Below are 56,427 nucleotides of genomic sequence, written 5' to 3' on the forward strand. Positions count from 1 at the left end.
GCCGGCCCGGCCCCGGCGCGCCGCCGCCTGCCGCCCGGCCGTCCGGGGTGCGGCCCCGTACCATCCAGCGACCGTGCTCAGTCGTCCGGTGACCGCCCTCGGACGCCCGGTGACCGTCTCGGATCGCTCGATGACCGTTCCTGCTCGTCCGGTGGTGCTGCCGGGCCGTCCGGCGTCCAGCACCGGGCCGCGCGCTCCCGGCACCGGCCGCGGGGTGCTCGCCAGGGCGCGTACGGCGTGCAGTGCGCCCCGTGCGCCCCCGGCCCCGAAGGGGGCGCTCACCCGGTGGTGCAGCCCTTCGCTGTGCACCAGCGCCCCGGGCGCGAAGGGCCGCAGCGCCAGCCCGTCCAGCCCGGGGAAGAGCCTCAGCTCGGCACCCGACGTCGGCAGCAACCGCCCGATCCGGTCGAGCCGGAAGCCGTCGACCTTCTCGGTCGCCATCCGGCCGCCCGGCACGGGGGCCGCCTCCAGGACCACGGTCGACACTCCCTGGCTGGTCAGCCGATGCGCCGCCGCGAGCCCGGCGACCCCGGCCCCCACGACGACGACGTCCGCCTGGTACGTGGGCTCAAGCACGTGCCCCTCCTCGCGATCGCGTGCCGGTCGGGTGCTGGGTGCCCCAACCGGCTTTCGGAATACCCGAGTTCAGATCGAGATTAGGGCCGCGCCCGGTCGGTGCCAGTCGCACGGAGACAGGGCACGGTCGCACGCAGGTCGCACACGGCCGGGTGCGGCGGGGCCGGTCGGCGCGGAGGGTGCCGGTCGGGGCAGAGAGGGCCGGTCGGCTCCCCGCGCGCCCGGTCCCGCCCGGCCGGGATCACAGCGCGGCGCGGATCGCCCCGTCGATCTCCGGGAACGCGAACCGGAACCCCGACTCCAGCAGCCGGGCCGGCAGCACCCGGGCACTGCCCAGCACGTCCCCGGCCATCTCGCCGAGCACCGTGCGCAGTACCGGCGCGGGCACCGCGAACAGGGTGGGCCGGTGCAGTACGCGGCCCATCGCCTCGGTGATCTCCCGGTTGGTGCGCGGCTGCGGGGCGGTCAGGTTGAACGGGCCGGACAGGTCCGCGCGGGCCAGCAGATGGCGGATCGCGGCCACCTCGTCGTGCAGCGCCACGAACGACCAGTACTGCCGCCCGTCGCCCAGGCGGCCGCCGAGCCCCGCCCGGAACAGCGGGAACAGCCGTCCCCAGGCGCCGCCGCCGCGCGCGACGACCAGGCCGGTGCGGGTGAACACGGTCCGTACGCCGGCCTCCTCGGCCGGTGCGGCGGCGGCCTCCCACTCGACGCACAGTCCGGGCAGGAAACCGGTGCCCGCCGGGGCGCTCTCGTCGACCGGGTGCTCCCCGGTCTCGCCGTAGAAGCCGATCGCGCTGCCGTTGACGAAGACCTCGGGCGGCCGGTCCAGCGCGGCGACGGCCCGGGCCAGCGCCGCCGTGCCGTGCACCCGGCTGTCCCGGACCCGCGCCTTGTACGCCGCCGTCCAGCGCCGGTCGCCGACGCCGGCCCCGGCCAGGTTGACCACGGCGTCGCAGCCGGCCAGCCCCGCCGCGTCCACCCGGCCGCGCTCGGGGTCCCAGCGGACCTCGCCCGGCCCCCGGGGCGCGCGGCGCACCAGGCGCACCACCTCGTGCCCGTCCGCCGTCAGGGACCGCGCCAGCGCGCTGCCGATCAGACCGGACGCGCCGGCCACCACGATGCGGGAAGGTTCCATGGGAACATCCTGCCGCTCCCCGGAACTTAATGCCTCGGGGCGGTCGGCCGTCCCGCCGTAAAGTGATCACCATGCCCGCACCGCACATACGCCCCGCCCGGCCGGACGACGAGGAGGCACTGCGCCTGCTCGACCGGGAGACCTGGTCCCCGCTGCACGCGGTCTCGCCGCCGCCGGAACCGGACGCCCCCTTCTTCCGGGAGCACTCCGGTCCCGACGCCCACCTGGTCGCCGAACTCGACGGCCGCGTCGTGGGCTACCTCCGGCTCGGGCGCCCCACCGGCCTCGCGTCCAACAGCCACGTCCGGGCGGTGCACGGCCTCGCCGTGTCCGAGGCGGCCCGCGGCCACGGCATCGGCCGGCTGCTGGTCCGGGCCGCCGTCGCCGAGGCCCGCCGCCTGGGCGCCCGCCGCCTCACCCTGCGCGTCCTCGGCCCCAACACACCCGCCCGGGGGCTCTACGAGTCCGAGGGCTTCGTCGTCGAAGGGGTGCACCCCGAGGAGTTCCTGCTGGACGGCGTGTACGTCGACGACGTGCTGATGGGACGCTCCGTGCGCTGAGGACCGGCGCTACGAGGCCACCGGCGCCCCGGTGTCCACCGCCGCCGTCGCCGCCGCCGCCCGCCGGGCCTCGCCGGACACCTCGGACGCCGTCAGCACGTACCCGGTGGCGGCGTCCGAGGTGGAGCGGGCGAAGACCACGCCGTACACCCGGCCCTCGGTGGTGAGCAGCGGCCCGCCGGAGTTCCCCGGGCGGACCGTGGAGCGGATGGCGTAGATCTCCCGGGTGACCTCGGCGTCGCTGTAGATGTTCTGGCCGCGGGCCTGCACCCGGGTCGCCACCGTCGCCGCCCGCAGGTCCAGGTCGCCGTCCTGCGGATAGCCGGCCACCACCGCCGCCGCGCCCCGCCCGGCGTCGTCGGCGAACCGCAGGGCCGGCGCGGTCAGCTCCGGCACGTACAGCACCGCCACGTCCTTGTCCGGGTCGAACAGCACCACCCGCGCCGCATACGTCCGTCCGACCCCGCCCACCCGCACGCTCGGGTCGTCGATGCCGGCCACCACATGGGCGTTGGTCATGACATGCCGGTCGGCGTAGACGAAACCGCTGCCCTCGCGGCCCTGGCTGCCCGCCACGCCCTCGATCTTCACCGTGCTCAGCTTGGCGGCGTTGGTGGCCGCCGCCGTCACGTTGTCCCCGGAGGGCTCGGCGACCTGGGCCGTCGACTCGTTCTCGAACGGGTTGAAGACCTGCGGGAACCCCGCCTCGGTCAGCGCCGAGGTGGCCCGCGAGAACCACGCCGGGGTGGTGTCCGGCATCGCCCGCTGCACCGCGCCGAGCACCGCCGAGTCCCGGATCGCCGAGGCCAGCAGCGGCGTCGGCGAGGCGGCCAGCACACTCGCCGCCACCCACGCCACGATCAGCGCCGCCGCCGAGTTGGCCACCGCCCCGCCCACCCCGTCGGCCACCCGCAGCGGCCCGGAGTCCAGCTCCCGGCGCAGCCTGAGCGCGAGCCGCCCGGCCAGTTCGTGCCCCACCGCCGCCGGGACCAGCACCGTCAGCACGGCGGTCACCGTCGCCGTCGTCGTGCCCGGCGTCACCAGGTCCATCACCCACGGCAGGATCCACACGCCGACGACCGCCCCGCCCACGAACCCGGCGAGCGAGACACAGCCGGCCAGCAGTCCGCGCCGGTACCCGGCGGCCGCGTAGGCGAGCACCACCAGCGCCAGCACGATGTCGAGCAGATCCACGCGAGCCGCCTTTCTCTCGGACCCTGACACCCCTCGGTACGCGCCGGAAGGGCCCGGTGATCAGCCGGTGCCGCACCCGCGGCCGGGAACCGGCCACACCTGCGGCTACCCGGTGAAACGCCGCGGACCGGGACGATGGTTCCACCGGGTGGCACAGCGCACGTCGCGGGCCGCCCGCGACCGGCGGACAGTGATTCCATGCGTGTGCTGCGAGGGCCCCTGGAGGCCGGGAGACGGCGCGCGGGGCGCATACCGGTCCGCGCGGTCCCCGCCCTGCTGCTCGGCTGCCTGCTGGTCCTCGCCGTCGGTGTCGCGCTGGCGCTCTTCGCGAGCGGCGCGAAAGGCCCGCCCGGACCCCAGGCCCGCTCCTCCGCCCGCCCGGAGAGCCGCTGGTCGGCGCCCCGGCCGGACATCGTGCCGCGCTCCGCCTGGCTGGGCACCGCCGCCCGCCGCCAGCCGGCCCCGCGCTACGACGACGAGGTCGTCGCCGTCTTCGTGCACCACACCGACACCCCGAACGGCTACGACTGCGCCGACGCGCCCCGCATCCTGCGCGACATCTACACCGGCCAGACCGGCGGCCGGGACTGGGACGACCTCGGCTACAACTTCGTGGTCGACCGCTGCGGCACCGTCTACGAGGGCCGGGCCGGCGGCGTCGACCGGGCCGTGACCGGCGCCCACACTCAGGGCTTCAACCACCGCACGGCCGGCATCGCCGCCCTCGGCACCTACACCGAGGGCGTACCCGTGCCGCGCGCGCTGACCGACGCGATCGCCGCGGTGACCGCCTGGAAACTGGGCCCGGCCGGCACCGACCCGCGCGGCCGGGTCCGCCTGGTCTCCAGCAACGGCCTGAGCCGGTACGCGGCCGGCACCGCCGCCGCGCTGCCCGCCGTCGCCGGGCACGACGACGGCTACCAGACCAGCTGCCCCGGCGCCGCGCTCAGCGCCCGGCTGCCCGCGATCCGGGAGCACGCGGCCCGCCTCCAGGGCCGCGCCACCGCACAGGACGGTCACAGCGACCGCGCAGGCTCCTCAGAGCCGGGCCCCCTACGGTCGGTGACACAAGCCGACCGGAGGTGGGGACCATGAAGAACAGCCAGCACGACAGCACCGGTACCTGGGCCAGGGCACTGCGTCGCCCCTGGGCCGCGCTGGCCGCCGCGGCGGCCGTGGTACTGGGCCCGGCGGCGGTCACCGCCTCCGCCCTCGACCAGGCCAACGCGGCCCCGCGGCACCACGCCGGCGGCCTGAAGGCGGAGCAGACCCAGGCGTACCTGGCGACGGAGACGACCCGGCGGCGGGCGACGGCCTGACGTCAGTCGCCGAACCGCTCCCACAACTGGGGAAAGCGTTCCGCCAGTACCCGGTCGTTCTCCAGGTCGATCGGGGTGCCCTGCGGTTCGGCGGGCGGGGCGGGCAGGCCGAGCTCCGGGGCGATGGCGCCGGTGAGCTGTTCGTAGGCCTCGTCGGCCGCGTAGCCGAGGTCCTCGCCGTCGCCGTCGACCTCGTCGTCGAAGTCGTCGAGCAGGCCGGCCAGCGCGTCGGGGTCGTGCACGGCGCCCTCGTAGACCTCCCGGCCCTGGCCGATCAGCCAGCAGCGGAACCAGTCGAAGGCGTCGTCGCCGGCGCCGCCGAGCAGGATCGAGGCGGCGCCCCACAGCTCCCAGGTGCAGGCCCGCTGGTAGCGGGCCTCGAAGTGACGGGCGAAGTCCAGCACCGCTTCCGGGTCCAGCCGGCACAGCCGCTCCACCAGCAGGTCGGCCTGGTCCTCGGGGTCGCCCTCGGCGCCCCGGCGAGCGGTGTCGATCAGCTCCCAGAACTCCGTCTCGTCCATCACGGGTCCAGCATCGGCCCTGCGCGGCCGGGGCGCACGTCCGGGCGACAGATCGTTATCTCCCCGTCGATCTCCGTTCCGTACAGCGCGGCGAGCCGCCGGGCGTCCGCCGCGAACCGCTCCCGCAGCGAGGCGGGGGCCAGTACCTCCGCCTCCGGGCCGAGCGCCCCGAGCTGGGCGTGGGCGACGTCCTCGGACTCCACCGGCAGTGTCACGGTGACCCGGCCGGCTCCGTCCGGCGGCCCGGCGGCGGCCAGCGCCTGCCGGGCGGCGGGCGGGTCCACCGCGTACGGCAGCCGCCGCACCCCCAGCGGGGAGAGCCGTACCACCGCCTCGGCCCGCAGCACCGACCGCGCGAACTGCTCGGCCCGCTCGGCCCAGAACCCGGGCAGGTCGAAGTCCGCGTCCCGGACGAACCGCTCCGGGCCGAGGGACACGGCGCTGAAACGGTCGATCCGGTACACCCGGAAGGACCCGTCGCCCGCCGGCCGCACCACCCGCGCGCACAGGTACCAGACCCCTGCCTTCAGCACGAGCCCGTACGGCTCCAGCTCCCGTTCGACCTCGCGTTCGCCGCGCCGGTAGCGGGCGGTGACCGGCCGGTCGTCCCACACCGCGTCCGCCACCACCGGCAGCAGCCGCGGGGTGCGCGGCTCGGTGAACCAGTTCGGGGCGTCCAGGTGGAAGCGCTGCGCGGCCGTCCGGGAGGCGTCGCGCAGGGACGGCAGCAGCGCCGCCGAGACCTTCAGCCGGGCCGCCGACGCCGCGTCCGCGAGCCCCATCTCGCGCAGCGCGCCCGGCACCCCGGACAGGAACAGCGCCTCCGCCTCGCCGCGCGCCAGCCCGGTCAGCCGCGTCCGGTACCCGCCGATCAGCCGGTAGCCGCCGGTCCGGCCCCGGTCGGCGTAGACCGGCACCCCCGCCTCCGACAGCGCCTGCGCGTCCCGGGTGACCGTCCGCTCGGACACCTCCAGCTCCCGGGCCAGCTCGGCGGCGGTCATCGAGGGCCGGGACTGGAGCAGCAGGACCATCTTGATCAGGCGGGCGGCGCGCATGGCCCACATCATGCAACAGGCCCCCGCGCGGGGCGGGGGCCTGTGGACAAACCTGCGGGGACTACGGGACTACAGGCCGTAGCGCTCGCGCGCCTCCTTCACGGCCGTCGCCTTGACCTCGCCGCGCCGGGCCAGCTGGGCCAGCGCCGCGACGACGACGGACTCGGCGTCGATGCCGAAGTGCCGGCGGGCGCCCTCCCGGGTGTCCGACAGGCCGAAGCCGTCGGCGCCCAGCGAGGACCAGTCCTGCTCGACCCACTGCGCGATCTGGTCGGGGACCTGGCGCATGTAGTCGGAGACCGCCAGCACCGGACCCTCGGCGCCCTGGAGCGCCTGCCGCACGTACGGCGCGCGGTCCTCGCCGCGCAGCAGCGCCGCGTCGGCGTCCATCGCGTCCCGGCGCAGCTCCGTCCAGGAGGTCGCGGACCACACGTCGGCGGCCACGCCCCACTCCTCGGCGAGCAGCCGCTGCGCCTTCAGCGTCCAGTGGATCGCCGTACCGGAGGCGAGCAGCTGGATGCGGGGCGCGTTGGCGGCCGGGGTGAGACCGGCCGACTCCGCGGTGTTGAAGCGGTACAGGCCCTTGACGATGCCCTCGTCGATACCGAGGCCCTGCGGTTTCGCGGGCTGCGGCATCGGCTCGTTGTAGACGGTGAGGTAGTAGAAGACGTTCTGGTCCTCACCGGGCTTCGCCTCGCCGTACATCCGGCGCAGGCCCTCGCGCACGATCACGGCGATCTCGTAGGCGAACGCCGGGTCGTAGGAGAGCGACGCCGGGTTGGTGGCGGCGATCACCGGGGTGTGGCCGTCGGCGTGCTGGAGGCCCTCACCGGTCAGGGTGGTGCGGCCGGCCGTGGCGCCGACCAGGAAGCCGCGGCCGAGCTGGTCGCCGAGCTGCCACATCTGGTCGGCCGTGCGCTGCCAGCCGAACATCGAGTAGAAGATGTAGAACGGGATCATCGCCTCGCCGTGCGTGGCGTACGCGGTGGACGCGGCGATGAAGTCGGCCATCGAACCGGCCTCGGTGATCCCCTCGTTGAGGATCTGCCCGTTCTTGGCCTCCTTGTAGTACATCAGCTGGTCGCGGTCGACCGGCTCGTACGTCTGGCCCTTGGGGGAGTAGATGCCGAGCGACGGGAAGAGGCTCTCCATGCCGAAGGTGCGCGCCTCGTCGGGGACGATCGGCACCCAGCGCTTGCCGGTCTCCTTGTCCCGCACCAGGTCCTTGACCAGCCGGACGAAGGCCATCGTGGTCGCGATGCTCTGCGTGCCGGAGCCCTTGTCGAAGGCGGCGAACGCCTTCTCGGCGGGCGCGGGCAGCGGGGCCAGCGCGTGCGTGCGGCGGGCCGGGGCCGGGCCGCCGAGCGCCGCGCGGCGCTCCTGGAGGTAGCGGACCTCGGGGGAGTCGGCGCCCGGGTGGCCGTAGGGGACCACGCCGTCGACGAAGTCGCTGTCCTTGATCGGCAGGCCGAGGAGGTCGCGCATCTCCTTGAACTCGTCCACCGTCAGCTTCTTCATCTGGTGGTTGGCGTTCTTGGAGGCGAAGCCCTTGCCGAGGGTGTGGCCCTTGACCGTCTGGGCCAGGATCACGGTCGGCTGCCCCTTGTGGGACAGCGCGGCCTTGTACGCGGCGTAGACCTTGCGGGCCTCGTGGCCGCCGCGCGAGAAGTGGAAACACTCCAGGATCTTGTCGTCGCTCAGCAGCTTCGCCATCTCGACGAGCGCCGGGTCCTTGCCGAAGAAGTCCTGGCGGATGTAGGCCGCGTCGCGGGTCTGGTACGTCTGGACCTGCGCGTCCGGTACCTCGCGCAGCCGGCGGACCAGCGCGCCGGTGGTGTCGAGCTGGAACAGCTCGTCCCAGGCGGAGCCCCAGAGCGTCTTGACGACGTTCCAGCCGGAGCCGCGGAAGAGGGACTCCAGCTCCTGCACGATCTTGAAGTTGGCGCGCACCGGGCCGTCGAGGCGCTGGAGGTTGCAGTTGATGACGAAGGTCAGGTTGTCCAGACCCTCGCGGGCGGCCAGCGTCAGCGCGGTGGTCGACTCCGGCTCGTCCATCTCGCCGTCGCCGAGGAACGCCCACACGTGCGAGTCGGAGACGTCCTTGATGGAGCGGCTGGTCAGGTAGCGGTTGAAGCGCGCCTGGTAGATCGCGGAGATCGGGCCGAGGCCCATCGACACGGTCGGGAACTCCCACAGCCAGGGCAGCCGGCGCGGGTGCGGGTAGGACGGCAGGCCGTTGCCGCCGGACTCGCGGCGGAAGTTGTCGAGGTGGCCCTCGTTCAGCCGGCCGTCCAGGAAGGCGCGGGCGTAGATGCCGGGGGAGGCGTGGCCCTGGATGTAGAGCTGGTCGCCGGAGCCGTCCCCCTCCTTGCCGCGGAAGAAGTGGTTGAAGCCGGTCTCGTAGAGCCAGGCCGCGGAGGCGAAGGTGGCGATGTGGCCGCCGACGCCGTACTTGCTGCCGCGGGTCACCATGGCCGCCGCGTTCCAGCGGTTCCAGGCGGTGATCCGCTGCTCCAGCTCCTCGTCGCCGTCCACGGACGGCTCGGCGGAGGTGGGGATGGTGTTGACGTAGTCCGTCTCGAGGAGCTTCGGCAGCGCGACGCCGGCTCCCTCGGCACGCTCCAGCGTGCGCCGCATCAGATACGCGGCGCGGTGCGGTCCGGCCGCCTTCGCGACGGCGTCCAGGGAGGCCTGCCATTCGGCGGTCTCCTCCGGGTCCCGGTCCGGGAGCTGGTCGAGCTCGCTCGGCTGGATGGCGTGGGGGTCGGTCATGTCGCCGCCTTCCTCAGTCGAAGGGGGTTCCCTCATCGGTAAGGGTTCGGGGGTGCCCTTGGTCTTTGGCAGGACAGGGCGTGGACCCCGGTGGGAGTCCATCGGTGACTGTAACTCCCTGATCGATGATCGATCAAAGGGTTGAGCGGGAAAACCTCTTGATCACGAGAAAGTCGGCACGGGGTGCCTTCGGCGATGGCACGGGGTGACCTTGAAGTTGGCGGTCAGTGCAGGTGGGCATAGGCGCGCTACAGCTCGGGTGGTCTCGGCCGGATGGCGGGTGCGGGCGCGCTGTGGCTGATCGCGCAGTTCCCCGCGCCCCTTCAGGGGCGCGGGGAACTGCGCGAATCGGGGGGTCTGGGGGCGCAGCCCCCAGGAATCAGGGGCGCGGGGCGCAGCCCAGGACGTGCGACTTCACCAGCTCGGCGATGCGCGGGTCCCGCCGCTTGAAGGCGGCGACCAGCTCCTCGTGCTCCTCCGCGTAGGACTGCTGCACCGTGCCCAGCCACCGTATCGACAGCGCCGTGAACACCTCGATGCCCAGCCCCTCCCAGGTGTGCAGCAGCACCGAGTTGCCGGCCGCCCGCACCAGCTCCCGGTGGAAACCGACCGTGTGCCGCACCTGCGCCGTCCCGTCGGCGCCGCGGTCCGCCTCGTACAGCGCGCTGACGTGCGGTTCGAGGGCCGAGCAGTCCTCCGCCAGCCGCGCCGCCGCCAGCTCCGCCGCGATCGCCTCCAGCCCGGCCCGGACCGGGTAGCTCTCCTCCAGGTCGGCCGCCGTCAGGTTCCGCACCCGGACGCCCTTGTTCGGCGCCGACTCGATCAGCCGCAGCGACTCCAGTTCGCGCAGTGCCTCGCGGACCGGCGTCTGGCTGACCTCCAGCTCGGTGGCGATCCGCCGCTCCACGATCCGCTCGCCCGGCTGCCAGCGCCCGCTGATGATCCCCTCCAGGATGTGCTCGCGGATCTGCTCGCGGAGCGAGTGGACGACGGGCGCGGTCATGAAGGGCTCCTTAGGGAGGGGCCCTGGCGGCCCCCTGGGGCGTTGACGAATAGACAATACGGCCGTCCGCCCCCGCCGGAAGGGCGCATACGGGCGCTTTCACGCAGGTGAGACGAGGCTTACACGCCGGGTGTGGCGGAAAACGGCGGCGCCCCCGCCCGGAGAGTTCCGGACGGGGGCGCAGCGCGGACCGTGAGGTCGCAGAAGGCGGGTCAGAGGCCCAGCTCGACCTCGAACTCGCCCGCCTCCAGGATCGCCTTGACCGCGGTCAGGTAACGCGCGGCGTCGGCACCGTCCACCAGACGGTGGTCGTAGGACAGGGTCAGGTACGTCATGTCGCGGACGCCGATGACCGTGCCCTCCTCCGTCTCGATCACGGCGGGACGCTTGACCGTCGCGCCGATGCCGAGGATCGCGACCTGGCCCGGCGGCACGATGATCGTGTCGAAGAGCGCACCGCGCGAACCGGTGTTGGAGATGGTGAAGGTCGCACCGGACAGCTCGTCCGGCGTGATCTTGCTGGCCCGGACCTTGCCCGCCAGGTCGGCGGTGGCCTTGGCGATACCGGCGATGTTGAGGTCACCGGCGTTCTTGATGACCGGGGTCATCAGGCCCTTCTCGGAGTCCACCGCGATACCGATGTTCTCGGTGTCGAAGTAGGTGATGGTCCCCTCGGCCTCGTTGATCCTGGCGTTGACCGGCGCGTGCGCCTTCAGCGCCTGGGCCGCGGCCTTGACGAAGAACGGCATCGGGGAGAGCTTGACGCCCTCACGGGCGGCGAAGCCGTCCTTGGCCCGGGCCCGCAGCTTCATCAGCCGGGTGACGTCGACCTCGACGACCGAGGACAGCTGCGCCTGCTCGTGCAGCGCCTTGACCATGTTGTCGCCGATGACCTTGCGGATGCGCGGCATCTTGACGGTCTGGCCGCGCAGCGGGGACGCCTCCAGCTTCGGCGCCTTCTTGGCGGCGGCCGGGGCGGCGGGGGCAGCGGCGGCGGGCGCCGGGGCGGCGGCCTTGGCGGCCTCCGCGGCGGCGATGACGTCCTGCTTGCGGATCCGCCCGCCGACGCCGGTGCCCGAGACGGTGGACAGGTCGACGCCGTGCTCGGCGGCGAGCTTGCGCACCAGCGGGGTGACGTAGGCGCCGTCGTCCGACGCCTGGGCGGCGGCGGGGGCGGCCGGGGCCTGCGGGGCGGCCGGAGCCGGGGCGGGCGCGGGCGCCGGCGCCGGGGCGGCCGGGACCGGCTCGGGCGCCGGGGTCTCCTGCTGCTGCGGGGCCGGGGTGGTCGGCGCCTGCGGAGCCGGGGCCGGGGCCGCCGGGGCGGGCGTCGGCTCGGGCTGCGCCGGGGCGGCCGGGGCCTGCTGGGCCGGGGCGGCGGCGGGCGCCGCGCCGGGAGCGCCGATGACGGCGAGCTTGGCGCCGACCTCGGCGGTCTCGTCCTCGCCGACCACGATCTCCAGGAGCACACCGGCGACGGGCGCCGGGATCTCGGTGTCGACCTTGTCGGTGGAGACCTCAAGGAGCGGCTCGTCCTCGGCCACCTCCTCACCGACCTGCTTCAGCCAGCGGGTGACGGTGCCCTCGGTGACGGACTCGCCGAGCGCGGGCAGGACCACGTCGGTGCCCTCGGCCGAACCGCCGCCGGCCGCGGCCCCCGGGGTCGGGGCGGGCGCCGGGGCGGCCTGCTCGGTGGAGGGGGCGGCCGGGGCCGGCTCCGGAGCGGGCTCGGCGACCTGCTCGGCGGCCGGGGCCGGGGCGGCGGCCGGGGCGCCGCTGCCGTCGTCGATCAGGGCCAGCTCGGCGCCGACCTCGACCGTCTCGTCCTCGGCGACCTTGATGGAGGACAGCACGCCGGAGGCGGGGGCCGGGATCTCGGTGTCGACCTTGTCGGTCGACACCTCGAGCAGCGGCTCGTCGGCCTCGACGCGTTCACCCTCGGCCTTGAGCCAGCGGGTGACGGTGCCCTCGGTGACGCTCTCGCCGAGCGCCGGAAGGGTTACGGAAACCGCCATGGTTTCGGTTGCTCCTTACGAAATTGCGGAAGTCTGTGTCGTCGCGCCCAGTGACCGAGGGGTCAGTCGTGGGAGTGGAGCGGCTTGCCCGCGAGGGCCAGGTGCGCCTCGCCGAGCGCCTCGTTCTGCGTCGGGTGGGCGTGCACGAGCTGGGCCACCTCGGCCGGCAGCGCCTCCCAGTTGTAGATCAGCTGGGCCTCGCCGACCTGCTCGCCCATGCGGTCGCCGACCATGTGGACGCCGACCACGGCACCGTCCTTGACCTGGACGAGCTTGATCTCGCCGGTGGTCTTCAGGATCTTGCTCTTGCCGTTGCCCGCCAGGTTGTACTTAAGGGCGACGACCTTGTCCGCGCCGTAGATCTCCTTGGCCTTGGCCTCGGAGATGCCCACGGAGGCGACCTCGGGGTGGCAGTACGTCACCCGGGGGACACCGTCGTAGTCGATCGGGACGGTCTTCAGACCGGCCAGCCGCTCCGCCACCAGCATGCCCTCGGCGAAGCCGACGTGCGCGAGCTGGAGGGTCGGGACCAGGTCACCGACGGCGGAGACGGTCGGCACGTTGGTGCGCATGTACTCGTCGACCAGGACGTAGCCGCGGTCCATGGCGACCCCGGCCTCCTCGTAGCCCAGGCCCTGCGAGACCGGGCCGCGGCCGATGGCGACGAGGAGGACCTCGGCCTCGAACTCCTTGCCGTCGGCCAGCGTGACCTTGACACCGTCCTGGGTGTACTCGGCCTTCTGGAAGAAGGTGCCCAGGTTGAACTTGATGCCGCGCTTGCGGAACGCGCGCTCCAGCAGCTTCGAGCTGTTCTCGTCCTCGACCGGGACGAGGTGCTTGAGGCCCTCGACGATGGTGACGTCGGTGCCGAAGGACTTCCACGCGGAGGCGAACTCGACGCCGATCACGCCGCCGCCCAGCACGATCGCGGACTTCGGCACGCGGTCCAGCTTGAGGGCGTGGTCGGAGGAGATGATCCGGTCGCCGTCGATGGTCAGACCCGGCAGCGACTTCGGCACGGAGCCGGTCGCCAGCAGCACGTGCCGGCCCTGGACGCGCCGGCCGTTCACATCCACCGAGGTCGGGGAGGAGAGCTTGCCCTCACCCTCGATGTAGGTCACCTTGCGGGAGGCGATGAGCCCCTGAAGCCCCTTGTACAGGCCGGAGATCACGTCGTCCTTGTACTTGTGGACGGCCGCGATGTCGATGCCCTCGAAGGTGGCCTTCACGCCGAACTGCTCGCTCTCGCGGGCCTGGTCGGCGATCTCGCCGGCGTGCAGCAGGGCCTTGGTGGGAATGCAGCCGTTGTGCAGGCAGGTGCCGCCGACCTTGCCCTTCTCGATCAGGGCGACGTCCAGGCCCAGCTGCGCCCCGCGCAGGGCCGCGGCGTACCCACCGCTACCACCGCCGAGGATCACTAGGTCGAAAACGGTGCTGGCGTCGTTCGCCACGTCACGTCCTCCATGCATGTGCGCCGTACGCCGGTCGTCGGTGACCGGCAGGCGGCTGGTGTCCGGCCGCTCGTTCTTCGGCCCTGGGTGGGGCCCTGTCCTGCCGGGTCCCATCTTCGCACCTGTAGAGGCCGTAGGAGACGCGGGGCCGGTGTGTGAGACGCAGCACGTTCACATGAGCACGCCGGTAAGGGCAGCGCCGCCAGGGGCGCGGGGAACTGCGCGACCAGCCCCCACGCTCCCGCAGCCGCACGACGGCGGACGAACCGAGCTATAGGGCGAACGTCACCCGAGATCCCCCGCCGCCGCCAGCTCGGCCAGCCGCACCAGCGTCCGCACCGCCGTCCCCGTCCCGCCCTTCGGCGTGTATCCGAACGGCCCGCCCTCGTTGAACGCCGGACCCGCGATGTCCAGGTGCGCCCAGGTGATCCCCTCGCCCACGAACTCGCGCAGGAACAGCCCGGCCACCAGCCCGCCGCCCATCCGCTCACCCATGTTCGCGATGTCGGCCGTCGGGGACTCCATGCCCTTGCGCAGGTGCTCCGGCAGCGGCATCGGCCAGGCCGGCTCGCCGACCTCCTCGGCCGCCTCGTGCAGCGCGGCCCGGAACGCGTCGTCGTTCGCCATGATCCCGTACGTCCGGCTGCCCAGCGCCAGCATCATCGCGCCGGTCAGCGTCGCCACGTCCACGATCGCGTCCGGGTTCTCCTGCGACGCCGCCCACAGCGCGTCGGCCAGCACCAGGCGGCCCTCGGCGTCGGTGTTGAGCACCTCCACCGTCTTGCCGCTGTACATGCGCAGCACGTCGCCGGGGCGGGTGGCGGAGCCCGACGGCATGTTCTCGGCCAGCGCCAGCCAGCCGGTGACGTTGACCTCCAGGCCGAGCCGCGCGGCGGCCACCACGGCCGCGAACACGGCGGCGGCACCGGCCATGTCGCACTTCATCGTCTCGTTGTGCCCGGCCGGCTTCAGCGAGATGCCGCCCGAGTCGTAGGTGATGCCCTTGCCGACGAAGGCCAGCGACTTGGCCGCCCGGGACGAGGTGTACGACAGCTTCACCAGCCGCGGCGTCGACGCCGAGCCGGAGCCGACGCCCAGGATGCCGCCGTAGCCGCCCTTGGCCAGCGCCTTCTCGTCGAGCACCTGCACCTTGATGCCGTGCTCCTTGGCCGCCGCCTGCGCGATCGCGGCGAACGCCTCGGGGTTCAGGTCGTTCGGCGGGGTGTTGACCAGGTCGCGGGCGCGGTTCAGCTCCTCGGCGACGGCGGCGGCCCGCTCCAGCGCGGCCTTGTACGCCTTGTCCCGGGGCTTGCCGCCGAGCAGCGCGGCCTCGCCCAGCGGCGCCTTGCCGTTCTTGGCCTTCTTGCCCGCGCCGCTCCCGGCGCTGTCCTTGTAGGCGTCGAAGGAGTACGCGCCGAGCAGCACGCCCTCGCCGACGACGCCGGCGTCCGCGGCGTCCGCGAGCGGCAGCGCGAAGGCGGCCTTCTTGGCGCCGGCCAGGGCGCGGGCGGCGACACCGGCCGCCTTGCGCAGCGCCTCGCCGTCGTAGCCGGCGTCCTTCTCGGGCTCGGCGCCCAGGCCCACCGCCACCATGAGCGGCGCCTTGAAGCCGGCCGGCGCGGGCAGCTTCGTCACCTCGCCCTCGGCGCCCGAGGCGCCGAGGGTCTCCAGAACGCCGGCCAGCTTGCCGTCGTACGCCTTGTCCACGGCCTCGGCGCCGGGAGCCACGACGAGGCTCTGGCGGCCGGCCGCGGAGCCCTTGGCGACACCGATCACGATCGCGTCGGCCCGCAGGCCGGGCGCCGCGGCGGTGCTGAGAGTGAGAGCAGTCACGGTGGTGAAATCTCGCTTCCGTATGAAATCCGGTGAACCGGTGAATCCGGTGAAGTCCGGTGTGTGGCCGAAATGCGGTGGGTCGACCGGGCCCGAACCCGACCCTAGATCCCTCCTGCGATGCGGTCTCCACCTGGGCGGGTGAAACCCCGCCCGAGCCTACGCTCGTGCCCGCGCGTCAGCCGAGGACCAGGACCACCAGGGCCGTCGTGGCCGCCGTCTCGGCGAGGGTGCCGAAGACGTCGCCGGTGACCCCGCCGAACCGGCGCACGCAGTGCCGGAGCGTCAACTCGGCGGCGCCCAGGGCGAACAGCACCGCGACCGCGGTACGGACCGCGCCGGCCGGCCCGAGGACCGCGCCCGCCCCGGCCGCGGCCACCGTGACGGCGGCGGCCACCCCCAGCGCGCCCCGGGCCGGCAGCACGCCGGCGACCGCGGCGCCGAGTCCCTCCGGGCGGGCGGCCGGTACGCCGGTCCGGGCGGCCAGCGTCAGTGCCAGCCGGGCGACGACCGCCGAGACCACGGCGGCCAGCGCGCCCCGGGTCCAGGAGGCGCCGTACGCCTGCGCCAGCGCGGCCACTTGACCGAGCAGCACCAGCACCAGGGCGAGTACGCCGAACGGCCCGATGTCCGACTGCTTCATGATCCGCAGCGCGTCCTCGGCGGGCTTCCCGCTGCCCAGCCCGTCCGCGGTGTCGGCCAGCCCGTCCAGGTGCAGTCCGCGGGTGAGCACCGCCGGTACGGCCGCGGTGGCGACGGCGACGAGCGGCGGCCCCGCGCCGAGGGCGAGCAGGACGAGCCCGGTCGCGGCGGACGCCACCCCGACCGCCAGCCCGGCCAGCGGCGCGCACAGCATGCCGCCGCGCGCGGCCGGCCGGTCCCAGCGGGTCACCTCGACGGGGAACACGGTGAGGGTGCCGAAGGCGAAGCGCAGACCGTCGGCGAAGGGGGCGGTGGGCATCGCCGCAGACTATCCGGCACTCGCCTGGGGACCCGCGCCGGTCCGGGATAAAGTCCGCATATGGGAGATTGGTGGCATCGAAACATCATTGAACCGGGCAAACTGCCGCTGCTCCTCGCCCTGGGCGCCTTCGTCCTCACGTTCGTGGTCACCCGGGTCGTCACCCGTCTGATCCGGGCCGGGAAGGGCCCGTTCGGCAATGTGCGGGCCGGCGGGGTCCACATCCACCACGTGGTCCCGGGCATCGTCCTGACCGTCGTCGGCGGCTTCGGCGCGGTGGCCGGCGGCCGGCACGGGTTCGGCTCCGCGCTGAGCGCCGTGGTCTTCGGCGTCGGAGCGGGGCTGGTCCTGGACGAGTTCGCGCTGATCCTCCACCTCGACGACGTCTACTGGACCGAGGCCGGCCGCAAGAGCGTCGAGGTCGTCGTGGTCACCGCGGCGCTGGTCGGGCTGATGTTGGCCGGCTTCACCCCGTTCGGTGTCGACGGGCTGTCGCAGGACGAGTTGCAGGACCGCGTCAACGTCATCTCGACCGTCGCGGGCAACTTCCTCTTCTCGCTGCTCGCCCTGAGCAAGGGCAAGGCCAGGCTCGCGGTGTTCGGGGTGGTCGTCCCGCTCGTCGCCCTGGTCGGCGCGGTGCGGCTGGCCCGTCCGGGCTCCCTCTGGGCCCGCCGCTGCTATGCCCGGCGCCCCCGGGCCCGGGCCAGGGCCGTGCTGCGCGCCTACCGCCACGACCGCCGCTGGTCGGGCCCGCGCCGCGTGGTTCAGGACTGGATCGGCGGCCGCCCGGACCCGGCCCCGGGACGGCCGCCGGACGAGCGGTAACGGCGGTAGCGGCCGTAGCAGGGTGGCGGGCTACGCCTGGTCCGGGGCGCCTGGGGCGTCCGTGGCGTCCGACTCCTCCAGCTTCTCCGCCTCCTCCGGCTTCGCGGATTCCACCCCCCGCTCCGGCAGCTCCGCCGCCAGCGCCGCTGCGGCCTGCACCAGCGGAAGGGCGAGCAAGCCGCCCGCGCCCTCTCCGACCTGTACGCCCTGCGCGAGCACCGGCTCCAGGGCCATCCGGTCCAGGGCCTTCGACTGGCCCGGCTCCCCGCTGTCGTGCGCGGCCAGCCACCAGTCCGGGGCGCGGAACGCGATCCGCTGTCCGACCAGCGCACAGGCGGCCGTCACCACGCCGTCCAGGAGCACCGGCATCTTCCGTACCGCGCTCTGCAGCAGGAACCCGGTCATCGCGGCGAGATCGGCCCCGCCGACCGTGGCCAGCAGCTGGAGCTGGTCCCCGAGGACCGGCCGGGCCCGGCGCAGCGCGTCGCGGATCGCCGCGCACTTGCGCATCCAGGCCAGGTCGTCGATGGCCTGCCCGCCCCGCCCGGTCACCACCGACGCGTCCGTCCCGCACAGCGCCGCGACCAGCACCCCCGCCGCCGTGGTGCCGCCGACGCTCACATCGCCCAGTACCACCAGGTCGGTACCGGAGTCGGCCTCCTCGTCGGCCACCGCGACCCCGGCCCGGAAGGCGGCCTCCGCCTCCGCCAGGGTCAGCGCGTCCTCGACGTCGATCCGGCCGCCGCCGCGCCGCACCCGGTGCCGTACCACCTCGGCCGGCAGCGTCTGCGGGTCGCAGTCCAGCGCCATGTCGACCACCCGCACCGGCACGCCGAGCCGCCCGGCCAGCACCGACACCGGCCGGCCGCCCGCCAGCACCTCGCGCACCAGTTCGCCGGCGCTGCCCGCCGGACGGGACGAGACGTCCAGCTCGGCCACCTTGTGATCGCCGGCGAAGAGCACCACCCGGGGCCGCTCGACCGGCCGTACCGGTACGGCGGACTGCGCCGCGGCCAGCCACTCGCCCAGGTCGTCCAGGCGGCCCAGCGCCCCGGGGGGCACGACCTGACGTGCGCGGCGCGCCTCGGCGTCGCGGCGTACCCCGCCGTCCGGGCGCTCGATCAGGTCGGTGAAGTCGTCGAGATTCAGCGAGCTCATTCGCCGAACAGTACCGGCCCCGATCGCGCGCGTCCGAGGGCACATCCGCCCCTCCTCCGAGCGCCGTCTTGGCAGCCGGGATCGGCATCCCATACGTTCCGGTTCGCCGGGGAATGTCACCATGTCGTCCCCTGCTCCGCCCCGACCGGGAGCCGCCCGTGTCCACACCGCCGTCCCCCTCCGCCCCGCCTCCCGCGGCCTCGCCGCTGTCCGTCGCCCCGCCCGCCCCCCGGCACCCGCCCCGGCGCGCGGACTGCCCCTGGTGCGGCTCCCGGCGGCTGCGCCCCCGCCAGCCCGCCACCGCCCCGGCCGCCCGCTGCGCGCTCGTCGTCTGCCGGGACTGCCGGCACGCCTTCCGCAACCCGCCGCCCGGCCCGGACCACCCGGACGGCACCCTGGTGCGGGCCGGCGCCGCCCTGCGGCACCTGCTGGCCGCCCGCGCGCTGCTGGGCCGCTGCCCCGAACCGGAGAGCTGGCTGGACGTCGACACCGGCGACGCCCGCTTCCCGCACACCGCGCGGCGGTTCTTCCCGTACACCTCCTTCGACGGCCTCGACCCCACCCACCGGGTGCTGCGCGCCCGGGCCGCCGAGCGGGTGGAGGAGGCGTACGTCGGCCGGCTGACGGACCCGCACCTCACCGCCCGGCTGCGGGCCCGCTACGACGTGGTCAGCGTCCTGCGTCCGGAGCGCAGCCCGGACCCGCGCGCCGAACTGCACGCCGCGCTGCGGGCGTTGCGTCCCGGCGGCCATCTGCTGCTCGACGCAGTCGACCCGCGCGTCCTGCTCGCGCACCCGCCCGGCACCCGGCCCACCGCCCGGCTGCGCGCCGAACTGCGGGAGCACGGCTGCGTGCCGCTCACCCCGGCGGGCAGCCGGCGGATCATCGCCCGCACCGCGCCCGCCCGGCCCCGTACCGCCCCCGCTCAGCCCCGCAGCACCAGCGCCTGACCGGCCACCACCAGCAGTACCTGCTCGCACTCGGCGGCGAACGCGGCGTTCAGCCGGCCGAGTTCGTCCCGGTAGCGGCGGCCCGACGCGGTGGCCGGCACGATGCCCGAGCCCACCTCGTTGGAGACCGCGACGAGGGTGCGCCGGCTCGCGCGCACCGCCTCCGTCAGCTCCCGCGTCCGCTCGCGCAGCGCCTTCTGCCCGCCGGCCGCCCACCGGTCGTCGTCCCACGCCCCGACGACGTCCATCGCGTCCGTCAGCCACAGCGACAGACAGTCGACGAGCAGCGGCGGACCGTCCCGCGTCAGCAGCGGCACCAGATCGCAGGTCTCGGCGGTGCGCCAGGAACCCGGGCGCCGCTCCCGGTGGGTGGCCACCCGCGCCGCCCACTCGGTGTCCCCGCCGCGCGTCCCGCCCGTCGCCACGTACAGCACGCCGGGGAAGGACTCCAGCCGCCGTTCCGCCTCCACCGACTTGCCCGACCGCGCCCCGCCCAGCACCAGCGTCCGGCGCGGCAGGTCGGGCACGTCCTCGTAGCTCCCGACGGTCAGCGTCGTCCCGTCCGGCACCGCCCGGGCGCCCGCCGCCGCCAGCCGGCGCCGCAGCTCGGGCCCCGGCGGCACGTCGTGGTCCAGGTGCACGGCGACGACGTCGGTGGCCGGGCCCACCGCGCCGACCGCCCGCAGCCTGGCCAGCGCGTCCGGCCGGCCCACCAGGTCCGCGAGCACCAGGTCGTAGGTGTCGGCCGGCTCCTCCAGACCGGCGGGCGCGCCGCCCGGCGGCAGATACAGCAGCCGCTGTCCGTCCGGGCCGGTCACCGCGTAGCCGGTGCCCGGCGCGTCCATCGCCACCGCCCGCACCCGGTGCCCGGTCAGCAGCGCCAGCTCCCGGCCGTCCGGCACCCGGCCCGGCTGCGGCAGCCCGGCCGGCACCTCCACCGCCGGGCCGTCCGCCGGATGCGACAGCAGCACCTGGCCCACCCCGGCCAGCGAACGCCCGGAGCGGGCGGCGGCGAACACCGCGCCGGGCGTCAGGTCCAGCAGCAGCGCCCCGTCCACCAGCAGCGCGGTCGCCGCGCGCGCGTCAGCGCCCTGGGCGACGGCGCAGGCCGCGCAGGGACAGTCGGGGCGGGGGAGTCCCGCGGGGGCACCGGTGCCGAGCAGAGTCACGTCCACGCACCGATTTTCGCCGGTCGCCCGCCGGCCTGCGCGTCCGAGACCGCCAACGGGCCCTCGGCCCGCCCGGCGAAGCACATAGGCTGCGACCGGGCGCCGGACCAAGATCCGGCGACCGCTCTGCAGGTGCTCACCACTGGGCTCACATCTGGGAGGCGTACATGGCGGCATGGACGTGGCGGTTCGAGACGGCCGACGGGGCGGAGGTCCAGCCCTCGGTGCAGCCGGAGGAGTTCACCACCCAAGGGGACGCCGAGTCGTGGCTCGGGGAGTACTGGAAGGAACTCAAGGAGGGCGGCACGGACCAGGTGCGGCTCTTCGAGGACGCGGCGGAGATCTACGGCCCGATGAAGCTGCACGGCGAGGACGCGTAGCCGACGGGTACCGACGGGTGGGGGGCGGTGGCCGGCGGGCCGCCCCCGCCTCACGGCTCCGGCCGCCCCCGCCTCACGGCTCCGGCCGCCCCCGCCTCACCGCCCCGGCCGCCTCACTGCTCGTCCAGCGTCACCTGCGCGGTCCGTTCGTCGCCGTCGCGGGTGAACGTGACCTTCGTCCGGTCCCCGGGCCGCAGCGCGGCCAGCGCCTCGGCGAGCGAGGTGATGGTGGTGATCCCGCTGTCGCCCACCTTGGTGATGACGTCCCCGGACCGCAGCCCCGCCCGCTGGGCCGCGCCGCCGTCCCGCACCTCGACGACGGCCACCCCGGCGGCCCGGTAGCCGGAGTCGACCACCGTACGGCCGGTGATGCCGAGCGCGGCCCGGCCGGAATCGGTGACCTCGCCCTGCTCGACGATCTGCCCGGCGACCGTCTTGACCATCGACGCCGGGATGGCGAACCCGATGCCGGGCGCCGCGCTGTCGCCCAGGTTCGGGTCGGTCGCGGCCAGCGTCGGGATACCGATCACCTGGCCGTCGAGGTTCACCAGGGCGCCGCCGCTGTTACCGGGGTTGATGGCGGCGGAGGTCTGCACCATGTTGGCCAGCGTCGCGCCGGTGCCGCCGCCCGAACCGCCCTCCGTGACGGTCCGCCCGGTGGCGGAGACGATGCCCTGGGTCACGCTGGAGGACAGCCCGAGCGGCGAGCCCATCGCCAGCACGATCTGTCCCACGGCGACCTTCGCGGAGTCCCCGAACTCGGCCGCCCGCACGCCGTCCGGCACCCGGTCCAGCTTCACCACCGCGAGATCCTGCTCCGGGTAGGACGAGACGAGCCTGGCGGGCAGCGGGTCCTCGCTGTGCGCGGTGGTCACCTGGAAGGAGCGCTGGTCACCGACGACGTGCGCGTTGGTGACGACGTGGCCCTCGCGGTCGTAGACCACGCCCGATCCCAGGGCGTCGGCGCCCTGGATCTGCACCACCGACGGCAGTACGTCGTCGATCACCCGCCGGTAGTCGCTCTCCAGGTCGGCCGCGGCCCGCGGCGCGGCGGCCCGCGCGGTCCGCTGCACCGGGGCGCCGGCCCCGGAACAGCCGGCGAGCGCGACGGCGGCACAGCCGAGCGCGGTCACGCGGGCGACGGCACGGAGGCGGGCACAGCGGCGCGAGACGTCCATGCCCCGAGTCTCACCAGCAGCCGCCCGCCCGGCCCCCGGTGAGCACCCGAACGGGCAGGCCGCGGACAGCGGGCCGGTCGGCCCCGGGCGGGGTGGTCAGCCGCGGACCCCGCACAGGTGCAGCAGCGCCGCCACCCCCCGGTACGGGTCCGTGCGGCCCGCCCGTTCCTCCGCCGCCAGCAGGGTCTCCAGGTCGTCCGGGACCGGGGTGCCGTCCGCTGCCGTGTCGGTGAAGACCCGGACGCCGTACCAGGTGTGCAGCGGCGCGCCGATGCCCGCGAGCGTCGCGGTCAGCGCCGCCCGCCGGTCCGCGCGCACGCCGGTGCCCGCCCGCACCGGCGGTTCGCCGTCCGGGTCGGTACGGGACCGGGGGACCTGCGCGGTGGGTTCGAGCGCCGCCAGCGCGTCCGCCCACCGGCCGCCGAGGCCCGGCCGCATCGCCAGCGCGTCGCCGTTGCGCACCAGCAGCGACAGCAGGCCGCCCTGGGCGAGCACCCGCGCCAGTCCCGCCAGCAGCGGGTCGGGTTCCTCGACGTACATCAGCACGCCGTGGCACAGCACCACGTCGAAGCTGCCCGGCAGGAAGTGCACGCCGGTGTCCCGGCCGTCGCCCTCGATGATCCGCATCCGGTCCTGGATGCCCGGCGGCTGCCCGGCGAGCGCCTCGCGGGCCGCGGCGGTCAGTACGGCGTCCTGCTCCAGGCCGGTCACCTGGTGCCCGGCCCGGGCCAGCCGCAGCGCCTGCGTGCCCCGCCCCATGCCGACGTCCAGCACCCGCAGCCGGCGCCCGACCGGGAACCGCCCGACGAGCTGCTCGTCGAGCTGCCGGGCCACCAGCTCCTGGCGCACGATGTCGCGCAGACCGCCGCCCGGGCCGTCCAGACGGACCCCCGCGTCCCCGGCGAACGGAATCCCGCTCAGGGCCGCTCCCCGCGCTTGACCTGCGGCTTCGGCAGCCGCAGCCGGCGCATCTGGAGCGAGCGCATCAGCGCGTAGGCGATGGCGCCGCGCTTGTTCTCGTCGCCGAAGCGCTCCCGCAGGGCCTTCTTCAGCCGGACGGCGCTGACGATCGAGTCCAGCACGATCAGCACGATCACGACCAGCCACAGCAGCAGCGCGATGTTCTGCAGCGACGGCACCTGGATCACGCTCAGCACCAGGATGAACACGGCCATCGGCAGGAAGTACTCCGCGATGTTGAACCGGGAGTCGACGAAGTTGCGGGCGAACTTGCGGACCGGGCCCTTGTCCCGGGCCGGCAGGTACCGCTCGTCGCCGCTGGCGAGCGCCTGGCGCTGCCGCTCCAGCGCGGCACGGCGGTCCTCGCGCTGCCGCTTGGCGGCCTCCTTGCGCGTGGTCGGCGTGTGGGCGACGCTGCGCCGCTGGCTCTGGGCCTGGCTGCGCTTGGGCGTCGGGCGACCCTTGGGGGCCTGCGGGTCGCGGGGCTGACTGGAGTCGGTCGGCGACCCTACGGTCGCGGCCTTCTCTTCCTTGGCACGGCTACGGAACACAAAACCCAAGGGTAAGCGCATGACCCGCATGGACCACAGTCCGGCGGGGAACGATCCCGCAACACCGTTCGTCTCCCAGGGGACCACCTACTCCTCACGCGGGATCAGGAACGTGCGCAGTCGTCCTTGGGGATGAGCGCATCCGTCCCCGAACAGTGCGGTAATGGATGCAGACCCCGTACCGTGGGTTCTGTTGCAGTCGCTGGAGCTGGAGTCCGTCAGAAGGGGGCGCGCGAAGCCCATGAGCGGTGTCATGAAGCGTATGGGGATGATCTTCCGCGCGAAGGCGAACAAGGCCCTTGACCGGGCCGAGGACCCGCGCGAAACCCTCGATTACTCGTATCAGAAGCAGCTGGAGCTGCTCCAGAAGGTGCGCCGCGGTGTCGCCGACGTGGCGACCAGCCGCAAGCGTCTGGAGCTCCAGCTCAACCAGCTCCAGTCGCAGTCCTCGAAGCTGGAGGACCAGGGCCGCAAGGCGCTCGCGCTGGGCCGGGAGGACCTGGCCCGCGAGGCGCTGTCCCGCCGCGCCGCCCTCCAGCAGCAGGTGACCGACCTGGAGACGCAGCACGCCACGCTCCAGGGCGAGGAGGAGAAGCTCACCCTGGCGGCCCAGCGGCTCCAGGCCAAGGTCGACGCCTTCCGCACCAAGAAGGAGACGATCAAGGCCACCTACACCGCCGCCCAGGCGCAGACCCGGATCGGCGAGGCGTTCTCCGGCATCTCCGAGGAGATGGGCGACGTGGGCCTAGCGATCCAGCGGGCCGAGGACAAGACCGCCCAGCTCCAGGCGCGGGCCGGCGCGATCGACGAACTGCTCGCCTCGGGCGCCCTGGACGACCAGTCAGGCATGCACAAGGACGACATCCAGGCCGAGCTGGACCGGCTCTCCGGTGGTACGGATGTAGAGCTGGAGCTCCAGCGGATGAAGGCCGAGCTGGCCGGGGGGTCCTCCGCCGGGAAGCAGGCCATCGAGGGCGGCGACCGGACCGAGCAGCCCCAGCAGCAGCCGCAGGACACCCCGCGCTTCGACAAGCAGTAGCCCGAGCAAGCCCACGCCGAGGAGGGCGACATGATCGTACGGATCATGGGGGAGGGGCAGGTGAGACTGGCCGACAGCCACCTCACCGAGCTGGACAAACTGGACGACGAGCTGCTGGCCGAGATGGAGGGCGGCGACGGCCCCGGCTTCCGCCGCACCCTCACCGCCCTGCTCGCCAAGGTCCGCGAACTGGGCACCCCGCTGCCCGACGACTCCCTGGAGCCGTCCGGGCTGATCCTCCCCGCCGAGGACGCGACCTTGGAGGACGTACGGGAACTGCTCGGCGACGACGGACTGATCCCGGGCGGAGCCTGAGAAGGGACGGTTCTCATCCGCCCGTCCGGCGATCGCGGACGAGGCCGTGCAGGCCGAAGCGGGGTTCGGGGGCGGCAGCCCCCGGGTCGACGGTCACATCGACACCGCGCGCCGAGGCAACCGGCGCCCACCGGGCTGCCGTGCAGGCCGAAGCGGGGTTCGGAGGCGGCAGCCCCCGGGCCGACGGTCACATCGACACCGCGCGCCGAGGCAACCGGCGCCCACCGGGCTACCGTAGACAGCCGTGAGCACCCTCACCCGCGCCCGCTGCCACGTCGGCGCCCACCCCGTCGCCACCGATGCCTGCCTCGCCGCCGCCGTCCTGGTGTGCATGGTGGCCGGCTCCTTCACCGACCCGCACGGCTCCGACGGCGTCACCTGGGCGGTGCGCAGCCCCGACCCGCTCAGCCTGGTCCTCATCACCGTCGGCGCCGCCGCCCTCGCCCTGCGCCGCCGCGCCCCGCTGGCCGTCCTCGCCCTGACCGGCGGTGTCTCCGTCGTCGAGAGCGTCACCGGCGACCCCCGCGCGCCCGTCGTGATGTCGGCCGTCGTCGCCCTGTTCACCGTCGCCGCGAGCACCGACCGGTCCACCACCTGGCGGGCCGGGCTGCTCACCATGACCGTGCTGACCGGCGCCGGCATGCTCGCCGGACCGCTGCCCTGGTACGCCCAGGAGAACCTCGCCGTGCTCGCCTGGACCGGCATCGGCGCCACCGCCGGGGACGCGGTGCGCAGCCGTAAGGCCTTCGTGCAGGCCATCCGGGACCGGGCCGAGAAGGCCGAACGCACCCGCGAGGAGGAGGCCCGCCGCCGGGTCGCCGAGGAACGCCTGCGCATCGCCCGCGACCTGCACGACGTCGTCGCCCACCACATCGCCCTGGTCAACGTGCAGGCCGGGGTCGCCGCGCACGTCATGGACAAGCGGCCCGACCAGGCCAAGGAGGCCCTCGCCCACGTACGGCAGGCCAGCCGCTCCGCCCTCGATGAACTGCGCGTCACCGTCGGCCTGCTGCGCCAGTCCGGCGACCCGGAGGCCCCCACCGAACCGGCCCCCGGCCTGGACCGCCTCGACGAACTCGTCGGCACCTTCCGCAGCGCCGGCCTGCGGGTGGAGACCGCCCGCGCCGACCAGGGCACCGAACTGCCCACCGCCGTCGACCTCGCCGCGTACCGGGTCATCCAGGAGGCCCTCACCAACGTGCACAAGCACGCGGGCTCCGGGGCGACCGCGGAGGTCAGCGTGGTCCGGGTGGGACCGGACATCGAGATCACGGTCCTGGACGACGGCGCCGGCCGGTCCGAGCCCACCGCCCCGGGCGGCGGCCACGGACTGCTCGGCATGCGCGAGCGGGTCACCGCCGTGGGCGGCGCCCTCACCACCGGCCCCCGGCACGGCGCCGGCTTCCGGGTCCATGCGATCCTTCCGGTCACGTCCACGCCCCGTACCGCCGCCGTCGTGAAGGACCCCGTATGACGATCCGTGTCCTGCTCGCCGACGACCAGGCACTGCTGCGCAGCGCCTTCCGGGTGCTGGTCGACTCCGAACCGGACATGGAGGTGGTGGGCGAGGCGTCCGACGGCGCGCAGGCGGTGCTGCTGGCCCGAGAGCAGCGGCCCGACGTGGTGCTGATGGACATCCGGATGCCCGGCACCGACGGTCTCGCCGCCACCCGCCTGATCAGCGCCGACCCGGAACTCGCCGCCGTCCGCGTGGTCATCCTGACCACCTTCGAGGTCGACGACTACGTGGTGCGGTCGCTGCGCGCGGGCGCCTCCGGGTTCCTCGGCAAGGGCTCCGAACCCGAGGAACTACTCAGCGCCATCCGGATCGCGGCGGGCGGCGAGGCGCTGCTGTCGCCGGTCGCCACCAAGGGGCTGATCGCCCGCTTCCTGGCCCAGGACGGCGGCCCGGACGAGGACCAGGACCCGGCCCGCTCGGAGCGGCTGGCCGCGCTGACCGTGCGGGAGCGGGAGGTGCTGGTGCAGGTGGCCGGCGGGCACTCCAACGACGAGATCGCCGAGCGCCTGGAGGTCAGCCCGCTCACCGTGAAGACCCATGTCAACCGGGCGATGGGCAAGCTGGGCGCCCGGGACCGGGCCCAGCTGGTGGTCATCGCCTACGAGTCGGGGCTGGTCCGTCCGAGGGTGGAGTGACCCGGACCCGGGTGTACTGCGGTCGGAGTATGCGCGGCGTAAGGAAATGGACCTGGGGCCTACGGAACCGGCCCGTCCATGGCTCAGGGTGTGGGGTGGGCGCTCACCTGTGTGTGCCCGTCCTCCGCTCGGCCACAGAAGAGAGACCGTTAACCCATGTCCTGGCTGTCGAGATTCAGCCTCGCGCAACGGGCCCTGATAGGGCTGATGTCCATCATCGCGCTCGTCTTCGGAGCGATCGCGATCCCCCAGCTGAAGCAGCAGCTCCTGCCCACCATCGAACTGCCCATGGTGTCGGTGGTGGCGCCGTATCAGGGTGCCGCGCCGGACGTGGTCGAGAAGCAGATCGTCGAGCCGATCGAGAACAACCTCGAAGCGGTCGACGGCATCTCGGGCGTCACCTCCACGGCGAGCGAGGGCAGCGCCGTGATCATGGCGTCCTTCGAGTACGGCCCCGACACCCAGCAGCTCGTCGCCGACGTCCAGCAGGCCGTCAACCGGGCCCGCGCCACGCTGCCGGACGAGGTGGACCCGCAGGTGGTGGCCGGCTCCACCGACGACCTGCCGTCCGTGGTGCTGTCGGTCGCCTCCGACCGGGACCAGCAGGCGCTGGCCGACCAGCTCGACAAGACGGTCGTGCCCGCCCTTGAGGACATCGACGGCGTCGGCCAGGTCACCGTCGACGGCGTCCGGGACGTGCAGGTCGCCGTCACACCCGACGACGCGAAGCTCGCCAGGGCCGGCGTCACCTCGCAGGCCCTGGCCGCCGCCCTCCAGGCCGGCGGCGCCACCGTCCCCTCCGGTTCCTTCGACGAGGACGGCGCCAACCGCACCGTCCAGGTCGGCGGCGGCTTCACCTCGCTGAAGCAGATCCAGGACCTGATGGTCACCGGCGAGGGCGTGAAGAAGCCGGTGCGCCTCGGCGACCTCGCCACGGTCGAGGAGAGGGAGGCCAAGGCCGACTCCCTCACCCGCACCAACGGCAGGCCCAGCCTCGCCGTCGCCGTCACCATGGACCGGGACGGCAGCGCGGTCGCCATCTCGGACGCCGTCGAGGACAAGCTGCCCGAGCTGCGCGAGCAGCTCGGCTCCGGCGCCGAACTGACCGTCGTCAGCGACCAGGGCCCGGCCGTCTCCAAGGCCATCAAGGGCCTGACCACGGAGGGCGGCCTCGGCCTGCTCTTCGCGGTCATCGTGATCCTGGTCTTCCTGGCGTCGATCCGCTCCACCCTGGTCACCGCGGTCTCCATCCCGCTGTCGGTGGTGCTGGCGCTGATCGTGCTGTGGACCCGCGACCTGTCGCTGAACATGCTCACCCTCGGCGCGCTGACCATCGCCATCGGCCGGGTCGTGGACGACTCGATCGTGGTCCTGGAGAACATCAAGCGCCATCTCGGCTACGGCGAGGAACGCCGGCAGGCCATCCTGAGCGCCGTGCGCGAGGTCGCCGGCGCGGTGACCTCCTCCACCCTCACCACGGTCGCCGTCTTCCTGCCGATCGGCCTGGTCGGCGGCATGGTCGGCGAGCTGTTCGGCTCCTTCAGCCTCACCGTCACCGCGGCGCTGCTCGCCTCCCTGCTGGTGTCGCTCACCGTCGTGCCGGTGCTGTCCTTCTGGTTCCTGCGCGCCCCCAAGGGCACCCCGGAGGACGCCGACGAGGCCCGCCGCCTCGCGGAGGAGAAGGAGGCCAAGTCCCGCCTCCAGCGCGTCTACGTCCCCGTCCTGCGGTTCGCGACCCGGCGCCGGCTGTCCAGCGTGGCGATCGCGGTCGTCGTACTGGTCGCCACCTTCGCCATGACCCCGCTGCTGAAGACCAACTTCTTCGACCAGGGCGAGCAGCAGGTCCTCAACATCAAGCAGGAACTGGAGCCGGGCACCAGCCTGGCCGCGACCGACACCCAGGCGAAGAAGGTCGAGAAGCTCATCCAGGGCACCGAGGGCGTCAAGGACTCCCAGGTGACCATCGGCTCGTCCGGTTTCATGGCGGCCTTCGGCGGCGGTACGGACACCAACCAGGCGTCGTACCAGGTCATGCTGGAGGACTCGGCCTCCGCCGAGGATGTCCAGGACAGCCTGGAGGCCGGGCTCGCCAAACTCGGCGACTCCCTCGGCACCACCACGATCGCCGCCGGTGACGGCTTCGGCAGCCAGGATCTCAGTGTCGTGGTGAAGGCGTCCGACGCCGACGCGCTGCGCGAGTCCGCCGAGCAGGTCCGCAAGGCGGTCGCCGGCCTGGACGACGTCACCGACGTCACCAGCGACCTGTCGCAGAGCGTGCCGCGCATCTCGGTCAAGGCCAACGAGCGGGCCGCCGCGGCCGGTTTCACCGACCAGACCCTCGGCGCGGCCGTCACCCAGGCGGTCCGCGGCACCACCGCCGCCAAGGCGGTCCTGGACGACACCGAGCGGGACGTCGTCATCACCTCGGCGAAGCCCGCCACCACCCTCGCCGAGCTGAAGGCGCTGTCCCTCGGCCCGGTGAAGCTCGGTGACGTCGCCACCGTAAAGGTGGTCGACGGCCCGGTCTCCATGACCCGGATCGACGGCCAGCGCGCGGCGACCATCACCGCCCGGCCGACCGGGGACAACACCGGCGCGGTCAGCACCGACCTCACCGCCAAGATCAACGACCTGAAGCTGCCGGCCGGGGTCACCGCCGAGATCGGCGGCGTCTCCGCCGACCAGGACGAGGCGTTCGTCAACCTGGGCCTGGCGATGCTCGCGGCCATCGCGATCGTCTTCATGCTGCTGGTCGGCACGTTCCGGTCGCTGGCCCAGCCGCTGATCCTGCTGGTCTCCATCCCGTTCGCGGCGACCGGCGCGCTCGGCCTGCTGATCGCCACCGGCACCCCGATGGGCGTCCCGGCGATGATCGGCATGCTGATGCTGATCGGCATCGTGGTCACCAACGCGATCGTGCTGATCGACCTGATCAACCAGTACCGCAAGCAGGGCCACGGAGTGGTCGAAGCGGTCATCGAGGGCGGCCGGCACCGGTTGCGGCCCATTCTGATGACCGCCCTGGCGACCATCTTCGCCCTGCTGCCGATGGCCCTGGGCGTCACCGGCGAGGGCGGCTTCATCGCCCAGCCGCTGGCGGTGGTCGTGATCGGCGGCCTGGTCACCTCGACCCTGCTGACCCTGCTCCTGGTCCCGACGCTCTACGCGATGCTGGAGCTCCGCAAGGAGCGCCGCGCGAAGAAGAAGGCGGCCAGGCGGGGCGGCGGCGAGGTGCCGCCGCAGGCGACCGCCTCGGACGAGCCGGAGCCGGCGAAGGTCTGATCACGCGCGAGGGCCCCGCCCGCCACCGAAGCTGGCCGGACGGGGCCCTTCGCCGTGCGAAACAGCACGGGCGGTGGGTGGGAACCGCCTTTACGGCAACGCCAGCATCCGCTCCAGCGCCAGCTTGGCGAACGCCTCCGTCTCCTTGTCGACCTCGATCCGGTTGACCAACTGGCCCTCGGCGAGCGACTCGAGGGCCCACACCAGATGCGGCAGGTCGATCCGGTTCATGGTCGAGCAGAAGCACACCGTCTTGTCGAGGAAGACGATTTCCTTCCCCTCCGCGGCGAAACGGTTCGCCAGCCGCCGTACGAGGTTCAGCTCGGTCCCGATGGCCCACTTGGACCCGGCCGGCGCCGCCTCCAGCGCCTTGATGATGTACTCGGTGGAGCCGACGTAGTCCGCCGCCGCGACGACCTCGTGCCGGCACTCGGGGTGCACGAGGACGTTCACGCCGGGTATCCGGGCCCGCACGTCCTCCACCGACTCCAGGCTGAACCGCCCGTGCACCGAGCAGTGCCCGCGCCACAGGATCATCCTGGCGTCCCGCAACTGCTCGGCGGTCAGCCCGCCGTTCGGCCGGTGCGGGTTGTAGACGACGCAGTCCTCCAGGGACATGCCGAGGTCCCGGACGGCGGTGTTGCGCCCGAGGTGCTGGTCGGGCAGGAAGAGCACCTTGCTTGTCGATGGCTCCCCCTGCTCGAACGCCCAGTTCAGCGCCCGCTCGGCATTGGACGACGTACAGATCGTCCCGCCGTGCCTGCCGGTGAACGCCTTGATGTCGGCGGAGGAGTTCATGTACGAGACGGGCACCACCTGCCCGGCGATCCCGGCCTCGGTCAGCACGTCCCAGCACTCGGCGACCTGCTCGGCGGTGGCCATGTCGGCCATCGAGCACCCGGCGGCGAGATCGGGCAGCACGACCTTCTGGTCGTCGCCGGTCAGGATGTCCGCGGACTCCGCCATGAAGTGCACGCCGCAGAAGACGATGTACTCGGCCTCGGGGCGCGCGGCGGCGTCCCGGGCCAGCTTGAAGGAGTCACCCGTGACGTCGGCGAACTGGATGACCTCGTCGCGCTGGTAGTGGTGACCGAGGACGAAGACCTTGTCCCCGAGCTTCTCCTTGGCCGCGCGGGCGCGGGCGACCAGGTCGGGGTCGGAGGGCGAGGGCAGGTCACCCGGGCACTCCACGCCGCGCTCGCTCCTCGGGTCGGCCTCCCGGCCGAGCAGCAGCAGGGCGAGCGGCGACGGCTGAACGTCGAGCTCCTGGGTCTGGGCGGTGGTCACGGCACGCACCCTTTCTACTTTTCGTCGAATTGACGCTATCTATCATATCCGCTTCACGTCACTTTGACGATGCCCATTGTGTCGGTGTGACGTGAATCCCGATGCCCGCGCCCCTGACCGTTCCCGGGGCCGTGTGCGAGCATGAAGAGACGAACCGAGGGGAAATCACTCGGGTCCGGCCCGGAATGAATCCGCGGCTGTGGCGGTTGACACCGTCGGCAAGCAGTCTCCGTACAACCCGGGAGAGATGTAGATGTCCGTATCGAAGGACGAGACCATCATTGTCACCGACGGCATCGTCCTCACCGACGCCGCCGCGGGCAAGGTCAAGGCCCTGCTCGACCAGGAAGGCCGGGACGACCTGGCGCTGCGCGTCGCCGTCCAGCCCGGCGGCTGCTCCGGCCTGCGCTACCAGCTCTTCTTCGACGAGCGTTCCCTCGACGGCGACGTCGTGAAGGACTTCGGCGGCGTCAAGGTCGTCACCGACCGGATGAGTGCCCCGTACCTGGGCGGCGCGACCGTCGACTTCGTGGACACCATCGAGAAGCAGGGCTTCACGATCGACAACCCGAACGCGACCGGTTCCTGCGCCTGCGGCGACTCCTTCAGCTGAGCCGCTGAGCCGTACCGACGAGGGCGGCGGCACCGGGGACACCCCGGTGCCGCCGCCCTCGCGCGTCACCGGCCGCCGGTCGGTGCCGGCAGCCGCGCGCCCTCCTTGGCGAGCGGGACCGGCTTCCCGTCCGAGCCCACCACGGCCCGCCCGCCCAGCGGCTCGGTCAGCTCCACGGTCAGCTCGTACTCCTTGGCGATCGCGATGCAGACCTTCCCCGGGTCGGAGCTCGCGGTGACGGTGACCGTCACTCGCCGGGACTCCTCCGCCGCCTCCGCGTCGTACTTCGCGCACACCCCGCCGGTGAACCGCACCGTCAGCTCGTTCCCCGCGGCGGTGTACCCGGTCACCTCCACGTCCCGCTCGGTGGACGGCCCAGGCGACGGCTCGGCCGACTTCAGGTACGCCGGGTCCACGGCCGGATACGGCACCGTGACCGGGTCCGCCGCCCCCGCCGCCCGCACCTCGAACAGCCAGGACGGCACCAGCGTCTCCCGCCCGCCCACCGGCTGCGCGGCCAGCCCGAACACCGCCCCCGCCACGGTGTCCGTCGCCGCCCCGGACTCTGCCCCGCAGGCTCCCGTCCCGCCGCCCTCCAGCGGTACGGCACTGGCGCAGCCGCCACTCGCCGCCGGCGCCTGCTCCATCCGGGCGAGGGTCCGCTCCGCGTCCAGCACCGGATACGTGTCCCCCTTGACCGGCGCCGCCACCCGCCCGCTGCCGCCGGCCACCTCGCCGCCCGCGCCGACGATCACCCCGGTGGTCCAGCCGTACGTGGGCAGCCCGCCGACCGCCGGCTCGGCGTTGACCACCCGGCGGGTGCCCAGCACCTGGCCGGCGTCCACCTCGGCGTCGTCCTGGCCCACCGCCGCCAGTACCGGCGCCGCCGCCTTCTTCGCGGCCGCCTCGCTCACCGGACCCTCGCCCGTGGGACCGGTCGGGCAGACCGGGTCCTTCCGGTCGCAGTCGTCACCGGCCGCCGCCGACCGCTGGAACGTCCAGTTCCCCGGCGCCTCGCGCGCCACCCGCAGCACCGGACCCGACCCGTCCGCCACCGTCCCGACCGTCCAGGAGGCACCCCGGACCACCGGCTTCCCGGCCAGGTCGAGCGCCTCGGCCAGCCGGGTCACCTGTGCCTCGGTGACCCGCCCCGCGGCCCGGTACACCGGCGCCGAGTCCGGCCCGTCCGGCAGCCGCCCGGCGGTCCGGTAGCCGCCGGCCGTGCTGTCGGCGGCGGGGGAGTCGAGGACCAGCGGCGGGGGAGTGGACGCGCCCGCCGCGCCACCGCCGCCCGAGCCGTCGGACGCGGTCGCCGCCAGATACGCCCCGCCGCCCCCGGCCAGCAGCACCGCCGCCGCGACCGACGCGGTCAGCACCGCCCGGGGCCGGCGCCGCACCGCCCGGGTCCCCTCGCCCCCGGTGCCGTCGTGGTCGGGTCGCTCGCTGTTCACCGCATCGCTCCTTCGGCCGCCGTGCGGGACGCCGATAGGACGTGCCGGGGCAGCCCCGGGTTCCCCGGGGGTCCGCCGGACGGCTCAGTCGCCGTACTCCGCCGTCGCGTCCAGCAGCCGGGCCGAGGCCGGCGGCACGGTCACCCCGTGGATCAGCGCCGGCGGCACCGGCCGGACGGCGACCCGCTCGGTCGGCGGCCAGTGCGGCGCCATCCGGGCGCAGTCGCCGCGCAGCGCGGCCAGGTCCTCGAACTCTTCGGTGGGGTTCGTCATGACCGCACCGTAAGCACGTCCGAAGCCGCGAAGAAAGATCTACTATCAGGTAGTTTCGGCCGCTTCAACGGCGTCCCGGCGACCGGGTAGCGTGAACTGCCAACCCACCTCCCTCCAGGAGAGAGTTCACGCCGTGCGCATCGCAGTCACCGGCTCCATCGCCACCGACCACCTCATGACCTTCCCCGGCCGCTTCGCCGACCAGCTCGTCGCGGACCAGTTGCACACGGTCTCGCTCTCCTTCCTGGTCGACGAGCTCGACGTGCGCCGGGGCGGGGTCGCCGCCAACATCGCCTTCGGCATGGGCCAGCTCGGCACCCGCCCGGTCCTGGTCGGGGCGGCGGGCTCCGACTTCGACGACTACCGCGCCTGGCTGGAGCGGCACGGCGTGGACACCGACTCGGTGCGGATCTCCGAGACCCTGCACACCGCCCGCTTCGTCTGCACCACCGACGCCGACCACAACCAGATCGGCTCCTTCTACACGGGTGCGATGAGCGAGGCCCGGCTGATCGAGCTGAAGGCCGTCGCGGACCGCGTCGGCGGTCTCGACCTGGTCTCCATCGGCGCCGACGACCCGGAGGCGATGCTCCGCCACACGGAGGAGTGCCGGACCCGCGGCATCCCGTTCGCCGCCGACTTCTCCCAGCAGATCGCCCGCATGAACGGCGACGAGATCCGGATACTGCTGGACGGGGCGACGTACCTCTTCGCCAACGAGTACGAGAAGGGGCTCATCGAGTCCAAGACCGGCTGGAGCGACGCGGAGATCCTCGGCCGGGTCGGCCACCGGATCACCACGCTGGGCGCGCGGGGGGTACGGATCGAGCGGACCGGCGAGCCGGTCATCGAGGTCGGGGTCCCGGACGAGGAGCGCAAGGCCGACCCCACGGGCGTCGGCGACGCCTTCCGCGCCGGGTTCCTGACCGGCCTCGTGTGGGGGGTGGGGCTCGAGCAGGCCGCGCAGGTCGGCTGCATGCTGGCGACGCTGGTCATCGAGACGGTGGGGACACAGGAGTACCAGCTGCGGCGGGGGAACTTCATGGAGCGGTTCACCAAGGCGTACGGGGAAGAGGCGGCGGCGGAGATCCGGGGGCATCTGGGGTAGTTCGGCGGGTGCGGGTGCGGGTGCGGGTGCGGGTGCGGGTCTGACACAGCCCCGCGCCCCTGGGTTTCTCACCTGGTCCGGCGGACCACGTAAGCCGTTCCTCTCTCCTCCGGCTCCGCACCCACGTACTCCTGGTCGCGCATCTCGCACCACGCCGGGATGTCCAGGCGGGCCGCCTCGTCGTCGGCCAGGACGCGAACCGTGCCGCCCACCGGGACGTCGCCGATCACCTTGGCCAGTTCGATGACCGGGATCGGGCACAGCTTGCCCAGCGCGTCCACCACCAGGGCGCCCCCCTCGGCCGAGGTGGCCGGCGAGGGCGCCCCCAGCTTCTCCCGCACCCCCGCCACCGCCCCCGGCAGCACCTCCAGGAACCGTTCGACATCCGCCTCGGCCGCCCCGAACGGCAGCGACACCCGGACGTTGCCCTCGCTGAGCACCCCCATCGCCCGCAGCACATGACTCGGCGTCAGCGTGCTGCTGGTGCAGGAGGACCCGGAGGAGACCGAGAAGCCGGCCCGGTCCAGCTCGTGCAGCAGGGCCTCCCCGTCGACATAGAGACACGAGAAGGTGACGATCCCGGGCAGCCGGCGGGCCGGATCGCCGACCACCTCCACGTCCGGCACCAGCCGCGGCACCCGGGCCCGGATGCGGTCCGTCAGTTCCCGCAGCCGCGCCGCCTCCTGGACGGCCGCCGCCCGCACCGCCCGCAGCGAGGCGGCCGCCGCCACGATCGCCGGCAGGTTCTCGGCCTCGGCCGCCTCCGCCGGCGCGAACCGCACCCCCTTGCGCACCACCAGCAGCCCCACCCCCGCGGGCCCGCCCCACTTGTGCGCACTGCCCGTCAGCAGCGACCAGCCACCCGCCACCCGGCCCCACCCCAGCGACTGGGCCGCGTCCACCAGCAGCGGCACCCCGGCCGCCCGGCACACCTCCGCCACCTCGGCCACCGGCTGCTCGGTCCCCACCTCGTGGTTGGCCGACTGGAGGCAGGCCAGCGCGGTGTCCGCGCGCAGGTCGGCGCCGTACGCCGCCGGATCGACCGCTCCCGTCCGGTCCACCGCCACCTGGGCGACCGTCCCGCCCGCCGCCTCGTGCGCCTCACCCGCATGCAGTACCGACGAGTGTTCGACAGCTGACACGACCAGGTGACGCCCGACCCGGCGCCGCCCGGCCAACACCCCCGCCAAACCCGTACGCACCGCCCGCGTCCCCGACGAGGTGAACACCAGCTCGTCCGCCCGGCACCCCACCGCCTCCGCCACCGCCTCCCGCGCGGCGTCCAGCAGCATCCGCGCCCGCCGCCCTTCCCGGTACAGCCGCGAGGGGTCGGCCCACCCCTCATCCAACGCGGCCAACAACGCCTGCCGCGCGACAGGATGAAGCGGAACACCGGAAGCAGCATCGAAGTAGCCCATACGGCAACGCTAAATGCCCGCTCACTCAAACGCCCCAAAGGGGCGCGGGGAACTGCGCGCTCAGCCACAACCCGACCCGCACCCGCCAAACCAGCGAACCACCCCCCTCAGTAGGCACCCCTCCCCGCGAACCCTCGGAGAGCGTCGGCTAGGGTTTGGTCCGCATAAACATCCAAACCCCTGCCCGACGCAGGGCGGCGACCGACCAGCGAGAAGGCCGCAGCCGACCGCGCGGGCGAGACTCTCGGGAAGGCGCTACGTGAGTCCCAACGGCTCCGACCTCCCCCATCGCCCGAAGGGCGTGGGCGGTACCCCCATGCCGCGACGCCCGATGCGGCGGAGGCTGTCGCAGACACTGACCGCGGGCCTGGTCCTGGCGACCGCCACCGGTTGCACCTGGGAGGACTTCCCCCGCCTCGGAATGCCCACCCCCACCACGGAAGAGGCTCCGCGGATCCTCTCCCTGTGGCAGGGCTCCTGGGCTGCCGCGCTCGCCGTCGGCGTGCTGGTGTGGGGGCTGATCCTGTGGAGTGCTTTCTTCCACCGGCGCAGCCGCACCAAGGTCGAGATTCCTCCGCAGACCCGGTACAACATGCCCATCGAGGCGCTGTACACCGTGGTTCCGCTCGTCATCGTCTCGGTGCTCTTCTACTTCACCGCGCGCGACGAGTCCGAAGTGCTCAAGCTCGACAAGAAGCCCGCCGTGACCATCAACGTGGTCGGCTTCCAGTGGAGCTGGTGCTTCAACTACGTCGAGAGCGTCGACGGTTCCACCGGTGACGCCAAGACGGCCAAGGAACTGGACGCGATCCCGGACCGCTACAAGGACGCTTTCCCGGCGAACGCCGGCGGCGTCTACGACTGCGGCACCCCGGGCACCACCAACGAGCAGACCGGCAACCCGGGCCCCACCCTGTGGCTGCCCGAGGGCCAGCGCGTCCGCTTCGTCCTGACCTCCCGTGACGTCATCCACTCCTTCTGGGTGGTGCCGTTCCTGATGAAGCAGGACGTCATCCCGGGCCACACCAACGCCTTCGAGGTGACCCCCAACAAGGAGGGCACCTTCCTGGGCAAGTGCGCCGAGCTCTGCGGCGTCGACCACTCCCGGATGCTGTTCAACGTCAAGGTCGTCTCCCAGGAGCGCTACGAGCAGCACCTGAAGGACCTCGTGAAGAAGGGGCAGACCGGTTACGTCCCGGCTGGCATCGCCCAGACGGACCACGAGAAGAACCGGGAGACGAACAACCTGTGAGCATCCTCAACGAACCCCAGGGTGCCGCGGCCGGGTCCCATTACGCGGACGAACTGCCGGTCCGGCGCCAGAGGCGCGGCGAAGTCGTCGTCAAGTGGCTGACCACCACCGACCACAAGACGATCGGCACGCTGTACCTGGCCACGTCGTTCGCGTTCTTCTGCATCGGCGGCGTCATGGCGCTGCTCATGCGCGCCGAGCTGGCCCGGCCGGGCCTGCAGATCGTGTCGAACGAGCAGTTCAACCAGGCGTTCACGATGCACGGCACGATCATGCTGCTGATGTTCGCGACGCCGCTGTTCTCCGGTTTCGCGAACTGGATCATGCCGCTCCAGATCGGCGCGCCCGACGTGGCGTTCCCGCGGCTGAACATGTTCGCCTACTGGCTCTACCTGTTCGGCTCGCTGATCGCGGTCGGCGGCTTCCTCACCCCGCAGGGCGCGGCCGACTTCGGCTGGTTCGCGTACTCGCCGCTGTCCGACGCGGTGCACTCGCCGGGCATCGGCGGCGACCTGTGGATCATGGGTCTGGCCTTCTCCGGCTTCGGCACGATCCTCGGCTCGGTCAACTTCATCACCACGATCATCTGCATGCGCGCGCCCGGCATGACGATGTTCCGGATGCCGATCTTCACCTGGAACGTGCTGCTGACCGGTGTGCTGGTCCTGCTCGCCTTCCCGGTCCTCGCGGCGGCCCTGTTCGCCCTGGAGGCGGACCGCAAGTTCGGCGCCCATGTCTTCGACGCCGCGAACGGTGGAGCCTTGCTATGGCAACACTTGTTCTGGTTCTTCGGGCATCCAGAGGTGTACATCATCGCGTTGCCGTTCTTCGGCATCGTCAGTGAGATCATCCCGGTCTTCTCCCGCAAGCCGATCTTCGGCTACATGGGCCTGATCGGCGCCACCATCGCCATCGCCGGCCTGTCGGTCACGGTGTGGGCGCACCACATGTACGTCACCGGTGGCGTGCTGCTGCCGTTCTTCTCGTTCATGACCTTCCTGATCGCGGTCCCGACCGGCGTGAAGTTCTTCAACTGGGTCGGCACCATGTGGAAGGGCAGTCTCTCCTTCGAGACGCCGATGCTGTGGTCGACCGGGTTCCTGATCACCTTCCTCTTCGGTGGTCTGACCGGTGTGCTCCTCGCGGCCCCGCCGCTGGACTTCCACGTCTCGGACTCGTACTTCGTGGTGGCCCACTTCCACTACGTGGTGTTCGGCACCGTGGTCTTCGCGATGTTCGCCGGCTTCCACTTCTGGTGGCCGAAGTGGACCGGCAAGATGCTGGACGAGCGGCTCGGCAAGATCACCTTCTGGACGCTGTTCATCGGCTTCCACGGCACCTTCCTGGTCCAGCACTGGCTGGGCGCCGAGGGCATGCCGCGCCGGTACGCCGACTACCTGGCGGCCGACGGCTTCACCGCCCTGAACACGGTCTCCACGATCAGCTCGTTCCTGCTCGGCATGTCGATCCTGCCGTTCATGTACAACGTCTGGAAGACCGCCAAGTACGGCAAGCCGGTCAACGTGGACGACCCGTGGGGCTACGGCCGCTCCCTGGAGTGGGCGACCTCCTGCCCGCCGCCGCGGCACAACTTCCTCACCCTGCCGCGCATCCGCTCCGAATCCCCGGCCTTCGACCTGCACCACCCGGAGATCTCCGCGCTGGACCAGCTGGAGAACGTCGGCCACGGTGACAAGGCCCTCGCCGGCGGCAAGGAGGCGGGCAAGTGAAGATCCAGGGCAAGATGTTCATCTGGCTGAGCGTCTTCATCCTCGTCATGGCGATCGTCTATGGCGTGTGGTCGAAGGAGCCGGCCGGTACCACGGCGCTCTTCCTGGCCTTCGGGCTGTCCATCATGATCGGCTTCTACCTCGGCTTCACGGCCAAGCGGGCCGACGCGGGCGCCATGGACAACAAGGAGGCGGACGTCGCGGACGACGCCGGCGAGGTCGGGTTCTTCAGCCCGCACAGCTGGCAGCCGCTCTCCCTGGCCATCGGTGGCGCGTTCGCGTTCACCAGCGTGGCGATCGGCTGGTGGCTGATGTACTTCTCGGCCCCGCTGATCCTCATCGGCCTGTTCGGCTGGGTCTTCGAGTACTACCGCGGTGAGAACCGCACCCAGTAGCACACCCGGCCACCCGAAGGGCCCGGACGCTCCGCCAGGAGAGTCCGGGCTCCTTCGTTTGGCCCAGCGCGCCACCCGTACGGCTTACCCACCGTGCCGCACCCGCCCAGGCTTCCTACGTTGAGGCCATGAGCCACTCCGTTCACTTCCAGGCCTGCGGGCGCACCGCCGTCGTCGGCTGCACCCTGCTGGTGATCGCCCTGGGGGCGGGCGCCACCGCGTGCAGCAGCGGCGACGACGACCCGCTGGCCGCCGCGCCCTACGACGCGGCCGGCAACATCTCCTTCAACGGCCCCAAGGACGCCGGGCAGAAGGCCGACCCGGACAAACCCCTGGAGGTCGTCGCCGAGGGCTCCGACGGGCGCATCACGGATGTCACCGCCCGGGACGCCACCGGCCGCTACCTGGCCGGCGAACTCGCCGCCGACGGGGCCCGCTGGCACAGCACCTCACCGCTGGCCGCCAACGCCTCCTACACGGTCCGGGTCAGCACCGAGAACGCCGACGGGGCGCCCGGCCGCAAGGTCCTCACCTTCGACACGGGCAAGCCGACCACCAAGAAGCGGCTGGACATCGCCTTCGGACCGGAGGCGGGCACCTACGGCGTCGGACAGCCCGTCACGGCCGAGCTGAGCCAGCCCATCAAGGACCCGGCCCAGCGGACGACCGTGGAACGCGCCCTCAAGGTGGAGTCCACGCCCGCGGTGGAGGGCGCCTGGCACTGGGTGGACGACAAGGAACTGCACTACCGCCCCAAGGACTACTGGCCCGCGCACGCCACCGTCCGGGCCCGCTCCACCCTGGAGGGCATCAAGATCGGCGACCGGCTGTGGGGCGGCCGGGCCAAGGAGCTGAAACTCTCCACCGGCGACCGCGTCATCGCCGTGACGGACGCCTCGTCGCACACGATGACGGTCTTCCGCAACGGCGAGGAGATCAAGCAGATCCCGGTCACCACCGGCAAGCCCGGCTTCGAGACCCGCAACGGCGTCAAGGTGGTGCTGGGCAAGGAGCCGTTCGTCCGGATGCGCAGCACCACCGTGGGCATCGCCGAGGGCTCCTCGGAGGCGTACGACCTGCCCGTGCACTGGGCCACCCGGGTGACCTGGAGCGGCGAGTACGTGCACGCCGCCCCCTGGTCGGTCGGCTCCCAGGGCTCCGCCAACGTCAGCCACGGCTGCACCGGGATGAGCACCGGCAACGCCGAGTGGTTCTTCGACACCGTCCGCGAGGGTGACGTCGTCGAGGTGGTCAACTCCTACGGCGACACGATGGAGACCTTCGGCAACGGCTTCGGCGACTGGAACCTCGACTGGGACAAGTGGCAGACGGGCAGCGCCCTGACCGGCGGCAACCCGAACGCGACCCAGCCAGAAGACACCGCACGTCTCCGCCCGACGGTGGCCTGAGGCGCCTCCAGGGGCGCGGGGAACTGCGCAACCAGCCACAAACCACCCGCGCCCGCCGAACCTCAGAACACCCCTGCCCCTCAGGCGCTCTGCAACTTCCGCTCCCGCAGCAAAGAGGCCAGCGCCGAGGCGAACTCCACCGGCTCCACCGGCAAGGTCACCGCCGCGTCCGCCCGGCTCCAGGTCGCCAGCCACGCGTCCTGCGGACGGCCGATGAGCAACAGCACCGGCGGACAGGCGAACACCTCGTCCTTGATCTGCCGGCACACCCCCATGCCCCCCATCGGCACCGCCTCGCCGTCCAGCACGCAGACATCGACCCCGCCCCGGTCCAGCTCCGTCAGGACCGCGGCAGGCGTCGCGCACTCCAGGAACTCCACGACCGGCACGTCCGGAGCCGGCCTGCGCCCGGTCGCGAGCCGTACCTGCTCCCGCGTGGTGGAGTCGTCGCTGTAGACCAGCACCGTGACGGTCGGCTGCATGCTTCCTCCGAAAGGTCGTGTCCCGTTGCGCGGGATGCTACTCCCTCCCACACCCCGTCAACAGCGGGCGAAACACGGCTTCCACGGGCCCCGCGATGGGCCATCCGGGCAGTCCGGACGGGGTGAACACTCCGAACGGCACCCCCGGGAGTGAGGGCGGGATAAGCGACCGACATAATGTCGGTCGTGGCGACAGCAACGACAGTAGATACCGGGCACGCGCACCCGTCGGTCAACCGGCCGAACCTCACCAGTGTCGGAACCATCATCTGGCTGAGTTCCGAGCTGATGTTCTTCGCGGCCCTCTTCGCGATGTACTTCACCCTGCGATCGGTGACGGGTCCCGATCACTGGAAGGAAATGGCGTCCGCGCTGAACCTTCCGTTCTCGGCGACGAACACCACGATCCTGGTGCTCTCCTCGCTCACCTGCCAGCTCGGCGTGTTCGCCGCCGAGCGCGGTGACGTGAAGAAGCTCAGGATGTGGTTCATCGTCACGTTCATCATGGGTGCGATCTTCATCGGCGGACAGGTGTTCGAGTACACCGAACTGGTCAAGAAGGACGGCCTCTCGCTGTCCTCCGACCCGTACGGCTCGGTGTTCTACCTGACCACCGGCTTCCACGGCCTGCACGTGACGGGTGGTCTGATCGCCTTCCTGCTGGTCCTCGGCCGTACCTACGCGGCCAAGAGGTTCACCCACGAGCAGGCGACCGCCGCCATCGTCGTGTCCTACTACTGGCACTTCGTCGATGTCGTCTGGATCGGCCTCTTCGCCACGATCTATTTGATCAAGTAGGCGCGGACCGCTCCCGCACACACATCCAGAAGCATCGACGCAGAAGATCCTGACACCGGGGTAATCCGTGAAAAAGCTCTCCGCACGACGACGCCACCCGTTGGCGGCGATCGTCGTCCTACTCCTCGCGCTGGCATGCACCGGGGGGCTCTACGCCGTGTTCGCGCCCGCGGACAAGGCGCAGGCCGATGAGACGGCCCAGTCCCTCGCCATCGACGAGGGCAAGAAGCTCTACGCCGTGGGCTGCGCCAGCTGCCACGGCACCGGAGGCGAGGGCACCACCGACGGCCCCAGCCTGGTCGGTGTGGGCGCCGCGGCCGTGGACTTCCAGGTGGGCACCGGGCGCATGCCGGCCCAGCAGCCGGGCGCGCAGGTCCCCAAGAAGAAGAACATCTACTCGCAGGCCGAGATCGACCAGCTCGCGGCCTACATCTCCTCGCTCGGCGCCGGTCCGTCCATCCCCGCCGAGGAGAAGTACAGCGACGACGGCGCGGACATCGCCGAGGGCGGTGAGCTGTTCCGTACCAACTGCGCGCAGTGCCACAACTTCACCGGCAAGGGCGGCGCGCTGACGAACGGCAAGTCCGCCCCGTCGCTGGAGGGCGTCGACCCGAAGCACATCTACGAGGCCATGCTGACCGGCCCGCAGAACATGCCTTCCTTCCCCGACACCACGCTGACGGAGCAGAACAAGAAGGACATCATCGCGTACCTGAACGCGGTCAACGGGGACGAGACCGTGGACCCGGGCGGTCTTTCGCTGGGCGGCCTCGGGCCGGTCAGTGAGGGCCTCTTCGGCTGGATCTTCGGGCTCGGTACCCTCATCGCCGTCGCCGTGTGGGTTGCCGCTCGGACCGCAAAGGCCAAGAAGTCATGAGTAGCCAAGACATTCCAGAAGAGAACCTGCCCAAGGCGCAGGACCACCCGCACGGTGAGGTCGCGGACGAGAAGCACCCGTTCGCCGACCCGGGGCTGCCGCCCCACGAGCACCGGATCCAGGACATCGACGAGAAGGCCGCGAGGCGCTCCGAGCGCGCCGTCGCCTTCCTGTTCACCCTGTCGATGCTGGCCACCATCGGCTTCATCGCCTCGTTCGTGGCGATCGACCACGACAAGTCGATCTACGTCTTCCCGATCGGCCACATCAACGCGCTGAACTTCGCCCTCGGCCTGACCCTGGGCGTGGCGCTGTTCTGCATCGGCGCGGGCGCGGTCCACTGGGCCCGCACCCTGATGTCCGACGTGGAGGTCGCCGACGAGCGGCACGCGATCGCGGCGTCCCCCGAGGTCCGTGCCAAGGTGCACGCCGACTTCAAGCAGGGCGCCAAGGAATCGGCGATGGGCCGGCGCAAGCTGATCCGCAACACGATGTTCGGCGCGGTCGCCCTGGTGCCGCTGTCCGGAGTCGTGCTGCTGCGCGACCTCGGTCCGCTGCCCGAGGACAAGCTGCGCCACACGCTGTGGAACAAGGGCAAGCTGCTCGTCAACATGAACACCAACGAGCCGCTGCGTCCCTCCGACGTCGCGGTGGGCTCCCTCACCTTCGCCAAGCCCGAGGGCCTGGAGGAGCACGACGAGGAGTTCCAGGACGAGATCGCCAAGTCGGCCCTGATGATCGTCCGGCTCCAGCCGGACAACATCAAGGACAAGCGCGAGCTCGAGTGGTCGCACGAGGGCATCGTGGCCTACTCGAAGATCTGCACCCACGTCGGCTGCCCGATCTCGCTCTACGAGCAGCAGACGCACCACGTGCTCTGCCCCTGCCACCAGTCCACCTTCGACCTCTCCGACGGTGCCCGGGTGATCTTCGGTCCCGCCGGTCACGCCCTGCCGCAGCTGCGCATCGGCGTGAACGACGAGGGTTACCTCGAAGCGCTCGGCGACTTCGAGGAGCCTGTCGGTCCTGCATTCTGGGAGCGCGGATGAGTACTTCTGAGAGCACCACGGCCCGCTCCCGCGGGAAGGCACCGGCCGGCGAGCGCGTCGCCGACTGGGCCGACGGCCGGCTGGGGATCTACTCCCTGGCCAAGGCCAACATGCGCAAGATCTTCCCGGACCACTGGTCCTTCATGCTGGGCGAGGTCTGCCTCTACAGCTTCCTCATCATCATCCTCACGGGTGTGTACCTGACGCTGTTCTTCCACCCGTCGATGAACGAGGTGGAGTACCACGGCAGCTACGTCCCGCTCCAGGGGCAGCTGATGAGCGAGGCCTTCAAGTCGACGCTGGACATCAGCTTCGACGTGCGCGGTGGTCTGCTGATCCGGCAGATCCACCACTGGGCGGCGATCATCTTCCTCGCCGGCATGTTCGTGCACATGATGCGCGTCTTCTTCACCGGCGCGTTCCGCAAGCCGCGTGAGATCAACTGGCTGTTCGGCTTCCTGCTGTTCGTCCTCGGCATGTTCACCGGTTTCACCGGTTACTCGCTCCCGGACGACCTGCTCTCCGGCACCGGTGTCCGCTTCACCCAGGGCGCGATCCTGTCCGTGCCGATCGTCGGTACGTACATCTCGATGTTCCTGTTCGGCGGGGAGTTCCCGGGGCACGACTTCGTCGCCCGGTTCTACTCGATCCACATCCTGCTGCTGCCGGGCATCATGCTCGGGCTCGTGGTCGGCCACCTGATCCTGGTCTTCTACCACAAGCACACCCAGTTCGCGGGTCCCGGCAAGACCAACAAGAACGTCGTCGGCATGCCGCTGCTGCCGGTCTACATGGCGAAGGCCGGCGGCTTCTTCTTCCTGGTCTTCGGTGTGATCGCGGCGCTGGCCGGCATCGCGTCCGTGAACCCGATCTGGGCGCTCGGCCCGTACCGGCCCGACCAGGTGTCGACCGGCGCCCAGCCCGACTGGTACATGGGCTTCGCCGAGGGTCTGGTCCGTGCCATGCCCGGCTGGGAGATCAACTTCTGGGGTCACACGCTCGTCCTGGGCGTGTTCGTCCCGCTGGTGGTCTTCGGGATCTTCCTCGCCGCGATCGCGGTGTACCCGTTCATCGAGTCCTGGGTCACCGGGGACAAGCGCGAGCACCACATCCTGGACCGTCCGCGCAACGCCCCGACCCGCACCGCCTTCGGTGTCGCCTGGGTCACGGCGTACATGATCATGCTGGTCGGTGGTGGCAACGACATCTTCGCCACCCACTTCCATCTGTCGATCAACGCGGTCACCTGGTTCGTCCGGGTCGGCTTCTTCGTCGGTCCGGTGCTCGCCTTCGTGATCACCAAGCGGGTCTGCCTCGGCCTGCAGCGCCGGGACAAGGAGAAGGTGCTGCACGGCCGCGAGTCGGGCATCATCAAGCGGCTGCCGCACGGTGAGTTCATCGAGGTGCACGAGCCGCTCAGCCAGGAGCAGCTGTACACGCTCACCGCGCACGAGCAGTACCAGCCGGCCGAGATCGGCCCGGGCGTCGACGAGAACGGGGTCGAGCGGAAGCCGAAGAGCACCCAGAAGCTCCGGGCCAAGCTCAGCAAGTCCTACTACGGCGAGGAGTCGCAGATTCCGAAGCCGACCGTCGAGGAGTACAAGGAGATCACCAGCGGCCACGGCCATCACTGATCTCTGAGCGTCGCCACGCCACGGCGAAGGGCCCCGTCCGGTGTTCGGACGGGGCCCTTCGTCATGCCCCGGGGCTGGATAGGGTGGGACCGACTCTCCCTACGACATCCCAGGAGCGGCTGATGAGCGCTGTGACCCCCGCCGGAGGCGACACCGCGGCGGCCCGCTCCTGGCCCGCCCTGCTGAACGGACTGCTGGACGGCCGGGACCTGTCCGCGGACGACACGGCATGGGCGATGGACACGATCATGCGCGGCGAGGCGACCGACGCGCAGATCGCCGGGTTCGCGGTGGCGCTGCGGGCCAAGGGCGAGACGGTGGACGAGATCGGCGGCCTGGTCCGCGCGATGTACGAGCACGCCCATGTGATCGAGGTGCCCGGCGACACGGTCGACATCGTCGGCACCGGCGGCGACGGCGCCAAGACCGTCAACATCTCCACCATGTCGGCGATCGTCATCGCCGGCACCGGGGCGAAGGTCGTCAAGCACGGCAACCGCGCGGCCTCCTCGGCCTCCGGCGCCTCCGACGTCCTGGAGAAGCTCGGCATCAACCTCCAGCTCACCCCGAAGCGGGTGGCCGAGGTCGCCGAGGAGGCCGGCATCACCTTCTGCTTCGCCGCGAAGTTCCACCCGGCGCTGCGCCACGTGGCCGCCGCCCGCGGCCAGCTCGGCATCCGGACGGTCTTCAACTTCCTCGGCCCGCTGACCAATCCGGCCAAGGTCCGCTCCCAGGCGATCGGGGTGGCCGACGCCCGGATGGCACCGATCATCGCCGGGGTGTTCGCCGAGCGCGGCAACTCCGCGCTGGTCTTCCGCGGCGACGACGGGCTGGACGAGCTGACCACCACGGCCACCTCCCGGGTGTGGGTGGTGCGGGACGGCGCGGTGACCGAGGAGGCCTTCGACCCGCGCGCCGTCGGCCTGGAGATCGTGCCGGTCCAGGCGCTGCGCGGCGCCGACGCCTCCTACAACGCGGACGTGGCCCGCCGGCTGCTCGGCGGCGAACCGGGCCCGGTGCGGGACGCGGTGCTGCTCAACTCGGCGGCGGCCCTGGTGGCCCTGGAGCCCGGCACCGGACCGCTGGCCGACCGCATCCGGGCCGCCATGGCCCGCGCCGCCGAGTCGATCGACTCGGGCGCGGCCGGGCGGGCGCTGGAGCGCTGGGTGGCCGCCAGCAACGCCTGACCGGCGGATGTGACGTGCGTCCCGCGATCCGGGCACGGGTTGCGGGACGACGATCACCTCGGTTACGTTTTCGACCAGGTCATGAGTGACAGTCATCAGGCCCCGGCCGACTGTCCGGCAACCCTCCGTCCGTGGCGGGGTGCCCCGGGTGAAGACCAGGCCGTGGACAGCAGGGTCCGCGGCAAGCGCGGATCCCTCACAGATCAGGGGTCCTGGTCTTGAGGAGTGTGTCCGACGTGTCCGTCCCCACCGCTGTCTCCGCCCCGCTGGCCGTCCTCGGCCGGGACGTCACCGTGCCGCTGGTCACCGGCGGCGAGGTCACCTACGCCGCGCTCGACTACGCCGCCAGCGCCCCCGCCCTCCAGCGGGTCTGGGACGACGTGGCCGGCTACGCGCCGTACTACGGCAGCGTGCACCGGGGCGCCGGGTACCTCTCCCAGCTCTCCACCGACCTGTTCGAGAACGCCCGCCGCACCGTGCACGACTTCCTCGGCTGCCGGGGCGACGACCAGGTGGTCTTCACCCGGTCCACCACCGACTCCCTCAACCTGCTGGCCGCCGCGCTGCCGGCCGGCTGCCGGGTCTTCGTCTTCGAGACCGAGCACCACGCCTCGCTGCTGCCCTGGCGGCACGCCGAGGTCACCTGCCTCGACGCCCCGAGCACCCCCGCGCAGGCCGTCCAGACCCTGGAGCGCGCCCTCGCCGCCCGCGAGCCGCACGGCCCCGCCCTGGTCTGTGTCACCGGCGCCTCCAACGTCACCGGCGAGCTGTGGCCGGTGCGCGAACTGGCCGCCGCCGCGCACGCGCACGGCGCCCGGATCGTCCTGGACGCCGCCCAGCTCGCCCCCCACCACCCGGTCGACGTCCGCGACCTGGACGTCGACTGGGTCGCCTTCTCCGGGCACAAGCTGTACGCCCCCTTCGGCTCCGGGGTGCTGGCCGGCCGCGCCGACTGGCTGGCCGAGGCCGAGCCGTACCTCGCGGGCGGCGGCGCCAGCCGCAAGGTCGCCCGGCGCGCGGACGGCGGCGTGGACGTGGAGTGGCACGAGGGCGCCGCCCGGCACGAGGCCGGCTCGCCCAACGTCATCGGCGCCTACGCCATCGCCGCCGCCTGCAAGGCCCTCACCGAGGCCGGGTTCGACGAACTGGTGGCCCGGGAGCGGTACCTGATCGAGAAGGTGCGGGCGGGCCTCGCCGAGGTGCCCGAGGTGCGGGTGCTGTCGCTGTTCGGCGACGACGCCCCGCGCGTCGGCGTGCTCTCCTTCGTCGTCGACGGCTGGAACAGCTCCCACTTCGCCGCCGCCCTCTCCGCCGAGTACGGCATCGGGGTGCGCGACGGCCTGTTCTGCGCCCACCCGCTGGTGCGCACCCTGCTCGGCAGCGACCCGGGGACCCAGGGCGAGTGCGGGGCGCCCGAGGCCGCGCCCGGCGAGCGGTCCCTCAACGCGGTCCGGGTCAGCTTCGGCGCGGGCACCCCGGACGAGCACGTGACGCGGTTCGTGACGGCGGTGACGGAGCTGGTGCGGGACGGCGCCCGCTGGAACTACCGTACGGAGGAAGGGCGTTGCGTGCCCGACCGGTCCGCCGCGGCCGGTACGTCCGCCGCCTGACCCGGTAGCCGGGCACCCAGCAGGATCATCCGCAGGGCCCGCTCGGTGGCGTCGGCCAGGAGTTCCGCGCCGCGGGACAGCGCCTCCGCCAGGGCCAGTGAGCCGGGCATGAAGGAAACTTCACCCGGCTCAGCGGCAGGGCAGCCGGTAGCCCATCCCGCGTACCGTCTCCACCGCCTGCGCGCCCAGCTTCTTGCGCAGCGCCCGGACGTAGACGTCCACGATGTTGGAGCCGGGGTCGAAGTCGTAGCCCCAGACGTGGGAGAGGATCTGCTCGCGGGACAGCACCTGCCCCGGGTGCCGCAGGAACAGTTCGAGGAGCACGAACTCCCGGGCCGTCAGGTCGACCGTCCGGTCCCCGGCCCGGGCCCGCCGGGTGCGCAGGTCCAGGCCGAGCGAGCCGGACCGCAGCACCGTCACCTCGGGCGCCCGGGCCGCCGTGCGCAGCCGCAGCCGGATCCGGGCGAGGAGTTCCTCGAAGCGGAACGGCTTGGTCATCCAGTCGTCGGCGCCGCCCTCCAGGCCGGCCACCGTGTCCCGGACCGAGTCCCGCGCGGTGAGCACGATCACCGGGGTGGTCACCCGGGCCTCGCGCAGCTCGCGCAGCACGGTGAAGCCGTCCCGGCCGGGCAGCCCGATGTCCAGGACCACCAGGTCGAAGCCGCCGGTCAGGGCGTAGTCGTAGCCCGCCTCGCCGTCGGCCGCCACGGTGGTGGTGAAGCCGTTGGCGCGCAGGCCCTTGCGGACGAAGGAGGCGATGCGTTCCTCGTCCTCGACGATGAGGATGCGGTTCAAGGGTGTGCCTCTTCCAGAGTCGTGAGCGTGCCCATGGTGAGGACGAAGGTGGCGCCGCCGCCCTCGGTGCCGCACAGCCGGACCCGGCCGCCGTGGCCCTCCGCGATCGCCTTGACGATCGACAGGCCGAGCCCGGCGCCCGAGCCGCGCGCGCCGCGCCGGGCGGCGCCGCGCCGGAACCGTTCGAAGATGACGCCGGCGTCCTCGGGCCGCACGCCGGTGCCGGAGTCGGCGACGTACAGCTCCACATGTCCGTGCCGGACCCGGGAGCCGATCCGGATCGGCCGGCCGGGGGCGGTGTGCTGCACGGCGTTCTGCGCGAGCTGGACCATGGCCTGGGTGATCCGCTGCGGGTCCAGCAGGGCCTCCCCGTCGGCGACTTCGGCCAGCACCCAGTCCTGCTCGCCCAGGGTGCGGGCCTTGACGTAGACGTCGGCGGTGAGTTCGGCGAGCTGGACCGGCTCGGGGGTGACGAAGTCGGGACGTTCGGCCTTGGCGAGCAGCAGCAGGTCCTCCACGATCCGGCTCATCCGGTCCAGTTCGTCGGTGACCAGGCGTATGGTCTCCTCGCGTTCGGCCGGCTCGTCGCCCATCAGTTCCAGATGGCCGCGGACGATGGTGATCGGGGTGCGCAGCTCGTGCCCGGCGTCGTCGACGAACTCGCGCTGCGCGGCGAAGGCCCGCTCCAGCCGGTCCAGCATCGCGTTGAACGTCTCGGCGAGCGCGGCCACGTCGTCGTGGCCGTGCACCGGAATACGGCGGGTCAGGTCCTGCTCGGTGAGCTGGGCGGCGGTGGCGCGCACCAGCCGGACGGGTTTGAGGATGCGGCCGGCCACCACCCAGGCGATGCCGGTGGTCATCAGCAGGGCGACCCCGGAGATGGCGAGCAGCACCTGGAACACCTCGTCGGCGCGGGCCTGCTCCCGGCCGGGGTGGAAGGCGACCACGAACGCGGCGGCCGGTTCGCCGCCGTACCGGGCCACGGTGACCTTGGCCCAGCGGATCTCGCCCGCCGGGCGGCGCAGGGTGCCGGCGGGGTGCGGGGAGGCGAAGATGCGGCGGCGGGCGGCGGCGTCCTTGTGCAGCGGCAGCGCGACCGGGATGTCGCGCTGCTGGATGATCTGCGCGGGGGCGGCGCCCGGGGTGCCGACCAGGCCGACCAGTTCCTCGTCGAGGTCGGCGTACTGGCGTTGCAGGAAGACCCGCAGCAGCCGGTCCGGTTCGGTGAAGGGGCGGCCGGTGGCCGGATCGAAGCCCTGCTCCTCGAAGTTGGCGAACTCCCCGGCCTCCTGGGCCAGCAGGTTGTTGATCCGCTGCCCGGTGTCGCGCAGCAGGATCGACCGGGTGGTGGCGGCCACCGAGGCGAGCGCCACCGCCATCACCAGCAGCAGCCAGAGCAGGATGCGGACCCGGGCGGAGATCCGCCGGCGCTCCCGGTCAGCCGTCGTCACCGGCGCCGGCGCCGTCGTCGGCGTCCTCGCTTCCGGCGTCGGCGCCGCGGCCGGGCTCGTCGTCATCGTCGTCGTCCGGGGGGCGGTCGGTCACGGGCGGCCGGGACACCACCTGGTCGCTGGGCGTCGGGTCGGGCGTCGAAGCCGGGGCGGACGCCGGGGTGGACGCCGGGGTGGACGCCGGTGCGGACGGGCGGGGCGGTGCCGACCTGCGGGTCGGTGCCGGGGAGCCGCTCTCCAGCTCCACCCCGGCCGGCACCTCGGGCCGCGCGGGGCTGTCGGTGAGCGCGAAGCTGGTCGCGGCGATGCCGAGCGGGATCAGGACGACGGCCGCGAGCGCGGCCATCCGGCGGGAGAAGACCATGCGCCCGATCCTGCGCCCGGCACCCGGCGGCCCGGATGAGCCGCGGATGAGGAACCCTTCATCCGGGCCCCGGCCGCCTCAGTTCTCCAGCCCGATGGCGAACGCCGCCTCCAGGTCGTGCTGCGAGTAGGTACGGAACGCCACGTGCGTGTCGGTGCCCTCCACCCCGGGGATCTTGCTGATCCGGCCCGGGATGACCTCCGCCAGGTCCTCGTGCTCGCGCACCCGCACCATCGCGATCAGGTCGTAGGTGCCGGTGACCGAGAAGACCTCGCTGACGCCTTCCAGCGCGGCGATCCGCTCGGCGATCTCGGGGATCCGGTCCACGCTGGTCTTGATCAGGACGATCGCGGTGATCACGGCTGGTTCTCTCCCTCGGAGGCGGGCGCTGGGGCGGCCTTCACTCTAGCCCGCATCCCAAAACGCACCCAGGCACAGAGGAAGCCCAGGCCGAAGCCGACCAGGTGGGCCAGGTAGGCCACCCCCGGGCCGTCCCCGGCCCGCCACGCCGACAGCCACTGCAGGGCCGCCCAGAAGGGCAGCACCAGCCAGGCCGGGAAACGCAGCGGCATGAACAACAGGAACGGCAGAAGACTGGTCACCCGCGCCCGGGGGAACAGGTACAGGAACGCGCCGAGCACCGCCGAGATCGCCCCGGAGGCGCCGACCAGGGACTGCCGGGAGTCGTCGTTGGCGATCGCGTACCCGAGCAGGGCCAGATAGCCGCAGCCGAGGAAGAACAGCAGGAACCGGACGTGGCCCATCCGCTCCTCGGTCAGCACCCCGAAGACATAGAGGAACAGCATGTTGCCGAGCAGATGCACCCAGCTGCCGTGCACGAACAGGGCCGTGGCCGGGGTCAGCAGGGCCCGCGGCGACCCGTCGAACAGGTCCGCCGGGATCACACCCCAGCGGTGGAAGTAGGCGCGCTGCGCGGCGAGCAGCCCGTCGCCGGAGCCGAGCGACGGGTCGAGTCCCGCCGCCGGGGAGACCAGGAACAGCAGACAGCACAGGACGATCAGGCCATGGGTCACGGGCGCCGCGGCACGGGCCGCGGGACGGCGGATTCCAGCCGTCCGCAGCGCGCGCAGCACCCGGCCGCCGGCCGGGCTCCAGTTGCGGATCATGAGTACATAGCATGACGTAACGGGACACAGCAGGGCAGGCCGCCTCGCCGCCGTGGACGGACGGGCGGCCGGTACCCGCCAGGCCGTAGGGTTACGAGCCACACGTACCGGGGAGGCCGGTGCGTCGGACGACACTGGAAGAGAGCGAACAGCCACGATGACGGTTCCCCTGCCGACCGGCACGACGCGGTGGCGCTGCACCCTCTGCGGCAACCTCACCCGCTTCGACGTGACCCGCGCCTCGAAGGTCGTGGAGTACATCCACCTCGATCTGGCCGGCGAGCCGACGGTCGAGGAGCGCGAGGTGCTCAGTGAGACCATCGAGTCGGTGCGGTGCCGCTGGTGCAACGCCGTGGACCAGGTGGAGCTCGTGGACAGGCCGGGTGCCGGCTCCTGAGGGAGCGGGCCCCGCACAGGCATTGGGGTGACGGATGGCGGAGACACACGGCGGGGGGCCGGGCGACGGCGCCGCTGAGGTGCTCGACCGTCCGCTGCCCGACGGGGTGCGCCGCAAGGTGGTGCAGATCGCCGCGGACGGCTTCGGCGGGCTGACCCTCGCGGAACTGCCCGCGCAGCTGCGGCAGTACGCGCGGTTCACGCCGAGCCGGCGGGCCAAGTTCGCGGGCAACGCGATGGCCGCCGCGCTGGAGACGGACGCGCTGTTCCGCCAGCGCATCGGCGAGAAGCTCAGAGAGACCCAGCCGGAGCTGACCGGCGCCCTCGACTCCGGTGCCCCGCCCCCGGCCGCGGACCCGCTGGACGTGGCGGCCGCGGCCTACGTACTGCGCCCGGCCGGCTGGGTGAAGCTGGTGGCCGCGGCCGGCGAGGAGGCCCAGCGGGCCGACGCCGAGCGCGCCGACGAGGAGACCCGCGCCGAGCTGGACCGGCTGCGCGCCGAGCTGGAGCGGGCCCGGGAGCACGGCCGGGGCGAGACCGACCGGCTGCGCGCCGAGCTGGACGCCGCGAAGAAGGAGGCGGAGTCGCTGCACCGCAAGCTGCGCGGCGCGCTCAGCGACGTCAAGCGCGGCGAGGCGGCGGTCCGCAAGACACGCGCCGAGCTGGACGCCGTACGCGCCGAGGGGCAGACCCGGGTGTCCGCCGCCGAGAGCGAGACCCGGCGGCTCAAGGCCCGGCTCGGTGAGGCGGAAGCCGCCCTGGAGGCCACCCGCAAGGCCGCCCGCGAGGGCCGCAGCGTCGAGGACATGCGGGTACGGCTGCTGCTTGACACCCTGCTGGACGCCACCCAGGGGCTGCGCCGGGAACTGGCGCTGCCGCCGGTCTCGGTGCGCCCGGCCGAGACCGTGGACGCCGTGGAGCCCGGCCGGATGACCCCGAAGGACATCGCGGCCCGCGCGCTGTCCGAGCACGACCCGGCGGTCCTGGACCAGTTGCTCGCGCTGCCCCAGGCCCATCTGGTGGTCGACGGCTACAACGTCACCAAGACCGGCTATCCGCAGATGCCGCTGGAGAAGCAGCGGCTGCGGCTGCTCGGCCAGCTCTCCCAGCTCGCCGCGCAGACCGGCGCCGAGGTGACCTGCGTCTTCGACGGGGCCGAGCTGGCCGCGCCGGTGCTGCTCGCGCCGCCGCGCGGGGTCCGGGTGCTGTTCTCCAAGCCCGGCGTCACCGCCGACGAGCTGATCCGGCAGCTGGTGCGGGCCGAGCCGCCGGGCCGGCCGGTCATCGTCGCCTCCACCGACCGCGAGGTCGCCGACGGGGTGGCCCGCGCGGGCGCCCGGCCGGTGGCCTCGGCGATGCTGCTGAAGCGGCTTTCCTGACCCGTCGGTTGACACAGGGTCAACCCGGCGTCACCGGTGGTGAGTCCGAGGTAAAAGATGCAGTCGGTGAACGGGTTTTTCCCGTGAAGGATTTGAACTGATCACGGATGGGTCACTAGGGTCTCGCTTCGAACCCTAGAACGGGTGATCACTCACACGAAGGAGTTCGCCTCCCGTGGCGTCCCACCGTCGACCCAAGCAGCCCAGCCGCGCGCGCGTCACCGTGCTCACCACCGCGGCCGCCGCCGCTGTCGTGCTCAGCTCGCAGGCAGCCAACGCCGCTCCCAGCGAGAAGCAGAGCAAGGACGAGGTCCAGTCCAAGGTCGACAAGCTCTACGAAGAGGCGGAGCAGGCCACCGAGAAGTACAACGGGGCCAAGGAGAAGCAGGAGAAGCTCCAGAAGGAGATCTCCACCATCCAGGACAACGTCGCCCGCGGCCAGGAGGAGCTCAACGAGCTGCGTGACGGCCTCGGTTCGATGGCCAGCGCCCAGTACCGCTCCGGCGGCATCGACCCCTCCGTGCAGCTGTTCCTCTCCGCGGACCCGGACGACTACCTCGACAAGGCGTCCACCCTGGACCAGTTGAGCGCCCAGCAGGTCGACTCCCTCAAGGAGATCCAGGAGAAGCAGCGCGACCTCGCCCAGCAGAAGGAGGAGGCCGCCGAGAAGCTCAAGGACCTCTCCTCGACCCGCACCGAGCTGAAGAAGAAGAAGCAGGAGGTGCAGAGCAAGCTCGCCACCGCGCAGAAGCTGCTCAACAGCCTCACCGCCGCCGAGAAGCAGGCCCTCCAGGACGAGCAGGAGCGCTCCACCCGCAGCAGCGAGCGCGAGGTCCTCACCTCCACCGCCTCCGCCTCCGGCCGGGCCGGCGCCGCCTTCTCCGCCGCCCAGAGCGTGATCGGCACCCCCTACGTCTACGGGGCCACCGGCCCGTCCTCCTTCGACTGCTCCGGCCTGACCTCCTGGGCCTACGCCCAGGCCGGCGTCTCGATACCCCGGACCTCCGAGGCCCAGTCGCAGATCGGCACCCGCATCACCAGCCAGAGCGACCTCCAGGTCGGCGACCTGGTCTTCTTCTTCAACGACCTGCACCACGTCGGCCTCTACGCCGGCAACGGCCAGGTGCTGCACGCCCCGCGCACCGGCACCGTCGTGCGGTACGAGTCGATGAGCACCATCGGCGGCCCCTTCATGTGGGGCGTCCGCGTCTGACCCCGCGGGCGGCGGTCCGCGAGGCCCGTCGCCATCAACCCGACATGCCGCCCGAACGGGCGAATCGTGTTTACCCGTTGTGACCCCGCGCCCCGTCGCTGACCTGCGTCAGCGGCGGGGCGCCGGGCCGCGCGGGCGCCGAGGTCGTTGGTGACCGCCTCGCCACGGGGCTACTGTCTGCCGCGTTTCCCGTCCGCCAGCGGAAGGAGTGCGGCTTCCCGTGGGGTCCCATCGCCGCCTTGCACCAACCGGGTTCGACCGGGGCGCCACCGCCGTGGCCGGCCTGCTGTCCGCCGCCGCAGCCGTCCTGGGCGCCGCCGTACCGGCCGCCGCCGCACCGCACGACGACACCCGTGCCGAGGTGGACCGCCTGCACGAAGAGGCCGAGCAGGCGACCGAGGCCTACAACCGGGCCGACGAGCGCACCGACGCCCTGCGCGAGCAGGTCACCGCCGTCCAGGACCGGATCGCCCGGCAGCAGCAGCGCATCAACACCATGCGGGACGCGCTCGGTTCGCTGGCCGGTGCCCAGTACCGCACCGGCGGCCTGGACCCGACCGTCGCCCTGCTGCTCTCCGCCGACCCGGACGACTACCTCGACAAGGCCGCCGCCCTCGACCGGATCGGCAGCCACCAGGCGGGCGAGCTGCGGCGGCTCCAGGGCGCCATGCGCCACCTCGCCCAGGACCGCGCCGAGGCCGGCCGGACCCTGGCGAAGCTGGACCGCAGCCGCGCGGCCGTGGCCGCCCACAAGCGGACCGTGGAGCGCAAGC

The 56,427-nt window shown here is 72.6% G+C and carries 53 protein-coding genes, 1 pseudogene and 1 riboswitch (1 of these 55 only partly in view); of the genes and pseudogenes, 27 read left to right on the forward strand and 27 right to left on the reverse strand.

Annotated features, from left to right (window positions below; genetic code table 11):
• Positions 1-576 (reverse strand): FAD-dependent oxidoreductase (locus tag AB0G32_RS30095; RefSeq protein ID WP_361170181.1); only part of this gene is annotated, 576 nt, incomplete at its 3' end.
• Between the two features lie 241 nt (positions 577-817).
• A complete protein-coding gene (locus tag AB0G32_RS30100; protein ID WP_361170184.1) occupies positions 818-1,714 on the reverse strand; it encodes a TIGR01777 family oxidoreductase in 897 nt (298 codons plus the stop codon).
• A 71-nt stretch (positions 1,715-1,785) separates the two neighbouring features.
• On the opposite strand from AB0G32_RS30100, the gene AB0G32_RS30105 reads away from it, so the two are divergent.
• A complete protein-coding gene (locus AB0G32_RS30105) occupies positions 1,786-2,274 on the forward strand; it encodes a GNAT family N-acetyltransferase (RefSeq protein ID WP_361170187.1) in 489 nt (162 codons plus the stop codon).
• Between the two features lie 9 nt (positions 2,275-2,283).
• On the opposite strand, the gene AB0G32_RS30110 is transcribed toward AB0G32_RS30105, so the two are convergent.
• Complete coding sequence (locus AB0G32_RS30110) at positions 2,284-3,468, reverse strand: MarP family serine protease (RefSeq protein ID WP_361170190.1); 1,185 nt, start codon at positions 3,466-3,468, stop codon at positions 2,284-2,286.
• 198 nt (positions 3,469-3,666) lie between these two features.
• Here AB0G32_RS30110 and AB0G32_RS30115 point away from each other — a divergent pair, with 198 nt between their 5' ends.
• Complete coding sequence (locus tag AB0G32_RS30115; protein WP_361170193.1) at positions 3,667-4,563, forward strand: peptidoglycan recognition protein; 897 nt, start codon at positions 3,667-3,669, stop codon at positions 4,561-4,563.
• Positions 4,560-4,787: a hypothetical protein gene (locus AB0G32_RS30120; protein ID WP_361170196.1), complete on the forward strand. Its 228-nt coding sequence runs from the start codon at positions 4,560-4,562 to the stop codon at positions 4,785-4,787. Before AB0G32_RS30115 ends, AB0G32_RS30120 begins: the two co-directional genes overlap by 4 nt.
• A 2-nt stretch (positions 4,788-4,789) precedes the next feature.
• On the opposite strand, the gene AB0G32_RS30125 is transcribed toward AB0G32_RS30120, so the two are convergent.
• From AB0G32_RS30125 to AB0G32_RS30160, 8 genes are all read right to left on the reverse strand, one after another.
• Positions 4,790-5,308: a DUF4240 domain-containing protein gene (locus AB0G32_RS30125; protein ID WP_361170347.1), complete on the reverse strand. Its 519-nt coding sequence runs from the start codon at positions 5,306-5,308 to the stop codon at positions 4,790-4,792.
• Positions 5,308-6,363, reverse strand: coding sequence for a WYL domain-containing protein (locus AB0G32_RS30130; RefSeq protein WP_361170199.1), 1,056 nt, complete (start codon positions 6,361-6,363; stop codon positions 5,308-5,310). The genes AB0G32_RS30125 and AB0G32_RS30130 overlap by 1 nt, the downstream gene beginning before the upstream one ends.
• 69 nt (positions 6,364-6,432) lie before the next feature.
• Positions 6,433-9,135, reverse strand: a complete 2,703-nt coding sequence (gene aceE, locus AB0G32_RS30135) for a pyruvate dehydrogenase (acetyl-transferring), homodimeric type (RefSeq protein ID WP_361170201.1) — start codon at positions 9,133-9,135, stop codon at positions 6,433-6,435.
• Between the two features lie 379 nt (positions 9,136-9,514).
• On the reverse strand, positions 9,515-10,138 hold the full coding sequence (locus AB0G32_RS30140; protein ID WP_361170204.1) for a GntR family transcriptional regulator: 624 nt from the start codon (positions 10,136-10,138) through the stop codon (positions 9,515-9,517).
• Between the two features lie 212 nt (positions 10,139-10,350).
• Positions 10,351-12,150 carry a 2-oxoglutarate dehydrogenase, E2 component, dihydrolipoamide succinyltransferase gene (gene sucB / locus AB0G32_RS30145; RefSeq protein WP_361170207.1) on the reverse strand — a complete coding sequence of 600 codons (1,800 nt, stop codon included), beginning with the start codon at positions 12,148-12,150 and terminating at the stop codon, positions 10,351-10,353.
• Between the two features lie 62 nt (positions 12,151-12,212).
• Positions 12,213-13,601 (reverse strand): dihydrolipoyl dehydrogenase, encoded by a 1,389-nt coding sequence (gene lpdA / locus AB0G32_RS30150; RefSeq protein ID WP_361170210.1) that lies wholly within the window; start codon positions 13,599-13,601, stop codon positions 12,213-12,215.
• A gap of 285 nt (positions 13,602-13,886) precedes the next feature.
• Entirely contained in the window at positions 13,887-15,434 is a 1,548-nt protein-coding gene (locus AB0G32_RS30155) for a leucyl aminopeptidase (RefSeq protein ID WP_361170213.1), read from the reverse strand.
• Positions 15,435-15,612: 178 nt separating this feature from the next.
• On the reverse strand, positions 15,613-16,395 hold the full coding sequence (locus AB0G32_RS30160) for an adenosylcobinamide-GDP ribazoletransferase (protein ID WP_361170216.1): 783 nt from the start codon (positions 16,393-16,395) through the stop codon (positions 15,613-15,615).
• A gap of 60 nt (positions 16,396-16,455) precedes the next feature.
• Between AB0G32_RS30160 and AB0G32_RS30165 the strand changes: the two genes are divergently transcribed.
• Positions 16,456-17,220 (forward strand): hypothetical protein, encoded by a 765-nt coding sequence (locus AB0G32_RS30165; protein ID WP_361170219.1) that lies wholly within the window; start codon positions 16,456-16,458, stop codon positions 17,218-17,220.
• A 30-nt stretch (positions 17,221-17,250) separates the two neighbouring features.
• Here the strand turns inward: AB0G32_RS30165 and cobT are convergent, their stop codons facing one another.
• A complete protein-coding gene (cobT, locus tag AB0G32_RS30170) occupies positions 17,251-18,378 on the reverse strand; it encodes a nicotinate-nucleotide--dimethylbenzimidazole phosphoribosyltransferase (RefSeq protein WP_361170222.1) in 1,128 nt (375 codons plus the stop codon).
• A 158-nt stretch (positions 18,379-18,536) separates the two neighbouring features.
• Between cobT and AB0G32_RS30175 the strand changes: the two genes are divergently transcribed.
• Positions 18,537-19,328, forward strand: coding sequence for a methyltransferase domain-containing protein (locus AB0G32_RS30175; RefSeq protein WP_361170225.1), 792 nt, complete (start codon positions 18,537-18,539; stop codon positions 19,326-19,328).
• On the opposite strand, the gene AB0G32_RS30180 is transcribed toward AB0G32_RS30175, so the two are convergent.
• The gene (locus AB0G32_RS30180; RefSeq protein WP_361170228.1) at positions 19,304-20,503 is read right to left on the reverse strand and encodes a bifunctional adenosylcobinamide kinase/adenosylcobinamide-phosphate guanylyltransferase; all 1,200 of its coding nucleotides are present in this window, start codon (positions 20,501-20,503) and stop codon (positions 19,304-19,306) included. The two genes, AB0G32_RS30175 and AB0G32_RS30180, sit on opposite strands and share 25 nt — an antisense overlap.
• Before the next feature lie 161 nt (positions 20,504-20,664).
• Between AB0G32_RS30180 and AB0G32_RS30185 the strand changes: the two genes are divergently transcribed.
• Positions 20,665-20,877 (forward strand): hypothetical protein, encoded by a 213-nt coding sequence (locus AB0G32_RS30185; protein ID WP_361170232.1) that lies wholly within the window; start codon positions 20,665-20,667, stop codon positions 20,875-20,877.
• A 113-nt stretch (positions 20,878-20,990) separates the two neighbouring features.
• Here the strand turns inward: AB0G32_RS30185 and AB0G32_RS30190 are convergent, their stop codons facing one another.
• The 3 genes from AB0G32_RS30190 to AB0G32_RS30200 all read right to left on the reverse strand — a co-directional run bounded on the left by AB0G32_RS30190 (position 20,991) and on the right by AB0G32_RS30200 (position 23,596).
• Positions 20,991-22,055: a trypsin-like peptidase domain-containing protein gene (locus tag AB0G32_RS30190; protein ID WP_361170235.1), complete on the reverse strand. Its 1,065-nt coding sequence runs from the start codon at positions 22,053-22,055 to the stop codon at positions 20,991-20,993.
• Between the two features lie 96 nt (positions 22,056-22,151).
• Positions 22,152-22,889, reverse strand: coding sequence for a methyltransferase domain-containing protein (locus AB0G32_RS30195; protein ID WP_361170350.1), 738 nt, complete (start codon positions 22,887-22,889; stop codon positions 22,152-22,154).
• 83 nt (positions 22,890-22,972) lie between these two features.
• Positions 22,973-23,596: a DUF3043 domain-containing protein gene (locus tag AB0G32_RS30200; protein ID WP_361170238.1), complete on the reverse strand. Its 624-nt coding sequence runs from the start codon at positions 23,594-23,596 to the stop codon at positions 22,973-22,975.
• Positions 23,597-23,819: 223 nt separating this feature from the next.
• On the opposite strand from AB0G32_RS30200, the gene AB0G32_RS30205 reads away from it, so the two are divergent.
• The 5 genes from AB0G32_RS30205 to AB0G32_RS30225 all read left to right on the forward strand — a co-directional run bounded on the left by AB0G32_RS30205 (position 23,820) and on the right by AB0G32_RS30225 (position 30,356).
• Positions 23,820-24,605 (forward strand): PspA/IM30 family protein, encoded by a 786-nt coding sequence (locus AB0G32_RS30205; protein WP_361170241.1) that lies wholly within the window; start codon positions 23,820-23,822, stop codon positions 24,603-24,605.
• Positions 24,606-24,635: 30 nt separating this feature from the next.
• Positions 24,636-24,920 carry a hypothetical protein gene (locus AB0G32_RS30210; protein WP_361170244.1) on the forward strand — a complete coding sequence of 95 codons (285 nt, stop codon included), beginning with the start codon at positions 24,636-24,638 and terminating at the stop codon, positions 24,918-24,920.
• Between the two features lie 244 nt (positions 24,921-25,164).
• Entirely contained in the window at positions 25,165-26,394 is a 1,230-nt protein-coding gene (locus AB0G32_RS30215) for a sensor histidine kinase (RefSeq protein ID WP_361170247.1), read from the forward strand.
• Positions 26,391-27,074, forward strand: a complete 684-nt coding sequence (locus tag AB0G32_RS30220; RefSeq protein WP_361170250.1) for a response regulator transcription factor — start codon at positions 26,391-26,393, stop codon at positions 27,072-27,074. The genes AB0G32_RS30215 and AB0G32_RS30220 overlap by 4 nt, the downstream gene beginning before the upstream one ends.
• 156 nt (positions 27,075-27,230) lie before the next feature.
• Positions 27,231-30,356, forward strand: a complete 3,126-nt coding sequence (locus AB0G32_RS30225) for an efflux RND transporter permease subunit (RefSeq protein ID WP_361170253.1) — start codon at positions 27,231-27,233, stop codon at positions 30,354-30,356.
• Positions 30,357-30,446: 90 nt separating this feature from the next.
• Here AB0G32_RS30225 and nadA read toward each other — a convergent pair whose 3' ends face one another.
• Positions 30,447-31,643, reverse strand: coding sequence for a quinolinate synthase NadA (gene nadA, locus AB0G32_RS30230; protein ID WP_361170256.1), 1,197 nt, complete (start codon positions 31,641-31,643; stop codon positions 30,447-30,449).
• Between the two features lie 253 nt (positions 31,644-31,896).
• Here nadA and AB0G32_RS30235 point away from each other — a divergent pair, with 253 nt between their 5' ends.
• Complete coding sequence (locus AB0G32_RS30235) at positions 31,897-32,256, forward strand: iron-sulfur cluster assembly accessory protein (RefSeq protein WP_361170259.1); 360 nt, start codon at positions 31,897-31,899, stop codon at positions 32,254-32,256.
• A 65-nt stretch (positions 32,257-32,321) separates the two neighbouring features.
• On the opposite strand, the gene AB0G32_RS30240 is transcribed toward AB0G32_RS30235, so the two are convergent.
• Together AB0G32_RS30240 and AB0G32_RS30245 are read right to left on the reverse strand one after the other, a co-directional pair.
• A complete protein-coding gene (locus AB0G32_RS30240) occupies positions 32,322-33,707 on the reverse strand; it encodes a hypothetical protein (protein WP_361170262.1) in 1,386 nt (461 codons plus the stop codon).
• 84 nt (positions 33,708-33,791) lie between these two features.
• On the reverse strand, positions 33,792-33,980 hold the full coding sequence (locus AB0G32_RS30245) for a hypothetical protein (protein WP_361170265.1): 189 nt from the start codon (positions 33,978-33,980) through the stop codon (positions 33,792-33,794).
• 133 nt (positions 33,981-34,113) lie between these two features.
• Between AB0G32_RS30245 and AB0G32_RS30250 the strand changes: the two genes are divergently transcribed.
• Complete coding sequence (locus AB0G32_RS30250) at positions 34,114-35,088, forward strand: carbohydrate kinase family protein (RefSeq protein WP_361170268.1); 975 nt, start codon at positions 34,114-34,116, stop codon at positions 35,086-35,088.
• A gap of 68 nt (positions 35,089-35,156) precedes the next feature.
• On the opposite strand, the gene AB0G32_RS30255 is transcribed toward AB0G32_RS30250, so the two are convergent.
• The gene (locus AB0G32_RS30255; RefSeq protein ID WP_361170271.1) at positions 35,157-36,506 is read right to left on the reverse strand and encodes an aminotransferase class V-fold PLP-dependent enzyme; all 1,350 of its coding nucleotides are present in this window, start codon (positions 36,504-36,506) and stop codon (positions 35,157-35,159) included.
• A 316-nt stretch (positions 36,507-36,822) separates the two neighbouring features.
• Between AB0G32_RS30255 and coxB the strand changes: the two genes are divergently transcribed.
• The 4 genes from coxB (at position 36,823) to AB0G32_RS30275 (ending at position 41,292) form a co-directional block, all read left to right on the forward strand.
• Entirely contained in the window at positions 36,823-37,758 is a 936-nt protein-coding gene (gene coxB, locus AB0G32_RS30260) for a cytochrome c oxidase subunit II (RefSeq protein ID WP_361170274.1), read from the forward strand.
• Entirely contained in the window at positions 37,755-39,488 is a 1,734-nt protein-coding gene (ctaD, locus tag AB0G32_RS30265) for a cytochrome c oxidase subunit I (protein WP_361170276.1), read from the forward strand. Before coxB ends, ctaD begins: the two co-directional genes overlap by 4 nt.
• Positions 39,485-39,883, forward strand: coding sequence for a cytochrome c oxidase subunit 4 (locus AB0G32_RS30270; protein WP_361170279.1), 399 nt, complete (start codon positions 39,485-39,487; stop codon positions 39,881-39,883). The genes ctaD and AB0G32_RS30270 overlap by 4 nt, the downstream gene beginning before the upstream one ends.
• A 128-nt stretch (positions 39,884-40,011) precedes the next feature.
• Positions 40,012-41,292, forward strand: a complete 1,281-nt coding sequence (locus AB0G32_RS30275; protein WP_361170281.1) for an Ig-like domain-containing protein — start codon at positions 40,012-40,014, stop codon at positions 41,290-41,292.
• An 80-nt stretch (positions 41,293-41,372) separates the two neighbouring features.
• On the opposite strand, the gene AB0G32_RS30280 is transcribed toward AB0G32_RS30275, so the two are convergent.
• Positions 41,373-41,774, reverse strand: coding sequence for a hypothetical protein (locus AB0G32_RS30280; protein ID WP_361170283.1), 402 nt, complete (start codon positions 41,772-41,774; stop codon positions 41,373-41,375).
• A 177-nt stretch (positions 41,775-41,951) separates the two neighbouring features.
• Between AB0G32_RS30280 and AB0G32_RS30285 the strand changes: the two genes are divergently transcribed.
• From AB0G32_RS30285 to AB0G32_RS30310, 6 genes are all read left to right on the forward strand, one after another.
• A complete protein-coding gene (locus AB0G32_RS30285; RefSeq protein ID WP_361170286.1) occupies positions 41,952-42,572 on the forward strand; it encodes a heme-copper oxidase subunit III in 621 nt (206 codons plus the stop codon).
• A gap of 67 nt (positions 42,573-42,639) precedes the next feature.
• Entirely contained in the window at positions 42,640-43,449 is an 810-nt protein-coding gene (locus AB0G32_RS30290) for a c-type cytochrome (RefSeq protein WP_361170289.1), read from the forward strand.
• Positions 43,446-44,498 (forward strand): Rieske 2Fe-2S domain-containing protein, encoded by a 1,053-nt coding sequence (locus AB0G32_RS30295; RefSeq protein WP_361170292.1) that lies wholly within the window; start codon positions 43,446-43,448, stop codon positions 44,496-44,498. The genes AB0G32_RS30290 and AB0G32_RS30295 overlap by 4 nt, the downstream gene beginning before the upstream one ends.
• A complete protein-coding gene (locus AB0G32_RS30300; protein WP_361170295.1) occupies positions 44,495-46,132 on the forward strand; it encodes a cytochrome bc complex cytochrome b subunit in 1,638 nt (545 codons plus the stop codon). The genes AB0G32_RS30295 and AB0G32_RS30300 overlap by 4 nt, the downstream gene beginning before the upstream one ends.
• A 122-nt stretch (positions 46,133-46,254) precedes the next feature.
• A complete protein-coding gene (gene trpD, locus AB0G32_RS30305; protein ID WP_361170298.1) occupies positions 46,255-47,319 on the forward strand; it encodes an anthranilate phosphoribosyltransferase in 1,065 nt (354 codons plus the stop codon).
• Between the two features lie 77 nt (positions 47,320-47,396).
• A riboswitch (SAM riboswitch) is annotated at positions 47,397-47,513 on the forward strand.
• A gap of 42 nt (positions 47,514-47,555) precedes the next feature.
• Positions 47,556-48,929 (forward strand): aminotransferase class V-fold PLP-dependent enzyme, encoded by a 1,374-nt coding sequence (locus tag AB0G32_RS30310; RefSeq protein WP_361170301.1) that lies wholly within the window; start codon positions 47,556-47,558, stop codon positions 48,927-48,929.
• Here AB0G32_RS30310 and AB0G32_RS30315 read toward each other — a convergent pair.
• The 6 genes and pseudogenes from AB0G32_RS30315 to AB0G32_RS30340 form a co-directional block, all read right to left on the reverse strand.
• Positions 48,863-49,045: pseudogene (locus tag AB0G32_RS30315) on the reverse strand (glycerate kinase); the annotation flags it as partial. The gene AB0G32_RS30310 and the pseudogene AB0G32_RS30315 overlap by 67 nt on opposite strands.
• Positions 49,046-49,058: 13 nt before the next feature.
• The gene (locus AB0G32_RS30320) at positions 49,059-49,724 is read right to left on the reverse strand and encodes a response regulator transcription factor (RefSeq protein WP_361170304.1); all 666 of its coding nucleotides are present in this window, start codon (positions 49,722-49,724) and stop codon (positions 49,059-49,061) included.
• Complete coding sequence (locus AB0G32_RS30325; RefSeq protein WP_361170307.1) at positions 49,721-51,175, reverse strand: ATP-binding protein; 1,455 nt, start codon at positions 51,173-51,175, stop codon at positions 49,721-49,723. The genes AB0G32_RS30320 and AB0G32_RS30325 overlap by 4 nt, the downstream gene beginning before the upstream one ends.
• Positions 51,162-51,539: a small secreted hydrophilic protein gene (locus AB0G32_RS30330; RefSeq protein WP_361170310.1), complete on the reverse strand. Its 378-nt coding sequence runs from the start codon at positions 51,537-51,539 to the stop codon at positions 51,162-51,164. Before AB0G32_RS30330 ends, AB0G32_RS30325 begins: the two co-directional genes overlap by 14 nt.
• Before the next feature lie 78 nt (positions 51,540-51,617).
• On the reverse strand, positions 51,618-51,899 hold the full coding sequence (locus tag AB0G32_RS30335) for an Lrp/AsnC ligand binding domain-containing protein (protein ID WP_361170313.1): 282 nt from the start codon (positions 51,897-51,899) through the stop codon (positions 51,618-51,620).
• Entirely contained in the window at positions 51,896-52,666 is a 771-nt protein-coding gene (locus AB0G32_RS30340) for a rhomboid family intramembrane serine protease (RefSeq protein WP_361170316.1), read from the reverse strand. Before AB0G32_RS30340 ends, AB0G32_RS30335 begins: the two co-directional genes overlap by 4 nt.
• A gap of 157 nt (positions 52,667-52,823) precedes the next feature.
• On the opposite strand from AB0G32_RS30340, the gene AB0G32_RS30345 reads away from it, so the two are divergent.
• From AB0G32_RS30345 to AB0G32_RS30360, 4 genes are all read left to right on the forward strand, one after another.
• On the forward strand, positions 52,824-53,063 hold the full coding sequence (locus AB0G32_RS30345; protein WP_361170320.1) for a hypothetical protein: 240 nt from the start codon (positions 52,824-52,826) through the stop codon (positions 53,061-53,063).
• 34 nt (positions 53,064-53,097) lie between these two features.
• Positions 53,098-54,441 (forward strand): NYN domain-containing protein, encoded by a 1,344-nt coding sequence (locus tag AB0G32_RS30350; protein WP_361170323.1) that lies wholly within the window; start codon positions 53,098-53,100, stop codon positions 54,439-54,441.
• A 175-nt stretch (positions 54,442-54,616) separates the two neighbouring features.
• Positions 54,617-55,654, forward strand: a complete 1,038-nt coding sequence (locus AB0G32_RS30355; protein WP_361170326.1) for an NlpC/P60 family protein — start codon at positions 54,617-54,619, stop codon at positions 55,652-55,654.
• Positions 55,655-55,874: 220 nt separating this feature from the next.
• Positions 55,875-56,427, forward strand: the 5' portion of a protein-coding gene (locus AB0G32_RS30360; protein ID WP_361170329.1) for an NlpC/P60 family protein. The gene runs 461 nt beyond the window's last position; 553 of the gene's 1,014 nt are visible here — the first part of the coding sequence; its start codon is at positions 55,875-55,877; the stop codon falls past the right edge of the window.

It is taken from the genome of Streptomyces sp. NPDC023723, from assembly GCF_040639815.1.
GTDB lineage: Bacteria > Actinomycetota > Actinomycetes > Streptomycetales > Streptomycetaceae > Streptomyces.

Excerpts from the sequence above, each read along its gene's own strand:
- AB0G32_RS30120 (WP_361170196.1), top strand. The coding sequence starts at position 4,560 with ATGAAGAACAGCCAGCACGACAGCACCGGTACCTGGGCCAGGGCACTG.
- AB0G32_RS30275 (WP_361170281.1), top strand. The coding sequence starts at position 40,012 with ATGAGCCACTCCGTTCACTTCCAGGCCTGCGGGCGCACCGCCGTCGTC.
- AB0G32_RS30100 (WP_361170184.1), bottom strand. The coding sequence starts at position 1,714 with ATGGAACCTTCCCGCATCGTGGTGGCCGGCGCGTCCGGTCTGATCGGC.
- AB0G32_RS30295 (WP_361170292.1), top strand. The coding sequence starts at position 43,446 with ATGAGTAGCCAAGACATTCCAGAAGAGAACCTGCCCAAGGCGCAGGAC.
- AB0G32_RS30140 (WP_361170204.1), bottom strand. The coding sequence starts at position 10,138 with ATGACCGCGCCCGTCGTCCACTCGCTCCGCGAGCAGATCCGCGAGCAC.
- AB0G32_RS30330 (WP_361170310.1), bottom strand. The coding sequence starts at position 51,539 with ATGGTCTTCTCCCGCCGGATGGCCGCGCTCGCGGCCGTCGTCCTGATC.
- AB0G32_RS30225 (WP_361170253.1), top strand. The coding sequence starts at position 27,231 with ATGTCCTGGCTGTCGAGATTCAGCCTCGCGCAACGGGCCCTGATAGGG.
- coxB (WP_361170274.1), top strand. The coding sequence starts at position 36,823 with ATGCCGCGACGCCCGATGCGGCGGAGGCTGTCGCAGACACTGACCGCG.
- AB0G32_RS30285 (WP_361170286.1), top strand. The coding sequence starts at position 41,952 with ATGTCGGTCGTGGCGACAGCAACGACAGTAGATACCGGGCACGCGCAC.
- AB0G32_RS30300 (WP_361170295.1), top strand. The coding sequence starts at position 44,495 with ATGAGTACTTCTGAGAGCACCACGGCCCGCTCCCGCGGGAAGGCACCG.
- AB0G32_RS30210 (WP_361170244.1), top strand. The coding sequence starts at position 24,636 with ATGATCGTACGGATCATGGGGGAGGGGCAGGTGAGACTGGCCGACAGC.
- AB0G32_RS30185 (WP_361170232.1), top strand. The coding sequence starts at position 20,665 with ATGGCGGCATGGACGTGGCGGTTCGAGACGGCCGACGGGGCGGAGGTC.
- AB0G32_RS30220 (WP_361170250.1), top strand. The coding sequence starts at position 26,391 with ATGACGATCCGTGTCCTGCTCGCCGACGACCAGGCACTGCTGCGCAGC.
- AB0G32_RS30165 (WP_361170219.1), top strand. The coding sequence starts at position 16,456 with ATGGGAGATTGGTGGCATCGAAACATCATTGAACCGGGCAAACTGCCG.
- AB0G32_RS30350 (WP_361170323.1), top strand. The coding sequence starts at position 53,098 with ATGGCGGAGACACACGGCGGGGGGCCGGGCGACGGCGCCGCTGAGGTG.
- AB0G32_RS30340 (WP_361170316.1), bottom strand. The coding sequence starts at position 52,666 with ATGATCCGCAACTGGAGCCCGGCCGGCGGCCGGGTGCTGCGCGCGCTG.
- AB0G32_RS30130 (WP_361170199.1), bottom strand. The coding sequence starts at position 6,363 with ATGCGCGCCGCCCGCCTGATCAAGATGGTCCTGCTGCTCCAGTCCCGG.
- AB0G32_RS30235 (WP_361170259.1), top strand. The coding sequence starts at position 31,897 with ATGTCCGTATCGAAGGACGAGACCATCATTGTCACCGACGGCATCGTC.
- cobT (WP_361170222.1), bottom strand. The coding sequence starts at position 18,378 with ATGAGCTCGCTGAATCTCGACGACTTCACCGACCTGATCGAGCGCCCG.
- AB0G32_RS30280 (WP_361170283.1), bottom strand. The coding sequence starts at position 41,774 with ATGCAGCCGACCGTCACGGTGCTGGTCTACAGCGACGACTCCACCACG.
- AB0G32_RS30125 (WP_361170347.1), bottom strand. The coding sequence starts at position 5,308 with ATGGACGAGACGGAGTTCTGGGAGCTGATCGACACCGCTCGCCGGGGC.
- AB0G32_RS30345 (WP_361170320.1), top strand. The coding sequence starts at position 52,824 with ATGACGGTTCCCCTGCCGACCGGCACGACGCGGTGGCGCTGCACCCTC.
- AB0G32_RS30160 (WP_361170216.1), bottom strand. The coding sequence starts at position 16,395 with ATGCCCACCGCCCCCTTCGCCGACGGTCTGCGCTTCGCCTTCGGCACC.
- aceE (WP_361170201.1), bottom strand. The coding sequence starts at position 9,135 with ATGACCGACCCCCACGCCATCCAGCCGAGCGAGCTCGACCAGCTCCCG.
- AB0G32_RS30245 (WP_361170265.1), bottom strand. The coding sequence starts at position 33,980 with ATGACGAACCCCACCGAAGAGTTCGAGGACCTGGCCGCGCTGCGCGGC.
- AB0G32_RS30205 (WP_361170241.1), top strand. The coding sequence starts at position 23,820 with ATGAAGCGTATGGGGATGATCTTCCGCGCGAAGGCGAACAAGGCCCTT.
- sucB (WP_361170207.1), bottom strand. The coding sequence starts at position 12,150 with ATGGCGGTTTCCGTAACCCTTCCGGCGCTCGGCGAGAGCGTCACCGAG.
- AB0G32_RS30255 (WP_361170271.1), bottom strand. The coding sequence starts at position 36,506 with ATGGGCTACTTCGATGCTGCTTCCGGTGTTCCGCTTCATCCTGTCGCG.
- trpD (WP_361170298.1), top strand. The coding sequence starts at position 46,255 with ATGAGCGCTGTGACCCCCGCCGGAGGCGACACCGCGGCGGCCCGCTCC.
- AB0G32_RS30115 (WP_361170193.1), top strand. The coding sequence starts at position 3,667 with ATGCGTGTGCTGCGAGGGCCCCTGGAGGCCGGGAGACGGCGCGCGGGG.
- AB0G32_RS30190 (WP_361170235.1), bottom strand. The coding sequence starts at position 22,055 with ATGGACGTCTCGCGCCGCTGTGCCCGCCTCCGTGCCGTCGCCCGCGTG.
- AB0G32_RS30105 (WP_361170187.1), top strand. The coding sequence starts at position 1,786 with ATGCCCGCACCGCACATACGCCCCGCCCGGCCGGACGACGAGGAGGCA.
- AB0G32_RS30200 (WP_361170238.1), bottom strand. The coding sequence starts at position 23,596 with ATGCGGGTCATGCGCTTACCCTTGGGTTTTGTGTTCCGTAGCCGTGCC.